A 57,671-nucleotide genomic window follows, 5' to 3' on the forward strand; every position below is an offset into this window, starting at 1 on the left:
ATGAATTCTGATCGGTCCGAAGGGAACGGTTCACAGAACAACCTCTGGTAAACAAATTAATGATTGACAACTCATGATCGTAATTATTACAATCAAATTGTTAATCGTAATAATTACTGTTAATAAATTGGCATGATATTGGAGTCTGGGCACGCGTATAGAACGAACAGTCAAGTCGAATCTATTACACTCCCATATAAGCGCCGTTAATGATGAGAGGGGAAATATACATGTTAACTGAACAAGCGAATAAGAAAATACCTGTTACCGTCTTGAGCGGGTATCTGGGCTCTGGGAAAACAACCCTGCTGAATCATATTTTGCATAACAGGGACGGTCTGAAGGTGGCGGTCATTGTCAATGACATGAGCGAGGTTAATGTCGATGCAAACCTGGTGAAATCGGGAAATACATTGTCCAGAACCGAAGAAAAGCTGGTCGAAATGTCCAATGGCTGCATTTGCTGTACCCTGCGGGATGACCTGCTGCAGGAGGTTCAGAAGCTGGCAAGCGAGGGACGCTTTGATTACATTCTGATCGAATCATCAGGGATCAGCGAGCCGATTCCAGTGGCGCAGACATTTACGTATGCCAATCCCGAGCTAGACATCGATTTAACCGCTCTGGCGCGGCTGGATACGCTGGTTACTGTCGTTGACGCCAACCGTTTCTGGCATGATTTTGCTTCCGGGGAAAGCTTGCTTGACCGCAATCAGGCTGTCGGTGAGACGGACTACCGCGATATTGTAGATCTTCTGATCGACCAGATTGAAACCTGTGATGTATTGCTGCTAAACAAATGCGATCTTGTAGAGGAGAAGGAACTGGTGAAGCTGGAGGCGGTTCTTAGAAAGCTTCAGCCAACGGCAAACATCATTCGCACCGTGAATGGCGTTGTAGATCCGAAGGAAATCCTCAACACCGGTTTGTTTGATTTCGATAAAACAAGCACGTCCTCGGGGTGGTTGGCAGAGCTGGAGAAGGATGAACATACACCGGAAACCGAGGAATACGGCATCGGGTCCTTTGTGTACCGCAGCAGAGTTCCGTTTCATCCGCAGCGCCTCAGTTATTTCCTGAGCAACTGGCCTGAGGAAGTCGTTCGCGCCAAGGGATTGGTATGGATGGCAGTACGCGACGATATGGCCGCTTCGCTAAGCCAAGCAGGACCCTCGATCCAGTTTGGCCCTGCAGGGTATTGGGTTGCGGCATTACCGGAGGATCAGCAGCGCGAAATACTGGATAGCGAGCCGGATGTTAAGGAGCGCTGGGATGAAACATGGGGTGACCGAATGACCGAGCTGGTCTTCATCGGTATGGATATGGACCGGACGGATATTGAAAACAGGCTTTCACGTTGCTTGTTAAGCGAAGAGGAAATGAAGCAGGATTGGAGCGCGTTCAATAATCCGCTGCCTTGGATTACTGAAGAATGATGCAGGGCTAACCTGGTTGAACCGGGCCCCCGGATCGGGGGTCCGGCTTATGGAAGCCTGCGACTTAAATCTTAACCGGGGGAGATGAATGATGGAGAACAAGCTGGAGCTGTTGGTGGAGACGATGGTATCTAAGGGGCTTCGCATGACCTCACAGCGCAGATGGATCGCGGAGGTGTTTTCCGACTCGACCGGTTTTGTATTGCCCAAGCAGGTCCATCATTATATATCAGAGCGCATTCCCGGGGTCAGCTATGACACGGTGTACCGCAATCTCAGACTGCTGACAGACATCGGCATCCTTGAACAGTTTGATTTTGCAGGAGGCGTGCGGTTCAAGCTGAGATGCGGTCCGGACAGTCATCATCATCATTTTATATGCATCAAGTGCGAACAGACGTATCCGCTGGATTATTGTCCCATGGAGAACGTGGAGACCACGCCGGAAGCGTTCCGTATTCTTTCGCACAAATTCGAAGTGTACGGAATCTGCGGTCGATGTGGTACAGATTGAACACCCTCTAAACCCGAAGATGCGAGGTGACACCCCCTTCCTGCGATCACGAATTGGAATGCAACTTATCGAACTCGGCTACGGAGTCGGGATTCGTGAAAATATAGGGGGAGACGGGCTGTTCGATGATTGTAATCTGTGTCGCCTCAATTTGCAGCACCTCTTCTCCGTTAATGGTGGCGCTTCGAACTACCCCATCAATCTCGACCCACGTATCATTGGTGAATGTCAATGCGTTGTCATCTTGAATGAGCACACCAAATGGAACCGCATCAGCGGGGCAGCACATCATCAGGAAACGGCTTAAGGCGAACGCATTGTCCTTCATATCCCCTTCTCGATAAACGAAGCCCTGAAGTGTGATGTGTTTACCCTGGAACGCTTGTCTGTACATATCGATGGCACCGATGGTTTCCGAAAAAATAGACGAATCCACCTCGATGACAGACTGCGTGTACAGGCGTTTGGCCAATTCGGCGAACTCTACGGTATATTTATCCCTTGCGATGAACAGCTCATCCAGGCTCAGATTCTTTTGTGCGGCTGAATCCGTGATCTGAGAATCCCCGGCAGCGTCCATAGCATCCGATTTGCGCCGAATTTCTGGAGCCGGGACGGAGTAGACCATTCCCTTCTTTGTGATCATATCGCTTCCAAGCGCTTGACTGGGCACGAGCAGCCCGAATAATAGCGGTACGGCGACAAGGCCGTAGACGGATATGTTCTTGAAGAAGCTCTCCGGCAGCGGATGCTCGCAGTCGCATATTTGTTCTGAGGTGCCTGTTATACAATGCCACACGAGACCGAACGAGATAAACAGAAGAGGCACCGGGCAGAGCAGCAGCAGCTTCTGCATATGGGGAGCCAGATAATAATGAAGCAGGTCTGTCTCGTTCAGATGGATGAGATAAAAGGATAGGGAAGCGAGCAATAGCGCACGCAAGAGATAATGGCAGCGGATGGACGCCGTTAATGTCATTTAAGGGAACACTCCTTTCTGTAACAACCCCATCTTTAATAGAGAAAATCGATGGCAACAGAGCCGATCAGCACCAGTACAATCACCAGCAGGCAGAGCCCTATTACAAATTTGATCCTGAACGTGGCAAGCAGCATGAGCAAGCCTTTGAAATCCAGCATCGGTCCCATCACCAGAAAAGAGAGGAGCGGTCCGATCGAGAAAGCATGCGTGAAGGCGGAGGCTACGAATGCGTCGGAGGTGGAGCACAGGGATAATACAAACGCAAATCCCATCATGAACAAGTAGGAAGAAAGGGATCCGTCACCGAGCGCCAACAGTTGCTCGCGCGGGATAAAGGATTGAATGCAGGCCGTTATAAAGGCGCCCAGCACCAAATATTTGCTCATGTCGATCAATTCATTTCCTGCATGGACGAAGAAGCTCGACCAAGTTTTCGTATGCTGGTGGAAAGGGAGTGCATCTGACTGCATCTGAACCTTGTCCAAAGACAGCTTTAGCGGATTCTTCGGGGACCGGACATATATGATGAAGCCTATGGCCGCTGCTACCGCAAGGGCTAGTCCCATTCGGCTCCATATGACTTCAGGGTATGCATCGAAGGCGACCGTGGTGGCAGACAATACAACCGGGTTCAGGATGGGTCCGCTGAGGATGAAGGTGACAGCAATGTAGACAGGCATCCCTTTTAACATCAATCTGCGGACCACGGGGATCATTCCACATTCGCATATAGGCAGCACAAACCCGAGCATGGAGCCAAAAAGGACGCCGATGACTGGATGTTTAGGACTGAAGCGGCGAATCCACGCATCCTTAATGAAGATTTGAAGCAGGGACGAGAGCAGCACCCCAAGCAATACAAAAGGCAGCGCCTCCAGAAAAATTCCGATAAACAGGACTTTGATTTGCTGTAGTTGCGGATGGGAGAAGAGGCTTGTTTGATGATGATGCGAAACCACCAGCAAGGCTGGAACGAGAAAAATGATCGCAAAGAATAGGGGCAGCGTCTTATATAACATTGAAACTTTCATCCATAGCCTCCCGTGATAGAGTTGTATTGATACTCATTCTATGCCCGGAAGATGGAATCATGACGCCTTGTATGCAATTAATCAAAATAATTACGATTATGAAGGTAGAGGTTGTTGACAATGAAAAGGGCAGATTATTATACTGTCTATATCGTAATTATTACGATTATGAGTGAAAGGGAGTATTTCAATACATGAGTAAGCATAAAACCCATTCCCGTCTCCCCCGTTCGAAGGGCATCGATATGGGAACATGTTATACACCTGAAGAATGTGAGAAGAAGGTCAAGCGAATCGTGCTTGGCCAGACCAACCAGCAGATCGTGGAGGAGTTTATTACGATTATCGGAATGAAGGAAAGATTCGAGCAGTATGAGGTTCCAATCCCGAATAAAATTGTTATGTTCGGGCCACCGGGCACAGGAAAAACGCTAACCGCATTCTATATTGCCGCTCGTCTGAAGCTTCCTTTAATTGTGGTCAGACTGGATGCATTGATTCACAGTCATCTCGGGGAGACAGGCAGCAACATTCGGAAAATTTTTGATTATGCCAAGGCGACGCCGTGTGTCTTGTTTCTGGATGAGTTCGATGCGATTGGACGAACGCGGGATCATTTTGATGAAGCTAAAGAAATGGCACGTGTGGTGAATACACTCCTGCAATGCTTGGATGAGTTCGAGGGAGACAGCATCTTTGTCGCCGCTACGAACCTGGAAGCGGAGCTGGACCATGCGATATGGCGCCGTTTTGATACGAAGATGACTTACGCGATGCCAGGCGACAAGGATCGGGAGCAGTTTATTCATCTGCACCTGGATGGTTTTGAACAGGATGAGCCTGTTCATCAGGCTGCATCGGAGCTGCTGGCGGGCTGCAGCTTCGCCGATATGGAACAGATTATCCTGAAGGCCAAGCGTAAGGCGATCATTGAGCATCGTCCGCTGAGGTTCACTTTTATCGAAGAGGCATACTCGGAATACAAACCGAACGTACAATAAACAATTTCGCCCTATGATCGTAAAATTTACAATAAAGTAAGGGGTGTCGAATGATGGAGATTTTGGATTGCATCATTGTGGGTGGAGGAGCGGCGGGAGTAGGTTTGGGCAGCCTGCTTCAAGAGCTGGGGGTGACAAACTTTAGCATTCTCGAACGAGGAAGCGTAGGGGCTTCATTTCGAATGTGGCCTAAGGAAATGCGAATGATTACTCCGTCATTTACAGGCAATGCATACGGTATGCTCGACCTCAACTCCGTCACTTTGAAAACATCCCCTGCCTATACACTGGGGACGGAGCACCCTTCCGGAGAGCAGTATGCGGACTATTTGCAAGCCGTAGCGGATTATAAAGAGCTGCCGATCCAAACCGGTGTGGATGTCACCGGAATACGCCCACAACCGGATGGAGGGTTCGAACTGGACACGTCCGCAGGTATTATGCGCTGCAACTATGTGATCTGGGCGGCCGGTGAATTTCAATACCCGGCACTCGGCGGTTTGCCAGGTTCGGAGTACGGCATTCACAGCAGTCTGGTCAAGTCTTGGAAGGAGTTCCAAGGCGATGAGCATATCATTATTGGCGGGTACGAGAGCGGAGCAGATGCAGCGATTCATTTGGCGAGACTGGGTAAAAAGGTAACGGTGATCGATCGGAGCCCGCGTTGGACGTTGAAGGGCAGCAGCGATCCGAGCATGGAGATATCTCCCTATACGAAGGACCGATTAAGGGAAGTCGAGGGCGGGCTCGTTGATTTGATGGCCGGATACGAGGCCAAATGGATCGAGCCGGCCGATGATGGGGGATACCTTGTTTATTGCGAAGGTAGCGCATCCGGTGACAGCCGCTTTGTTAAGACTACATCACCTCCGATTCTGGCAACAGGGTTCAGAGGGAGCTTGAGCCTCATCGAGCATTTATTCGAGTGTGATGAGCACGGGGCGGCGCTGTTGAACGAGTATGATGAATCTACAGTGACACCGGGGCTTTTCGTTGCTGGTCCGAGCGTCAGGCACGAGCAGCTCATCTTCTGCTTCATTTATAAATTCAGGCAGCGATTTGGCGTTGTGGCCGGAGCGATTGCCGAGCGGTTGGGATTGGATACGAGTGTGCTGGAAGCGTATCGACAGCAGGGAATGCTGCTGGAGGATCTTAGCTGCTGCGGAGAAGATTGCCAATGCTGACACAGGCGCAGCCCCGTACTCCACAGCGGTCACAGGCAGTGCTGTCCGAGGCACAGCCAGACCCGCTGCAGACGGAGCCAGCGCCGCCGCAAGCAGATTTTGAGCCGGCCCGGCTCAAGCATGCTTCATCCCGCCGGCAAAGCGTCATTATGATCGGTTTTGAATCCTCGGGGAAATCGGCGCTATTTCGCGGGCTTACCGGCGACGATACGGGAGAAGAGGCAAATTTCCGCGGTTCCACCCTGATGGCGCGCAGAGGTCGTTTGACGAGCGCCATCGATTTGGTTGATCTCCCCGGTATCCGAAGCAGTGATGACAGCCGAACGACAAGAACAGCGTTGGAAGCTGTCATGGATGCGGATATTGTGATACTGGTTGTGCGAGCGACTCATGTGGCGAGGGAGCTTCCATTGCTTCTGAAATCGGTGGATCTGACGGACAAGCGCGTATTGCTGGTTCTGACCTTCACCGATAAAATCGCGGCCGATTCGGCGGAACTTGAGCAATACTTGGCGAATCGACTGAGCATCCCCTTTCTTGCCGTTGATGCGCGCAGGATTACGTTGCTGGATAGATCTGAGCTGCTCAGCCTGTTGACAATGGCTGGCACGGTCGGAACGGAGACCGGAGAACAGCTGAATATTCCCATTCCTGCTATTGGGCCTCAGACCACCTGGCTTGAGCATCCGATATGGGGACGAGCGTTGTCCCTGATGCTGATGATTCTGCTTTTCGCGGTCCCGGTTTATCTGGCCTATATGCTGTCGTCCTGGCTGCAGCCTCTGGTGGATCAAGGCGTGATAGGTCCGCTTAAAGAGGTGTTTGAGGGATCGCCTGTGCTCCTGCATTCTTTTCTAGTTGGCGACTACGGTGTGCTTACCCTTGGATTATATTCATTCCTATGGGCATTTCCGGTTGTCCTGCTGCTAGGCATCAGCGTGGCGTTGGTGGAGGAGAGCGGTCTGAAGGATCGGATAACCGATTCGCTTGACAGACCGATGCGGGCCATCGGCCTAAGCGGGCGGGACCTTATCCCGGTGCTGTCCGGATTTGGCTGCAACGTGGTTGCGGTTTTTCAGAGCCGCGCTTGCAGCCAGTGCACACGCAAGTCCTGCGTTTCGCTGATCGCGTTCGGGTCCGCATGCAGCTATCAGATCGGGGCTGCCTTGTCCGTGTTCGGATCGGCAGGGCATCCTGGCCTGTTTTTACCATACATCTTCGTTCTAGGGCTGGTGGGAGCCTTGCATACCAAGGTTTGGAATCGAGCGCAGGACCGGCTCGATGTTCAGACCTATCAGTCGCTGTCTTATTTGCAAAAGCCGACCATGCGCGCCGTTAGCTGGCGCCTTCGAACGGTAATCAAACAGTTCTTGCTTCAGGCGATGCCGATATTTATTGTGATCTGTTTGGTCGCTGCCGGACTGCAGCTAACCGGCCTGATGTCCTGGCTTTCCGCTGCGGCGAGACCGCTGCTTCAGCTGCTGCATCTTCCCTCTGAAGCTGCAAGCGGCATTATATTCTCGATCATCAGAAAAGATGGATTGCTGGTGTTAAACCAAGGAGAAGGTGAGCTGCTGCAATCGATGCAGGCGGGACAGATTTTTCTTCTTGTCTATCTTGCATCCACGTTTACGGCTTGCCTGGTGACCTTATGGACCGTCAGGAAGGAGATGGGCTGGTCCTTTGCGGCTGCTCTGGCAGGCAAGCAGATGATCACATCCCTTGTTTCTTCGGTCGTTATTATGCTGGTGGCTATCTACGTATAAATGAAGCGTTAACTGTAACGGGAGTCACATAAGGGGGCTCCTTTCTTTGTTACAATTGTTACAGATAGATCAGATCAATTCGAAATGGGATGAGAGACATGCTGAAGTTCAAACGCGGCGATGTGCTGCTGATTGCGTTGCTGGTGCTGCTCGGCTCGGCCTGGCTGATATATCATCAGATACAGGGAAGTCGGCAGTCCTATGATCCTGCCACGCTCCGTGCCAACATTAACGTCAACGGAGCGCTGTACCAAAGTGTGTCGCTGGATGGCGGGGAGCAGACCATTGAGCTTGATACGGAGTATGGCCATAACGTTCTGAAGGTATTTAATCACGGGATTCAGATGGTCGCAGCGGATTGCCCGAAAAAAATCTCCATGCAAATGGGCTTTATTAGCCGTCCGAATGAGGTGATTATTTGTGTACCGAACCGGGTCTATGTCGAGATTGTTCACGGCGGGAACCGTGCGCCTCACGACAGTGGGATCGATGCTTATGTCCATTAATTACTCAAGGGTCCAGCTTCTCGCTGGCAGCTAACTGCGCAGCCGCTGCAGCCCCCAAGCGGCTCGTTACCCGGCGATAGAGGCTTGGATGTTCCTCGGGAAAGCTTAGTCGCCAGAATGTCCATCTTGATGTAAGATGGTGAAAAGGGACATTCCACCGATGAAAGGGGCTTTCCTATGTGGGCGGCAGATTCATATCTGGAAAACTTATATCACGCGTCATGGAGACGGATTCAATTGAAAGCGGATTCAAGCGATGTGGCAATGCGAAAGGAAGATTTGAAACAGAAGCTGCAGCGGCTGCTCGGCGACTTCGAGACGGTCGCGGACGGTGAACATCAGCCGAGGATGCTGGAGCGTGTGCAATGCGAAGGATACATTCGGGAAAGGGTAGAGCTGTCGGCGGTTCCGGGATTGTCTTTCGGAGCCTACGTGTTGATTCCGGAAGGAGGGAGGCGTCCTTTGCCTGCGGTTGTTGCCATTCACGGCCACGGTTACGGGAGCCGGGAGATTGTCGGATTGCAGGCTGACGGATCTCCGTCGGATCCGGATAAGACGGGGATCCACGGTCAATTTGCCGTGGAGCTTGTCAAACGCGGCGTCATGGTAATTGCACCTGACATTGCCGGATTCGGCGAACGGCGGCTGGCATCGGATCTGGCGAAGGATCCGCACGCGCCGAATTCCTGCTACAGCATGGCGACCCAATTGCTGATGTACGGAAAGACGTTAACGGGCCTGAGAGTGGCCGAAATACGCCGCGCTGTGGAATATACAGTGTCCCGAACGGACGCTGATGAGCGTCGGATCGGCATGATGGGATTCTCCGGCGGCGGCTTGCTCGCCTATACCTGCGCCGTGCTGGAGGAACGAATCCGCGCTGTGGTTGTAGCAGGGTATACCAATACTTTTAAAGACAGCATCATGGCGGTGCGGCATTGTCTGTGCAATTTCACGCCGCAGATGCTGCAGTATGCCGAGCTGCCCGAATGGATTGGCTTGTTGTCACCGCGCCCATTGTTCCTCGAATCCGGCGCGGACGATCCGATCTTTCCGCAGGCGGGCTTCGAGGAAGCCGCCAGGCAACTGCGTGACATCTATAAGCGGGGCGGTGCGGAACATGCGCTTCACACCGATCTGTTTCCGGGCCGGCATGAAATTAGCGGCAGACGGAGTTTCGACTGGCTATGCCAAACACTGGCCGAATGATAGCCTTGTGTCAGGCTGAAGCGCAGCAGGCTTTATGTTTCTTGCCGCTGCCGCACGGGCACGGCTCATTGCGGCCAGGCGTTCTGCCGGCATAATCGCGCTTCACACCGCTGGAATACAGCTCCCGGCGCAGCCGGTCTCCGAGCTCAGTCATTCGGTCATGGGCGTACGCATAAATCTGGACATAGCTCTGGCAGAAGAAATCCGGATCGGACGTTGTTCCTTCCGGGTTCCATTGCCGGTTTCTCGGACATCCGCCGTGGCAGAGCTTCTGCCATGTACAGGAGCGGCATTTGTCCGGAAGAGCAGGCTTCATTCGGTGAAACCGTGCATAGTTCGGATGGGCCAGCATGTCGGCGATGGAATCGCTCCCCGCGTTGCCGAGCTTCCAGGCGTCGTTGATGAAGAAATCGCAAGGATACGCATCCCCGTTCTGCTCCAGGACCAGGCTTGTCGGGCACGCCGCACGATGGACGCAGAGCTCCGCTTCCCGGTTCACATAAACACTGAGCATATTATCAAAAAAACGGATGGATACGTTCGGATGTCCGTCGTTATACCACACGTCAAACACATCGCACAGAAAATCGCCGTACTCCCGCGGCGTAATTTCATAAACGCCCGGGCGGTCCACTTGCTGAGAGCGAAAATCCATGCAGGGGATGAATTGGACGAAATTGAAATCGTGCTCGCGATAAAACGCCAACAGTTCCTTGGCGTGGCCTACATTTCCCTTATGGATGACCGTCAATATATTAAAATCCACTTGATGCTTCCGCAAATGCCCGATGCCTGCCATCACGCGGTCAAAGCTGCCACGGCCGGCGGCGTTCACCCGGCGGGCATCATGAATTTCCTTCGGGCCGTCGAGGCTCACGCCGATCAGAAAGTGATAGGTCTTAAAAAATGAAGCCCAGCGATCATGAATCAATGTGCCATTGGTTTGCAGGGAATTGCTGATCGTGGTGTGCGGCGGAGCGTGCAGCGCCTGCCGGTATACAACTTCTTCAAAGAACGCCAGACCGGCTAGCAGCGGCTCCCCGCCCTGCCAGGCAAAGCTGGCTGCGCCTCGGCTACGCTGCATGTAATCCTTGATGAATGTATCCAGAATCGCGGAATCAATCCGGTTTATCTCGGGTCCCGGCTTGCCGCCGCAGGTGCTGTAATAGCAATAATCACAAGCAAGATTGCAATCCTCCGATACCGTTTTCCACATCACGTTGATGTGGGATTGAACGCTTGTCCTGCAGCCTCCTGACATGATCATCCCCCTGCCCCTCGACCTATTGTATGTATCCCCAAGATATCACCGGTCCCCAATAATGTCAAAAGCACAAAAAGATTCGGATTAAAGCGCTTCATCTCCAACCCTGGCTAAAAATTAGGGAGATGTATGCTAGACTTTAATCCGAAATGAAATAAACGATTATTCTTTTATTCCCCATCCCATGCCTGCATCATCATGACGGCAGCTCCAGTGGCGACCGCCTCGTCCAGCAGGAGACTTTGGGTAAACACCGGGCTGTATTCCGGATAATGATAGGTGTTCTTCTTGGCAATTTCCAGGGCGGTGTCCAGCACGAGCGGGTGAGCCCCGACAAGCGGGCCGCCAAGAATTACGTATTCGGGATGGAGCGCATTGATCAGATTGGCGAGTCCGATGCCAAGATAGGCGGCGGTTTCCGTAAATTGCTCTTTCACGAGCGGATCATCCTGGTCAAGTGCATCCACGAGCGTGGCGAAGTTCACGTGATCCGGGGATATGCCGGAGAGCACGCTCTTGCGACCGATCTTCAACTGGGTGCGGATTCGTTCCTCGAGGGCCGGCACCGATACAAAAGCTTCCAGTGCGCCATAATTGCTGTTATCCCGCAGTCTTGGCCCATTCGCCTGGATGATCATCTGCCCAATGGCGCCCTCGGTATCCACGGCACCGCGCAATATCTGACCGCCGGACATGGCGGCTGACCGGATATTCACCCCGGCGTGAACATAGAGAGCATGCTGGATGCGCTCGTTTCTCAGCGCCCAGTGCTCGCCCATCAGAGCGGTATTCGCTCCATTGTCCAGCTTCACCGTCATGTCAAGCCGCTCTGATAGCAGCTGGCAGATCGGTACATTCTTCCAGGAGGGAGCCGGAAAGAACTCCGGCTCCATAATGATGCCTGCCTGCTGATCAAGCGGTCCGACTGCGCCAATCCCCATGCCAAGAACGTCGCTGCTTGAAATGCCGTGCTCGGTCAGAAAGCGGTGAACGGCATCGGCAACCTCATCGACCAGCCGCTCCGGCGACATCGCGTCGTCCATCTTCCAGCGCGTCAGGGAGAGGGGATTGAGATGCATATCATAGAGTCCCAGGACGGAATGAATCCGGGAAATGTCCAGCCCGAGCAAATAGCGATAACTCGGATTGGTCTGGAACAGGATCGGCTTTCTTCCGCCCGTGGAGCTTCCGAGACCTGAGACAACGATGATCCCTTGGGCGGTCATTTCCTCCAGAAGACGTGTCATACTGCTGCTCGTTATGGAAAAGTATTGTAATAAATCCGCTTTGGAAACAGTCCCGAGATAGGAAATACGATCAAAGACCTGCTTTTTTATCGAACGATTGGAATGAGTAATCATAAACGCGCGCTCCATTTCCAAGTGTTTTAGTCGGGATAAAACCAGTATAGCGATTATATCAAGTGATTTCCAGCTAAGATTATCAGAATAATCAACTTAATTCCAAATTTAAATTTACTTCATCTCCATATTACGCTTTTTATGATGGGACTGCCAATTTTTTGGTGTGATTGAGCATTTTGGGCAATAACTTTATTCCAAAATGAAATTAATGTGCTATAATTGAAGAAGCTTCTCTATAAGAACGGATAGAAGTCAGGATGAAAATGGAGGAAAGGGGGAGGCTCTGATGATGGCACACGAGGCGTGGGTCCAGCGCATCCAACGGCTTGGCCAGCTTGGCTGCGCATTTTTTAAAATAGGGCCCTCTACCTTTGGCGGCGGTTATGCGATGATCGCAACACTGGAGAGGGAGATTGTGCAGAAACGAGGCTGGATGGACGAGAGGCAGATGGCGGACATGATCTCCGTTTCGGGCTCTGCTCCCGGGGGCGTAGCCGTCAATGCGGCGGCCTTCATCGGCTATCGCCTCGGTGGCATAGCAGGAGCTGTAGTAGCAGTAGCGGCGATCACTCTGCCTACTTTTATTATCGTTTCCCTCCTTAGCCTGCTCAGCATGGTGTTCAAAGACCATGTAAAAGTGATTGCGGCACTTAAAGGGGTACACGCTGCGGTCATCGCTCTGATTATCGTAGCCGCGTTCAAAATGTGGAAATCGTCGATTCTCGATACGCCTACACTTCTGATTGCAGCAGGCACGGTAGCGCTGCTCTTATTTACCCCGATCCATTCGTTTTATTTGATACTGGGCGGACCCATCGCCGGCATTGCCGTAGTGCAGCTGAAACGAAGAGCCGGCATGAAAGTTCGGACCGAGAAGCAGCAGGCCGAAGAGAAGCGGGAACTTCATTTCCCCGAATATTACATCTGAAGGGTGATCATCCATGCTGTGGCAGCTGTTTTGGGTTTTTGTCAAAATCGGAAGCATCTCCTTTGGCGGCGGTTACGCCGTGTTAACGCTCATTCAGCGGGAGGTGGAGGCAAGAGGCTGGGCAAGCCCGTCGGAATTCCAGGAGATCGTGGCGCTCGCCGGCATGGCTCCGGGCTCCATTGCAACGAATGCCGCCACGCTGATCGGGTATGCGGAAGCGGGAATAGCGGGCGCTGTTCTTGCGACAATCGGCATCATATTGCCATCCTTAGTCATCGTTGTTGCTGTGACAGCTTTCTTTTTCAGACTGAACGGCAATGAATGGTTTAAGTCGTCATTTTACGGCTTGCGTCCGATCGTCACGGGGCTCATCATTTACGCTGCGATTCACTTTGGACTGGGCGGGCGCAGCGAGCCCTGGATCAGCTGGTCCACTGCGGGGACGCTGCTGATTACAGCAGGCTGTCTCGCTTTGGTGATCAAATACAAGCTGCATCCATTTGCCGTCATTGTGCTGTCGGCGGCTGCCGGCATTGTCCTGTTCTAGTGCCGGAATAGAACTACAGAGAAGAAGAGGCGAAAGGCCCCTGAGGGCTCCCGCCTTTTTAAAGTTCTGCTAAGCATGGTGAATCCTCGGCATCGGCATTGGCTCCTTGCCGAGCTCGGCCCAGGCATACTTAAGCAACAGCTCCGCCTTCAGCCCTTCGTAGCCCGGTTCGTCCCACAGATTATGCAGCTCGCCCGGGTCCTCCTGAAGATCGAAAATTTCCCCGTACGTCTGATTGTAATAGACCGTGATTTTATATCTTGCATCGACATACGTCTTCTGGTGAATGGTCGTCGGTTCATGACGGAATTCACAGATGGCATGATCCCGCGCCCGTTCCTTGACACCGAGCCACACCTTCTTCTGGTCGACACCCGACATCGAGCCCGGAATCGGCAGCCCGCAGAACGACAGGAAGGTTGGCGCGAGATCTACCAGCGACTGAATAGCATCCGAGCGTCTTCCTGCCGGCACATGGCCGGGGTACCTGACGATAAACGGAAGTTTGATCAAATCCTCGTAATGAAAACCGCCCTTGGCCTGCAGGCCATGCTGCCCGAAGAAATGACCATGATCCGTCGTAAACACAACTAGTGTGTTATCCGCCAAACCGAGCTCATCAAGCTTATCGAGTATGCGCCCGATATATTTGTCCATCAGGCTGATCATGCCGTAGTAGACGGCAACCAGCTTCTTCTTGTCGTATTCCGTCAGCCTCTTCTTCGCCCCGTATTCGTAGTCAAGGTGGGAGCGGTAGCCGTGGATGCCGAAGCCCGTCTCCATCAGGTGGGAGAAGTCCGGCTCTTCCTCCTGTGTCAGTTGAAAATGCGGGGGATTTCGGTCATGCTCGCCCGGTACGAGCGAAGGGATCGTCAGCTTGTCCGGATCATACATCGTATCCCATGGCTCAGGGGCCAAATATTCCGGGTGCGGGTCAAAGAAGCTGGCCCACAGGAAAAACGGCGTTTCTGACTTCTTATGCTCCTCCAGACGGGCGTTCGTGCGCTCCGCAATCCAGGTGTTGTAATGATATTTCTCCGGTATCGGCCATTTGTAGGTCTGCTCGGGGTCCATCGTGCCGGTCGGCGGCAGAAAATAGTCCCGCCAATTCGTGCAGCCCTGCTCTTCCAGCCATAAGGCGTAGTGCTGCCCGACATGAGCCTCATTCGTATGGTTTCGCGCCAGTTCCACATGATCGAAGCCGTAAAATGGCCCGTGAAATCCTTTCCAATAGTCCAGATCCTGCAGCAGCGGATAGGCTTCCTTCGATTCGTATTCCGGCGTCCCGGCTAGCGGCTGGAAATGCGCCTTGCCGATTAATGAAGTCTCATAACCCGCTTCCTTGAAATCCTCTCCTACCGTATGGCGGTCCTCCAGCAATTTCGTGCCGAGCGTCCATGCCCCGTGCTGACTTGGATACATGCCTGTGATGATGGAGGAACGGCTCGGGGTGCAGGTCGGGTTGGGGCAATAGGCCCGTCCGAACGTCGTGCCTTCCCGCACCAGCCGATCCAGATTCGGCGTGGAAATTTCGGGTTGAAATGCACCGATGGTGTTCCAATGCTGCTGATCGCTGGTAATTAGTAAAATGTTAGGTTTACTAGACAAAATTCATCCCCTCCTATTATGATGTTATTTAATAAACCGTATTTTTTAAATGGCGTTCTGTTACATCTTGTTTGTCATTTTGTTATCTATTTATCAAATAGTGCGAAAGGAAGGGTGGGCGGAATGTGGCAGGAATATGAGCACGAGTATGCCGAGTTTATCTATTACACGCCCGGATATCTGGATAAAGAAGCGCAGCTGTGGCCAGTCCGGGCCGGGCGCAGTGTGGCGAAGCCGAACTATAAAGTCGGGCCGAAGCGAATCGAGTGCTACAGCATCCATGTTGTGCTTGAGGGGAAGCTGTGCCTGGAATATGAGGGGAACAAGACCGTACTGCAGCGTGGTGATCTGTTCTGCCTGTTCCCAGGCCGTACCTATGATTACTATGTTCTGCCTTCAGATCCGTTGCTGCAAATGAGCTGGCTCGCGATCGATGGCAGCCGGGTGAAGCCGCTGCTGGAGCTGGCTGGCGTGAAGCCGGACAGACCTTATGGCGAGAAGCTTGTCACCCCCCGCGTCCGGAGCGCGATGGATCGGATCGTTGGGGCGCTGTCGCGTGTGGAGCGCTGGAACCCGTCCGTATCGCTCGAGCTGCAAGGGCTCCTGTGCGAGCTTCTTGCGGGGATCATTCCGGATACGGCGCCTGTACATGCCGATGAGCCTTCCAGCTGGATTCGCGAGTGCATGGCCTTTATGGATTTGCATGCGACCGAAGGCATTTCCGTGCAGCAAGTCGCTTCGTTTGCGGGTGTGCATCGCTCATATTTTTCCAATGTGTTTACGAGTCAGGTTGGCGTGCCGCCACAGAAATATTTGCAATCCATTCGCATGGAGAAGGCCAAACGGCTGCTTATCGAAACGGATGCAAGCGTGACGGAGATCGCGCTGTCTTTGGGGTATCCGAATCTGTACACATTTACCCGGGCGTTCAAAATTTATTATCAAGTTCCGCCGCTGGTCATGCGAGCTGCCGGAAATAAGTGAAGCGGCAGCTTTGCCAATATTGTAAGCGGTATCATCCATGCGCGGGAGGTGGGGCATATGATGGCTACGCTGCGAAAGTGGATTTCGCCGCGACTGAGCATTCAAGGAAAGATCTTTATCGCCTTCGGGCTGCTGACGCTTCTGTCGATCGTGTCGGTAACGAGCCTGGTCTATATGAACATGAGGGAGACGATCAAGCAGAATGCGATCACCTCGGTGTCGGACAGCATCCGGCAGGCTGATGAATCCCTGAATGTGATGCTGCGGGAGATCGATCGTTTGAATACCGTGGCAGTCACCAATGAAAACACGGTGATTGACACCATTCTAAGCCCGAACGAGGAGATCAGTTACGAATGGTTTCAGGAGCAGAAGCGGATTACGGAGTTTTTGTCAGGACTGATCGACTACAAGCCTTACATTTCAAGGATTGCCGTTATCGGGCTGAACGGTAAAGTATTCTTCTCGGGCAGCCCGTGGATCGACCGCACGTTTCTGGATACCCAGGCGATGGATTACATGCTGCGCAACGGAGAGCGCCACGCCTATTTCAAGCGTTCGGGCACGAAGGATGCCATCTCTGTCGGGCGGGTCATTCGCTATAATCGCGAAACGATTGGCGTCGTCATGGTAGACCTGAATTACGAGTTCATCCGAAATACTTACGGCGTGAAGCCGACCGCTGACAGCACGCTGTATGTGCTTGACGAGCAGATGGAACTGGTCTATCAGTCGGAATCGGCCCCTTCCGAGCTGTCCCCGTCCATGACAGAGCTGATCTACTCGCAGCCAGAGGCGATGGGGCAGGAAGAAGCGACGGAGCAGAGCATCAACGGCAAATCTTATATCGTGGTCACTCGCCATTCCCACTATACAGGCTGGACCACGCGGGCGCTGGTGCCGCTTGATTCACTGCTGAGCGAATCCGTCAGAGTTCGCAATCTGATGATTGAAGTGTCGGCGATCGTGATGCTTGTGGTGCTGATCGGAGCGCTGCAAATGTCCTCGCGCACGACACTCAACATTCGCCGTCTGAAGACGATGATGATGCGGGTGAAGGACGGGAATCTGGACTTTCCGAGAACCGAAATTGATACGAAGGATGAAATCGGCGAGCTGTACAGCGTCTTCACCGGCATGGTGGATGAGCTGAAGCGGTTGATGGAGGGGATACGCATTAGCGAACAGGAGAAGCGGGAGGCGGAGCTGACCGCGCTTCAAGCGCAGATTCGCCCGCATTTTCTCTACAACTCCCTGAACACGATCAAATATCTGGCCAAGCTGAACGGGGTGCCCAATATCGAAGAGGTATCCGGCTCGCTTGTTGAGCTGATGCGCGGAGTGCTTGGCAACGCGAATGAATATCTGACGGTGCGGGAGGAGCTTGATTACGTATCCTGCTATGTCGCGGTTGTCAAATACCGGTTTATGGAGCCAGTGCCGGTGCATATCCAGGTGGAGGATGATACGCTGCTTGAATGCATGATGCCGAAGCTGACGCTGCAGCCGATCGTCGAGAACGCGCTTATGCACGGGCTCGGTACATCGAACTCCGGCGGATTTGTTCTCATTCGTGTATACGGCGAGAACGGGGATTTGAACATCGACATTATGGACAACGGGAAGGGGATGACCCGGGAGCAGATGGACGGTCTGCTGGCCGGTCAGGGAGACGTTCCTCCCTCCCGGTTCAGCAGCATGGGGGTTCGCAACGTGCATGAGCGGATTGTACGCATGTATGGCGAGATGTACGGAATTAAACTGTACAGCGAGCAAGGGCTGTACACGAAGGTTGAAATCCGCATTCCCCGGATGAGTTCATCGGGTCCTGAGGCGAAGGAGGTAGGATAGCATGTATCGAGTATTGTTGGTAGATGATGAACCGCTGGTGCATCAGCATGTATGGTCCTTGGGCGACTGGCAGAGCAATGGATTCGAGCTGTCGGGCGAAGCATATAACGGCGAGATGGCGCTGCAGCTGATTGAGCGGACCCGGCCGCATATTGCCATCATCGATGTCAATATGCAGGGGATGAACGGGGTTGAGCTGCAGCGGGCGATCCGGTTGCAGTATCCGCATGTCCGGACCATTATGCTTAGCAGTTATGACGATTATGATTATGTGCGCGAATGTTTAAAGAACGGAGCGGTCGATTATTTGCTCAAGCATCGGCTGGATGAACAGATGCTGATGACCGTCCTGCACAAAGCGGCGCTGGAGGTACAGCCTTCTTCCGGCCCAGGCACCCGGGGCATCGCTCAGGCGCCGGAGGGAAGCAGCTATCTGCTGCGTCTGCGGGAGTCGCTGTCGGACTTGATGCAGGGAAAAGAGGGGGCCATTCAGGCACTGGAGCATTATACGCGTGAGATCGGAGTGTTTACGGATACGGTCAGTTATGTGACAGCGGCGGTCCAAATCGTCTCGTTCCGGCTGCTGACGGAATCCCGCAGCGACGTCCAGACGAACCGTCTGGTTCAGCAGGTGGTAGACCTGATGCAGCAAAGCCTCGGGGACCCGCCGGATCGGATGGCGGCCTATGTTGAGAACGGCCGCCTTGCAGCGGTCTTTGCTTTCCGGGATCGCAGCGAACAGGCGGCCGCAAGCGAAGCTGCCCGGTTGATGAGCAAGCTCCGGCATTCGCTGGAGCTGTTCCTCAACCTGAAATGCACGTATGCCATCGGGCATGTGTGCGGTCATCTCCGCAATATCGAGGCGAGCTACAGATCGGCCGAGCGCCTGCTGGATGCCGGCTCGCCTTCAGAGAAGCCCTGGCGCGGCAGTGAGCGAATCTCGCTGACGATTGAGGAGCACAAACGGCTGCTGCTTGCCATTGAGAATCTGGACAAGGAAAGGGCGCAGCAGCTGCTTGCCTCGATCTTCTCGTCCATTCGCGGACAACCGGTCCATTCCCAGCCAGTGCAAATGATGGTCAGCGAACTGCTGTCGATCGGTGAGAAGGCGCTGGAAAAAGGGCTGCTGCACGATGAAGACATGTCAGCAGGCAGCATGCCTGTGCGTGAAGCATTAGGGAGGATTGACAGCATGGACGAACTGGAGCAATGGCTGCAAAGCTACTATGAAGCGCTGCTTCAGCGGCTCGGGCGTCAGCGCGCCGGCGGTCCCTATTCAAGCCATGTATCGCAGGCGATCCTGCTCATTTTGGAGCAATATCCAAGCTACATCACACTGGAACTGGCGGCGAAAGCGATCGGTCTAAGCCCCTCGTATTTGAGCCGGATTTTTAAAGAGGAAACGAAGTCCACCTTCTCCGAATACGTCAATCGGGTGCGGATTGAGGCGAGCCGCAAACTGCTGGAGAGCGGGCAATATTCCGTGAAACAGATCAGCAGTCAGGTCGGCTTCGGCACGTACAACTATTTCTTCAAGGTGTTCAAGGAAATGACCGGCATGACGCCGCACGCGTATGTGAACCGGATCGGGAGAAAATGACCGTCAAATCAAATATGTGGAGTAAATAGTCATATTTTTATAATTTGCTGCCGAAATGGCTGCACTATAATGATTACACCAACACAGAAAACGCTTACAAATCATTCGCATTCATAGAAAAAAGGAGGTCACTACATGGTACGAAAACAGTGGGGGAAATCGGCGGTCAGCCTGATGCTCATAGCCGGGCTGGTGCTGGGAGGCTGCAGTTCAGGGTCAGGCAGCAAGGAGGCTGCACCGGAAGGGTCAGCGGCCACTGAGGTGAAGAAAGAAGGATTCCCGATTGTCGAGGAGCCGGTTCAGCTCAAAATGTTTACCCGGATCGCGCCGGTGAACGGGACGTTCAAGGAAATGCCGGTATTTCAGGATTACGAGCAGATGAGCAATGTGAAGGTGGAATTTATCGAGGCGCCGACAGACGGCTTCCAGGAGAAGAAAAACCTGCTGTTCGCCTCCAACGAGCTTCCTGACGCGCTGTACCGCTCTTCGCTGTCACCGCTGGAAGCGGTTCGCTACGGAGCTGGCGGCCAGCTTATTCCGCTGGAGGGTCTGATTGAGGAATATGCGCCGAACCTTACGCAATTGATGGAGGAGTACCCGGAGATCCGCGCGGCAATTACGACGCCGGAAGGGCATATATACGCGATCCCGGGGATCGTGACACTCGGCTCGGCACGGACGGACAAGAAGTGGATTAACACGGCATGGCTGGAGAAGCTGAATCTGGATATGCCTGAGACGACCGATGAGCTGTACGATGTGCTGGTTGCTTTCCGCGATCAAGACCCTAATGGCAATGGACAAAAGGATGAAATTCCGATGACCGCCCGCCTCGGGCTGCATATCGTCACGATGATGAGCGGGTCGTTCGGCCTGGATCAGCAGCTTGGCTATAACATCAACATCGAGGATGACAAGGTGGAAATCTGGATGGGCAGCGAGCGCAACAAAGAGATGCTGATGTATCTCAACAAGCTGTATACCGAGAAGCTGCTGGATCCGGAAGTGTTCTCGCATACAGAAGCGCAATATCTGGCGAAACAAGGCTCGGGCCAGACCGGGGTGTTCTTCGATCAGACGAACAACAATTTCCTGCCGATTGCCGATCAGTATGAAGGCATGTCGCCGCCGGCCGGCCCTCACGGAGACCGGATGCAGGCTCAGGCGTCGCCAATGCCGCGCGACTTTGGCGCTTTTGCCATCACCTCGGTGAACAACTACCCGGAAGTGACGATGCGCTGGATCGACTATTTCTATAGCGACGAAGGCTCGACGCTGCTGCGGTTTGGCCGTGAAGGCGAGCACTATGAGCTGAAGGATGGCATTCCGTACTACAAGGAAGCGTACTCCACTTCGGAGACACAGCCGAAGATCACCCCATACGCCGGTGGTGGCGCGCCGCATCTGATCAGCGAGCAGGTTGCTTCGTACATCAACCCGCCGCAGGTGCAGGAAGCCCAGAAGAAGCTGGATCCGTTCATGCCGGAGGTTCGCTACGCGGCACCGATGTTTGATGAGCAGACCGCGCAGCAGGTCAACATTCTCCGCAATGACATCGACAAGTACTATGAGGAGCAAAGCACGAAGTTTATCGCCGGCGCCCTCAGCTTTGACAAGTGGGGAGAGTTCCAGGAGACGTTGAAGAAGATGAAGATCGACGAGCTTCAGCAGCTGTATCAGGACGCCTACGACAAGATGGAGAAATAAGCGAGTTCATCGTTGGTAAGGAGTGGATGCTCATGAACATCAAGGAGGCCCCTGCGGGGGCCGATCTGTCTACCAGTCGTCCCAAGCGCGGCAGCCGTCTGCTCGTGCAGATGGCCAAACGATATGATCTGTATCTGATGCTGCTGGTGCCGATGGTTTGGTATTTGATTTTTCACTATGGTCCGCTGTACGGGCTGCAGATTGCGTTTAAGAACTTTAACCCGGCCAAAGGGATCACCGGCAGCGAGTGGGTGGGCTTCGAACATTTTACGCGCTTTTTCGATTCTTACTATTTCTGGCGGCTGCTTCGCAATACGCTGACGATCAATCTATTCTCCTTACTGCTGGCATTCCCGATTCCGATTATGCTGGCGCTGCTGGTGAACGAAATTCGCAGCAAAACCTTCAGCAAGTGGCTGCAAAATGTGACGTATATCCCGCATTTTATATCCGTGGTTGTTATCGTAGGGATCCTGACTGTCATGCTGTCGGCAAACGGACCGATCAACATGCTGATCCAGGCGCTCGGCGGTGATCCGATCCGGTTCATGGAGTCGGCCGGCTGGTTCAAGACGATTTTTATCGGCTCGAATATTTGGCAGAACATGGGCTGGCAATCGATCATCTACATCGCTGCTCTTAGCGGCATCAATCCACAGCTGTATGAAGCGGCCAAAATGGATGGAGCTTCCCGTCTGCGGCGCATCTGGCATGTTTCCTTGCCTGGCATCGTGCCGGTCATTGTCATTCTGCTCATCCTGGACGTAGGGCAGTTCATGAACATCGGGTTTGAGAAAATTTTGCTGATGCAAAACAATCTCAACCTTGAATCCAGCGATGTGATCTCCACATTTGTGTACACAACCGGGATATTAAAAGGGGAATACAGCTATACGGCGGCCATCGGGCTGTTCAACTCTGTCATTAACCTGACGCTGCTGCTGATGGTGAACCGCTTCGCGCGCAAAACGTCGGAGACGAGTCTATGGTAAAGGGGGAGGAGCTCCATGTCTCAGCGAAAGGCGGTTAAGAAACCGAAAGTCGCCATGTCTGACGAACGGTGGTTTGATATCGTTGTCTATGGCATCGCCGCAGTCATTATGGTGATTGTGCTGTATCCGCTGCTGTTTGTGGTCAGCGCCTCGTTCAGTGATCCGGCCAAGGTGCTCGGCGGAGAAGTGTGGCTGCTGCCCAAAGACGTGACGCTTGATGCTTACACCAACATCTTGCACAACGACAAAATCTGGCGGGGGTATGCCAATTCGATTCTGTACACCACCGTCGGAACGGTGATCAACATCTTGATGACGCTGCTGGCGGCGTACCCGCTCTCGCGTCCGGATCTCCCTTTGCGTAAAGGGATGATGCTGATTATTACGCTGACCATGTTCTTCAGCGGCGGCCTGATTCCGACTTACCTGCTGGTCAAGGACCTCGGGATGGTGGATTCGATGTGGGCGCTCATTATTCCAGGTGCTGTATCGACATACAACCTGATCGTGATGCGCACTTACTTCCAGTCCAGCATCCCGTGGGAGCTGCAGGAGGCAGCTCATATCGACGGCTGCTCCAATTGGCGGCTGCTCATCAGCATCATTCTGCCGCTATCGAAGCCGATTCTTGCGGTAATGGTTCTGTTCTACGCGGTAGGTCACTGGAATTCGTTCTTTAATGCGCTCATTTATATCCGGCGCGAAGAATTGTATCCGCTGCAGCTGGTGCTGAGGGAAATATTGCTGATCAGCCAATCGGACGCCGTCGATGGCAGTGTCGGGCTGGAGGATCGGGTGCTGCTCGCCGAGAGCATCAAGTATGCGGTCATCATCGTCTCAAGCCTGCCGGTGCTCATCATGTATCCGTTTGTGCAGCGGCATTTTGTTAAAGGGGTTATGATTGGTTCCATTAAAGGTTAAACGGCCAGGAGGGATTCGCTTGAACGCAAACGCAACGATAACGATCGACGGTAGACAGCCCAGCAAGCATACGATTCATCCATACTTGTTCGGGCATTTCGTAGAGGATATCCGCGACCATATGGACGCGATGCTGGCCTTCCCGCTCAAGGATATGGATTTCGAAAGCGATGCGGACGGAAGGACAGCGGTGTCCGGAAGTTGGAACGTTTACACGAACGGACGGAATACGAAGTATGCGCAGGAGGCGCCGGCTCCGGGGCATTCGGGTCGGGCGGTGCGCATCCGGATTTCAAGTGATGATGAGGCTTATGCAGGGATCGCCCAGAAGGCAGCGCTCAAGGGGCCGATGGAGTACACGGTCAAGCTGGTTGCACGGGCATCGATCGAGCTGAAGTATGTTATTGTGGAGGCAGCGGACCGGAAAACGGAGGAGCGGCTAGGGCTTGAACGCATCGACCTCGTTAGCCATGACTGGCAGGAGTACGAAGCCACACTGAACGTATCGCGGGCCTGCGCGGATGCGGAAATCCGGGTGTATGTCCCGGCCGATCACCCGAGGTGGCATGATCATGTGTCCACCGGGATGCTATGGCTGGATCATGTATCCTTGCTGCCCGCAGACAGCATCGGCTATGTCAAGCGTGAAGTGATGGATATGACCAGAGATCTGAATGCTGGAATGATGCGGCTGGCAGGCAACTATATCAGCGCTTACCACTTCGAGCATGGAATCGGCCCGGTGCTGGAACGGCCGGTTATGTACAATGAAGCGTGGGGGGGATGGACGAACAAATATTTCGGTACAGACGAGTTCATCCGCTTCTGCCGCGAGCTCGGGGTAGAGCCGATGATCTGCGTGAACGACGGCTCGGGCACGCCGGAGGAAGCGGCGAGATGGGTGGAATACTGCAACGGGGGAATCGATACCCCGATGGGCGCCAAGCGGGCGGCAAGCGGCCATCCGGAACCTTACCATGTCCGTTATTGGGAAATCGGCAACGAGGTGTGGGGGGACTGGCAGGTTGGCACCTGCTCTGCGGATCGGTTCGCCGAGCGCTGTGCTTCCTTCGCCAAGGCGATGAAGGAGGCCGATCCGTCAGTGGTTATACTGGCCTGCGGGCATACCGATCAGGACTGGAACCGGGCGGTGCTTGACATTGCAGGGGAGTCCATCGATTACTTGACGCTGCATTTGTACCACGGATTTGGCCGATTCGGCATGGATCGGAGAACGCCGGCCGAAGAGCGGTACAAGGCGATTGTCTCTTACTCCGAATGGACCCGGGAGGATATTCGGCAGACGGTCGAGCGCATTCAGGCGAATGAGAAGCATCGCCATGTGAAGCTGGCCATTACCGAGTACAATACGATGTTCTACCCGAACACCGTGCGCAAGGGGCTCCCGGATGAACACACCTTGGGAGCAGCGGTAGCCAACGCGGCCAACCTGAACGAAATGCTGCGGGCCAGCGATACCGTGCATATCGGGAGCTACTCCGACCTGGTGAACGGCTGGCTCGGGGGCTGCATCCGCGTGGGCGATTACTATGCCGATCAATATTGCGGCAAAGTGCCGGGATGGAGCGGCCGTGCCCTTACGATATACGGAACGCCGACCTACGAAGTATTGAAGCTGTACGCGAACCGGGAGATCCGGCGGACGCTTCCGGCCGAGGTCAAGTGCGGGACATTCTCTGTCCGCTCGAACAAGCCGGCCCCTTTCAATCTGGATGCATTGCCGGATCTGGACGTCACGGCGTGCACCAATGAGGACGGCAGCGTCATCACCGTATTTATGGTCAACCGCAGCCTCGAGGAAGTGAAGGTCGAGCTGAAGCTGGAGGGTGCCGAGCCGCTTGGGGATGCGCTGTTGTATGAAATTACGGGAGATTCTTTCGAAGAGATCAACTCCGTATTTGAGCCGGAACGGATTACCTGCCGGAAACGTGTACTCCCGGCAGAGGCATGGCAGCAAGGGTATCCGCTTCGTCCGACCTCGGTCTATGCCCTGGAATTGAAGACCAAGCAAGTCTAAACGCATTAGCAGAGCACGCGATTGTCACTTTGCAAGGATAAGGTGAATCGCGTGCTTTTTTTGTGCTGAACAGAACATGGTATTGGATCATCGGGTGTCCGTTTGGCTTCGAGGGTGGCTTTTATCGTGGACGGACAGATCAAGCTGATCGATTCCCCGCGTCAGCTGATGCTCAGGCAAGGGAGTAAGACGGTCCGCGTCGAGTATCGCAAAGGTGAAGAGCTCGCAGCTGAAGAATTCGCGCTTGATGGCATCGGGGGCAACGCTGCCTTTTTGCAGCTGATCAACCGCTACCCGGTGGAGACGATGCACTCTCAGGAAGCGACGCTGGAGCAGATTTTTATGGACACAACGGGGAGAAGCCTGACATGAGAGCGATGAACGCATTGATTTACGATATCCGCTTTCAGTTCCGGCATGGTTTTTATGCCGTGTATGTGCTGGTGAGCGCTTTATATGTGCTGCTGCTTTATTATGTATCGCCCGGTTATAAGGAGAGGACAGCACTGCTGCTTACTTTTTCCGATCCTGGGGCAATTGGCTTGATTCTTGCCGGCGGAATCGTGCTGCTTGAGAAGGATCAAGGCGTGCATGATAGCCTATTTGTGACGCCCCTGCGATTACATGATTATTTGCTTGCCAAGGCTTTGTCCATCGCAGCGATTTCGACGGTCTCAGCATGGGGGATTCAAGTGTGTGCCATCGGCCTGCCAGCAGCACCCGTTCCATTCACATTAGGCGTGCTGCTGACGTCTGCATTGTTTACGCTGTTGTCCATTGGGATCGTGGCGCGAGCGCGCAGCATGAACGGGTTTATCTGGCTGTCGCAGCTGTACTCGCTGCCGCTGGCCGTGCCGCTGCTCGGCCTGTTCCAGATTGGATCTTCTTCGCTATACCGGATTTTTCCAACGCAAGGCTCACTTGTGCTGCTGGGTGCGGCTCATGAACAGGTAATGATCGAGGAATATCTGTATGCGCTGGTTGTATTATCGATGGGCGTCGCCGCAGCGTACGGCTGGGCATACCGGTCGTTTGAACGGCGGGTATTGGCGCGGATTGGAAAAGGGGCGGACCTAACATGATGAACGCCCGGGCGCTGTTGAGAAACGATATTCGGCAAATGTTGAAAGATCCGATGCTGCTGGCCAGTGTAATTGGACCGCTGGCTGTGTTTGTTTTTGTACGCTATCTATTTCGTCCGCTTTCCGTATGGGTAGAAGGACGCTATGCCTTCGATATGATGTCGCATGCCGAATTCGCCGCGATGTTGTTGCTGACGGTCATTCCGCTGCTGGCCGGTGTGATGACCGGACTGTTGATGCTGGATGAACGCGATGAGAATCTGATTGCCTATTTCGCTGTAACACCGCTAACGCGCAAAGGATATTACCGTTATCGGCTGCTCCTGCCGAGTGGGCTCGCATGTCTGATGTCGGCGGTGTATTTGTTATTTGGCGGCATCGTCGATGTGCGTGTTGAGATGCTGTATCCTCTGCTGTTGACATCAGCTGAGGCACCTTGCATCGCTTTGTTTCTGGCCGCATTCGCTGCGAATAAGGTGGAGGGACTTGCGCTGTCCAAGCTGTGCGGACTGTTGTTTGTTGGACCTGTCCTGGTCTTCTTCGTACCTGGCCCCTGGCAGGCGGTTGGCATCATCCTCCCGACGTACTGGCCATCGGAGAGCTATCTGCAGGCAGCCTCCGGGGAGTCGGGGTTGGCAGCGGTGACGTTTGGCATCGGGGCTGCCTATCATATGCTGCTTCTCTATATAGCGGATCGCGCATTTGCGAAGCGGATGGATTAGCTGCAGGAATCAGGCGGTGATGTCGCAGCGGCAAATTGTCCTCAAGTTGTTGCACTGACGGTAGGCTCGACGATGGTAATCGTATTGTTTATGGTATCGAGATTAACGGTTGCCCCAATCGGCAATGCAGCTTTATACAAGCCGTGTCCGGTGGCCAGGTTCGTCATCAGCGGCTTGCCGAGAGGAACGAGGAACTCATTGATGACATCTTCATACGAAGTGCCGTAAGCGGCCAGGCAGCCCGTGCATTCACCCATCATAATGCCGATGCAGTCCTCGAACTTCCCGGCAAGCTTCAGATCATTCAAGTATCTGTAGACCGTATTGGTCGGCTCATGAGTGTCTTCAAGCACCAGGATTTTCCCGCGGGTATCGATCTCATAAGGAGTGCCGAGCGTATCGACAAAGGAGGTCAGATTACCGCCCACCAGCGGACCGGTCACATTGCCTGCCACCCGGCTGATCAGCGGCATCCCCGGCGGGTTCTCGATCATTCTCGTCATGGTGTAGAGGGAAGTCGCGGCAAAAAACTGATCAAAATTGTAAGCCGGCGTTTCCGGCTTGAAATCAATCAGCAGGAGACTGTGGAATGTCACTAAATCGGCATATTGATGGAGCGCGTTTAACAGCACCGTAATATCACTGTAGCCGGTCACGATTTTCGGGGATTGCCGGATCACTTGAAAATCGAGATACGGGAGAATGCCGGCTACACCTGTTCCGCCTCGCGTGGGCAGAATCATGTTCACCCGCTCGTCCTGAAACATCATCATCAGGTCAGAGGCCCGCTGCTGATCGGTACCGGCAAGAAACCCGTTTTGCGCATATACATATTGCCCGAGCACCACGTTGAACCCCATCGCCCTCACATTTTCGATCCGTGCATCAATCGTGCTTGCATCAAGCGGACTGCCCAGGGTGACGATTCCTATCGTGTCTCCGGGCTGTAACATTGGCGGACGTATCGGCATGGCCTTATTTTCCTCCCTTGATATTTAGAGAAGTTATAGTCATACCGATTATATTGGCAGAGTCCTTTGTGCAGTACACAAAAAGCGCGAAGGAACATACACGGAAATCATGGAAGACCCCAGTCATTTCCTCCTCAGAACAAATCCATCCTTTAAGGGCACGCTTGTCCCAGGGTATAACCTTAAGGGCCTCATACAATCAGCTCAAACCGATCCCCTAATATCAATTGCTTCGAGCGATGAATTTTCTTGCCGTCCGGACTGGAGACGGTGCTTCGTATACAGAGGAGCGGGTGACCCTCTTCAATATTCAAGTAAGTCGCTACATCAAACGAAGCGTATTCCATCACGATATATTTTCGCGATATGCCAAAGGCAATTTTGTATTTATCTCTTAAAATTTCGTACAGAGATTTGTGATTCAAATCCTCCTGCAGCAAGAAGGAATAAGACGAAGGCAGGCGTGTATACTCGACGGATACCGGGACATCGTCCGCATATCGGATTCTTTCAATATTGATGATTTTATCCCCAGGTTGTAACCCCAGATGTTCTTGATCTGCTATCGTTGCATCTTCAATGACCGATTTAATCACTTTAGCGCCAGGCTTCTTATTTTGCAGTCTGCAGGTATCGCTAAAACCAATGGTCTCCGCTACATTTTTCTTGATTCTGTCCTTCGTAATGAATGTACCTTTCCCTGGAATACGAACCAGGTAACCTTCAGAAGTCAGCGAATCCAAGGCAGCCCGGACCGTGACGCGGCTTACGTTATTGCTCTCGCTTAACTCGAGCTCCGTCGGGAGTTTGTCTCCCGGCTTCAGGACACCCGAATGAATGGATTCCAAAATTTTATCTTGAAGCTGTTTATATAAAGGGGCGGATTCAGAATGATCGACCATCAGTATTACCTCCGAACAATGTCATGTATTATATTGTTTTATTTTGATGTTTCTATTTTATAACAAAATGTACAATATGTGAACAGTACATACTGCGGTCGCATCGGGCTTATGCGATCATCTCCATCAAAAAAAGAAAAAACGCTATTGCTTCATGTATTACTTTGTGTTATTCTTTCTACGAAACATTCCAATACAAATCACCGGTGATTTTGTTGGATACAACATATGTATCATACAAAGGAGAAGAATATGGAAATAAAAGAAATTATCGAAAAAATTGTATCGGATAAAAAAGATGTGGGCGGTATTAAACAAGTATACTACGCAGCTTGTGGAGGTTCTTACGGCGCGTTTTATCCTGCAAAGACGTTTCTTGAGACCGAAGCAACTGAGATTAAAGTAGGGCTGTACAACAGCAATGAGTTTGTGCATAACACGCCTAGAGCCTTCGGAGAGAATTCGGTGCTCGTTGTCGCATCGCACAAGGGGAATACACCCGAAACGGTTAAAGCAGCGGAGATTGGCAAAAAAGCGGGAGTTCCAGTTATTGCGCTAACTTGGATCACCGATTCCCCGATTGCAGAGCATGCGGATTATGTCGTTAAGTATACCTTTGGCGAGGGCAAGGATATCGCTGGAGAGAAAACCATTAAAGCCCTGTTGACTGCGGTCGAGATTCTGAATCAAACTGAAGGATACACTCATTATGATACATTCATGGATGGCGTAGCCAAAATCGACCACATCGTTAAAAACGCTTGCAAGCATGTTGAAAAACGCGCGCTTACGTTCGCGAAAAATCACAAGGATGATAAAGTGATTTATACGATGGGAAGCGGTGCAGGCTTTGGAGCGGCTTATATGGAGAGCATTTGCATCTTCATGGAAATGCAGTGGATTAACTCGGCCAGCATTCATTCGGGTGAATTTTTCCACGGACCGTTTGAAATTACGGACGCCGAAATACCGTTTGTCCTTCAAATTTCCGAAGGCAGCACCAGAGCTCTGGATGAACGGGCGCTTCGTTTCCTGAACCGCTATGCCAAGCGAGTGGAAATATTGGACGCGAAGGATCTGGGTTTATCTACCATTGATAGCTCTGTGGTCGATTATTTCAACCATTCCTTGTTCAACAATGTATATCCGGTATACAACCAAGCACTGGCCATTGAAAGAGAGCACCCGCTTACGACACGCAGATATATGTGGAAGGTTGAGTATTAAAGAGGGGATATCTTATGACACAATACAAGGTTATCGGCATTGGCGACAATGTCGTAGATAAATATGTCCACCAGGGAATGATGTACCCTGGTGGAAATGCTCTGAATTTTAGCGCGTATGCCCGAATGAACGAGATGGAGTCAGCGTATTTGGGCAAATTCGGAAACGATCGAGTCGCTCAATACATTCAGCAGGTGTTGGATGAATTGGAGATCGAACATTCCCGAAGCCGGATCTTTGAAGGAGAGAACGGATATGCGCGGGTCACGCTGGAAGAGGGAGACCGCGTGTTTCTCGGCTCGAACAAAGGCGGGATTGCCAAGGAGAGGGCATGGGACTTCTCAGAAGAGGATCTGGAATATATTCGACAATTTTCTGTGATCCATACCAGTCTAAACAGCTATATCGAGCAGGATCTGGCGATTCTAAGGAAGTGTCAAGTCCCTATTTCCTATGACTTTTCGGTCCGCTGGAATGATGATTATTTGCAGCAAGTATGCCCTTATGTGGATATTTCATTTCTATCCTGCAGCCATTTGTCCGAGAAGAAACGGGAACAGGAGATGAGGAAGGCACAGCAGCTTGGCTCGACAATGGTGATTGGAACGGTTGGAGAAAACGGCTCCTACGCCCTTTATAAGGATCACTGGATCTACCAGCCGGCAGTGCTGACGGATACGGTGGATACGATGGGAGCGGGGGATTCCTATTTAACTGCATTTATTGTAGAGATGATCAGAGCCTCACGGGACGGACAGATTCTCTCCGGCCAGGACGATGAGATGCTGGACAAGATCAAAGCAAGCATGGAGAAGGGCTCCATATTTGCTGCGAAGATATGCCGGGTTCATGGCGCCTTCGGCTATGGAACCCCAATGATATAATGTTGCATCGGCTGCGTGTAAGCGCATTCAATAGGAGGTGGAATACTCGTGTTTTGGTTTCAACTGCTCATTATTATGATCCTGATATACTTCGGTGCTAGAAAAGGCGATGTGTTTATGGGGCTGCTTGGCGGAGTTGGGGTGGCGATGTTTGTCTTCATCTTTAATGTCCAGCCATCTGCGCCTCCCATTGATGTTATGCTGATCATTCTAGCGGTGGTGCTGGCGGCTTCCGCACTGCAATCCTCAGGCGGCCTTCAATTCCTCGTTCATATAGCGGAGAAAATGCTGAAGAAATCCCCTAAAAATATCACCATTATAGCGCCTGTCATATCCTGGTTGTTTACTTTTTTGTCGGGAACGGGACATGTTGTCTACAGTTTACTGCCGATTATGAATGAGCTCGCCATTGATAACAAAATCAGACCGGAGCGGCCGATTTCAAACAGCATCATTGCTTCCCAGCAGGCCATTACATGCTCGCCGGTTTCCGCAGCAACCGCAGCGATGATCGGTTTTATGGCTCCGCTTGGCGTTGGTCTCGGCACGATTCTGGCGATTGCAATCCCCGCCACGCTGTTGGGTGTATTGACAAGTGCGATACTCACAATCCGAAAAGGGAAAGAACTGGCGGATGACCCTGAGTATTTGCGGAGATTGGCGGAGGGATTAATCGTAAAACCGGAAGCGCAACAAGCCGAGAGTAAGAAAGCTTCCAAAGGAGCGAAGGCTTCGGTTGCAATATTCTTACTGGGTGTTCTTTTGATTGTGATCATGGGCATGTTTACAGAGCTGCGTCCATCCTGGGGGCAGGGCGAAGAAACCGTCATTTTATCGATGCCATACACGATCGAAATGATCATGCTGGTATGCGCCACATTAATTATTATCTTTGGACGTCCGGTGATTGAAACGATTCTGAACGGCCCGATATTCAGGGCTGGGGCGTTGGCGATGGTATGTGCCTTTGGACTGGCTTGGATGAGCAGCACCTTCATCAATGGACAAACCGATTTCATCCAGGAGCATGTAACCTCCATTGTACACGGACACCCGTGGACGCTGGCTGTGATCATGTTTATCGTGGCCGCTTTAACGACAAGTCAAGGAGCCACAACGTTAATTATGGTGCCGATTGCGATCGCATTGGACCTGCCTCCGTACATTATTATCGGGGCTTGGATGGCGGTGAATGCCAACTACTTCCTGCCGGTTGCATCCCAGTGTCTAGCTGCTATTTCCTTCGACACGGCGGGCACGACGAAAATTGGACGCTTTGTGCTCAATCACAGCTTTATGATTCCTGGACTGATTAATACGCTCATATCCGTGACCGTGGCTACTTTGATTGGAAGCGCTTTAATATAAGAGGCGAGGAAAGGAGGAGCTCCCGCATGATTCAGTTATCACAGGTCGCAGCTGCGAATTATCACTACAAACGATACTCCATGGACTACTTTTTGGACTCCGTCACGCGGCTCGGATTTCTTAATATTGAATTATGGGCATCTGGGCCGCATTTTCATCTGGACTATTTTACACCACAAGACGTAAAGGCGCTTCAGCATAAAATCAAAGAGAGAGGGCTAAAGGTCATCTGTTTAACGCCTGAACAGCATGTATATCCGGTAAGTATCAGTCATCCGGATCCGGAATACCGCAAAAGAAGCGTGGCGTTTTTCCAGAGACATATTGAAGCTGCTGCACTTCTGGAATGTGACAAAGTCCTGGTGACAACCGGAATCGCTTATTTGGATGCCGACGAGAATGAAGCCTGGAAATGGTGTCAGGAATCTCTGAGCGAGATTTGCAAAACCGCTGAGAAGGAGGGAGTCCTTCTTCCTATGGAAGCATTCACTTTCTATTCCACGCACGTGTTCAACCGAGCAGCGCACATTGCTAAGATGATACGCGAGGTTGGCAGCCCGAATTTGAAAGGGCTTGCGGATACGGATGTGATGGCGACCACGGGCAAGGATACTATCCACGATTTCATCAGGGAACTGGGCGATGATTTAAGCCATGTACATTTTGTTGACGGCAATCCCGGAGGGCATCTTGTGCCTGGTGAAGGCAAGTTAGACATGGATGAAGTGTTGAAGGCGCTTAATGAAATCGACTATAAGGGATACCTGGGGTTGGAACTGCTGGACCGAAGATATATTTTGGAGCCGGAACTCGCGATGAGGGACGCGCGAGCCTGGTTCGCGGAGCGCTTAGGAGAACATTAGGAGAAGGAGTGAGGCACCAATGAAAGCGGACATCTATGCACATGAAGGACAAGGGATTCAGTGCGTTTATAGAAACGAGAAGTGGCTGGTATGCATTAAGAACTGGAAACCGGACAACGATATCAACGGGCTGTACCGCTTGGAAGTTCACCGTGAAACTGATGAGCAATTCATCTTGGTTCATGGCCAAGCGATCCTCATTGTTGCAGATCGTAAGGATAATCAATTCGATATCGAACTGATCAGAATGGAAGCAGGCAAAGTGTATAATGTGCCTCAGGACATCTGGTTCTATACGATCATGGAGAAAGATGCAATCATGATGTATGTCCAGGATGCCAATACCACAGAAGAAAACAGTGAGTACTGCAATTTGAACGAAGCTGAGTTAGCTTATATCAGAGCCAGAGCTGGTGAAATTTTGAATACGTAAGTAACTCGTAGGGCCGATTCCTGAAGAAGGGATCGGCTTTTTTTATTGATTTTATATAACACTAGCGTAATCCGATATGCTAGCATAATATTATGATTACGCTTACATTGGTGACGAGAAGGCAATATGGGGGACGAGAAAAGGGTCATTGGTATATCAGTTCAGGCATGTTAAAAAGGAGGGGTGCAGCAATGCTGCAGGTGCTTCTGGTGGATGATGAGCCGTGGGTGCTTGAAGGGCTGCGGTCCATGGTGAACTGGCAAAGACACGGATTCGAGGTATGCGCGGAGGCGATGGACGGCTCCAGTGCGATGATGATGATAACCAAGCTGCGGCCGGATCTGGTGCTGACGGATATTCGCATGCCGGCTGTTAGCGGATTGGAGATGATTGAGCAGGCCCGGCGTACGATTGCCAAGCCTCCCCAATTTATCATTTTGAGCGGGTATGATGATTTTGAGTATGCCAAGATCGCGATGCGAAACCGGGTGGCTGATTATTTGCTCAAGCCGATTGATGAAGAGGAGATCGAGCTTGTGCTGGCCCGCATCAGCCAGCGAATAACCGAGGACCGCATCACCGCACAGCTCTGGTCTCATCAGCAATCGCTTGTGATCAACCATATGCTGAACCGGCTGGTTCAGGGCGAGAGCGATGAAGGGCTGGAGAAGGAAGCGGCAGCACTTCTTAAATGGCAGGAGGACACCGAGGTGCGATGTGTGTTGGTGGAGGCCAGTCCGCATTTGCACAGCCTGCTGCCGGCCATACAAAGGAGCCTGTCGTCTGCGGGGCGAACTTTTCAGGATAGCAGAAACCGGATTGGCATCGTTGTAAGTGCGGCTGACATGGCAAAATCGCAACTGGAGGAGCTGCTGGAGCAGATATGCCAGGAGTATTCCACTCCTGAACAGCAAGTGGTGCTGGCGGTGAGCGAGCGGGCGCACGGCTTGCGTTCTATCCGAAAGCTGTACAGACAGGCGCTGGACATTTGCACAGCCAAACAAAGTGAAGGGAAATCGGGGGTATATTGGCACTGTGCCCGCAGTGTCAGCGACGGAACGGAAGGCGGAGCGAAATACGGGGTGAAGCAGCTGTTGACTCAGATCGCGGCAGGACAATCGGATGGTATGAAGGCAGCGGCGGAAGAGATCTTTGCAGCGCTTGCGCGGAGCAGGTCGGGAATTCCGGCGGTTACCGCGTTCATTGCCAATCTGGAGCTGGAGCTGTGCCGTTACATCGTTCGCTCCGGCGGCGATGCGGATCTGTTCATGCAGCAGATGCGGGAGGGAGGCGGCGCATTGGCGGAACTGGAGGACTATGCAGCTCTCAAGGCGTATATGCTCCGGCTGTGTGCGGAAGCGGCCGACCTGTTCGTCCGATTGCAGCACGAGCATGAGCAGAACACGATACGGCAGGTGATTCAGTATGTGGATGAACAGTTTCGCTCGAAGCTGAAGCTGCGCGGTCTGGCTGACAGGTTCCATATGAACCCGGCTTATTTGGGGCAAGCGTTCAAGAAGCAGACCGGGATGCCTTTCAACGACTACATTAACACCAAGCGGGTGGAGGAAGCGAAGCGGCTGCTAAAGCGATCGCAGTTGAAAATATCCGATGTCGCCCGTCAGGTTGGATATTCCAACACCGATTATTTTATAAGCAAGTTCAAACAGGCTACCGGCGTGCTGCCCTCGGTATACAAGCAGCATGACGGGACGGGCAAACCGGCGGATTGAGCCATAGCGGGGGCGGTGTACAGATGCGCAGAAGATTCAGGCTGCGGGGATGGATTAATGATATTCCGTTAAGGTACAAGTTTTTGCTCGTTTTCCTGGTCGGGGTACTGCTGCCGATTCTGGTGATTCATATTCTGCTGATGGACCGGATGTCCGGTTTCATCATGGAGCGGGAGCAGCAGAACCTGGATATTTCGATGGAGCGGGCTCGAAAGGATATTTACGATTTTATCGAGGGCGGCGTGGCCGTCAGCCATGCGCTCAACACGGATAAGGCACTATATGAGATGCTGGACCGAACCTACACTGGCCCGATCGATTTTTACGACACGTTTGACGAGAAGCTTCGGAATCGGGTAGCAAGCTACATCCCGGTGAATCGCCAAATTTTAAGAATCGGAATCTTTACCGACAATCCGACCATTGTGCCGGGCGGAAACTACTATGTCATTGATGACGAGGTGAAGAACAGCGAGTGGTACCGGTTGTGGAGAGCATCGGAGCATCCGGTCACGGTCGCTTCATACCAGGCAGCGCAGACGAACGACCGAACACAGACGGTGCCGTTCCTAAGTGTGATTGAGCAGATGGACTATTATGATTCCTATAGCAGATACAACAAGGTGCTGCGGATTGATATTGATCTTGGCATCATCTATGAAGTCATTGCCCGTGAGCGAAATTATTTGGATTTATATCTGATCAACGAGCAGGATGAAATCATTATGTCCGTAGCAGGCTACCGCAAGGCAGGAACGGAAGGGTATCCCAAATTTGAATTTACAGAGGACCTTCTGCAGCAGGGGGCCGAGATCGTGTCGATTGGCAGCGCCCGCTACGTCAAAGGCTGGCGTCTGATCGGAATACCGCAAGGAGCAAGGGTGGCTAATGCGATGTTTGAAATGCGGCTGTATGTCGGTCTGCTGGCCATTGCGGTGACGCTGATTGCATCGATTTTTATCTATGTGCTCCTCCGATCGTACCACTACCGGGTGAAGCGATTGTCCCGACATATGCACAAGGTGACCAATGAGAAGTTCGACCTGATCGAGATCGATGAGGGACGTGATGAGATCGGCGGGGTGATCCGCAATTTCAACCGGATGACCACGAGGATCAACTCGCTCATCAACAATGTATACAAACTGGAGATCCAGAAGAAAAGCCTGGAGATGGAGCAGGTGCGGGCAGAACTGAACTTTCTGCAAAGCCAGATGAATCCGCATTTTCTGTTCAACACGCTGAATGCCATTCTGGTGGTCTGCACGAAGCATCAATATACGGAAGTGACGGACATCATTAAGAGTCTGTCCAAGCTGCTGCGCCGTTTGCTGCAGTGGAAGGAGGATCTGGTCACGCTTGAGGAAGAGATGATGTTCATCGAAATGTATTTGAAAATCGAGAAGTTCCGTTTCCGGGACAAATTTGAGTATGAGTTCGACATCGACGAGAAGACGCTGGGCTACAAAATTCCGAAAATGAGCATCCAGCCGCTGGTGGAGAACGCCTGCAAGCACGGGATTCAAACGGTCAAGTCGATGGGGCTGATCAGGGTTACAGCTTCGGTGGCGGATGCCATGCTGCGCATCGTCATCTCTGATAACGGCAAAGGCATTGAGCCGGAGAAGCTGCGGGAGATGCTGGTATCGATGCGCAGTGAAAATGCGCATGGCAACAGCGTTGGCATTCGCAATGTGTACCGCAGACTTGAGCTGTATTATAACGATCAGGTTCGTTTTGACATTCGAAGCAGTCTGAATGAAGGAACCCATGTCTCCTTCGACATTCCGCTTCAGCTGCTGGACAATCCGGATTCGAATCAGGGGGAACTCTAATGGGAAACACGGTGTTCAAAGTGCTGTTGATTGACGATGAGCCCGGAGCACTGGAAGGGATGCAGCTGTGGATTGATTGGGCAAAGCTCGGGTATGAAGTATGCGGTAGCTGCGAAAATGGTGTGGAAGGTCTCAAGCTGATGGAGCAGCTGCGGCCCGAACTCGTCATTACGGATGTCCGTATGCCCTTGATGGACGGACTAGAGCTGATCGAGGCGTGGAGGCAACGAGGGGGCTGGCCGGTCCGGTTTGCCATCGTCAGCGGGTACAGCGAATTTCAATACGCGCAGAAGGCGTTACGCTTTGGCGTCTCCCACTACTTTCTCAAGCCGATTGATGAGGAAAGTGTGTCGGAGGAGCTGAGAGGGATTTACAAGGAACTGCTGGGCGAACAGGAGCGTCAGCGCATCCACCGGATCGCTTCCTATGAAGAAGCGGTGACCGCGATTGAGAGCCTGCTCTATCCCCAGTATGCGTCTGCGGAGAAGCAGAGAGTCATTGATCGCCTCTCCGAGCTGTGTGAGGCATGGAATGTGTGTCTGATCCAGGCGGATGCACAGAGACGAATGGAGCTCAAGGAGCGTCTGCTGTTCGCTCCCCATGATCCGAGGGCATCGTACTGGATTGATCTGGATAACACCGGATCGGCTCTTGTGTTCGGGTATGCCCCGAATGAAGACGGGCCGGACGGCATAGGCCGCATTCAGCGACTGGCGAGTGTGGCCGGCAGCTCGCGGGAATTCATCGGATTAGGAAGGGGCACGCCTTCCCTGCGCGGGATTGAAGCCAGCTACCGCGAGGCGAAGGAGTTGCTGCAGCTTCAGTTTTATGAATACGTGCATACCGGAATCAAGCGGCGCAGCGCTGTACAGCTGCGAGCCTTCAACTATCGCTACGACCAGGTCAGTCAGGCGGACCGCATCATCACCGCGCTTCAGCTGCTCGATAAATCAGGCTTCGAGGAAGCGGTATGGGCTGCGGCGCGGCATTTCCGCGATGAATGGGTTGCGCCCGAGATTGTCATCCATTTTGTGGCCCATTTGTTTTTCCAGATCAGTGAGCTGGTTAAAGAGATGCCGGACGCAGCTGAACGTCTTCTGGAGAAATACAATCCGTCCCGCATCCCGGGCCAGGCGGTAATGATGGATGATTTGATCGATCAGCTGCGTGCATTCGGATTTGAATGCATCGATCTGCTGCTTGAGGAGAACATGCGTGTCTCCCAAGGAATCATTCACGACATCAACCAATATATCCGGGCCCATTACCGCGAAGCCTTGACCATTAAGAAGCTGGCGGAGATCTTTTACCTGCACCCGGTGTATCTGGGGCAATTGCTCATGAAGAAGAATGGTGTCGGATTTAACGAGTGGGTGCATAACCTCCGGATTGAGGAGGCCACCCGGCTGCTTCGGCTTAACCAGTATAAAAACAGCGAAATCGCGGAACAGGTAGGCTATGTGAATTACAGCCAGTTCCTGAAACAATTCGAGAAACGATTGGGAATGTCCCCTAATGAATACAAAAACAGGAACTAAAGTTTTTAGGGGTAATGCTTTAATTGTGTTATAGTTTCGCGCTTGGCAGCGCTTTTACAATAAGGATAAGTTATTGAAAGGGCTTTCAGTCCCTGGAATAACCATATCATTTCGGAGGTGCTTTATATGGGGGGAAAGAATAAGTCGGTACTCCGGTTCAGCATGATGCTGCTGCTTTCGCTTGGTCTCGTACTATCGGCTTGCAGCGGCGGTAACAACCAGGGAGCTGCCAAGAACGATAATAACGGACAGGCAGCCGGGGATAATGTTGCGAATGGAGTCGAGCCGTTTGAAATTTCGGTTTTCATCGGTCAGCCCGACCAACAACCAACACCTGACAACAAGATTTATAAATTAATCAGGGAAAAGACAGGAGCATCCTTCAAATTCGAGTTCCTGGCAGGCGATATTGACCAGAAGCTCGGCGTTATGATTGCAGGCGGCGATTATCCGGACATGATGACAGCGAATCAAAAGCTGACAGCTGCCGGTGCCTTTATCCCGCTCGAGGATTTGATTGAAGAACATGCGCCAAACTTGAAGAAGCATTATGAGAAGTACTGGAACATGATGAAAGACCCGAATGACGGTCATATTTACAATCTTCCAAACTACGGTGTAACGAATGCGGACGTTACCTCGTCTTGGTATTCGGGCCCGGCTTTCTGGATTCAGAAGGACGTGTTGGCAGAGGCGGGATATCCAGAGGTTAAAACCTTGGATCAATATTTTGACTTGATTAAACAATACAAGGAAAAGTATCCGACCATCGACGGTACGCCGACGATCGGCTTTGAAATTCTGAACTATGACTGGAAGAACTGGGGGCTGTTCAATGCTCCTCAGCATTTGATTGGTCATCCGAACGATGGCGGTGTGGTCGTTAAAGACGGCAAGGCGGAAATTTTTGCCGACAAGGACTATGCCAAACGTTATTATCAAAAGCTGAACGAAATGAATGCCCTGGGTATTATCGATAAAGAAGCGTTCACCCAGAACTTTGACCAGTATATGGCAAAAATATCCAGCGGTGCAGTTCTTGGTATGTTTGACCAGCACTGGAACTTCCAAAGTGCAGAGGACGCGCTGATTACTCAGAAGAAAGATGAAAGAACGTATGTCGGTCTTCCGCTTGTATTTGATGAAGGCATCCGGGATCATTACAAAGATCGTCCGGCTTTGAACCTCAATAACGGTTTCGGGATCACGGTCAACGCATCCGAAGAGCAGGCGATTCGAATTATCAAATTGTTGGATACGCTGATTCAAGAAGATTGGCAAAAAATCTTGTCCTGGGGGATTGAAGGGGAAGATTACATTGTCAAGGACGGCCGCTTCATGAAAACGCAAGAGCAACGCGATCAGTTTACCGATGCAACCTGGAAGCTCGCGAACAAAGCCGATTCTTTCCACGGTCAAGCACCAAAAATGGAAGGTTTATTCTCGGACGGCAACGCTACAGATGCCGCTGCCCAGCCTGAAGAAATGGTAGCCGCTTTGAGGGAGTATGACAAGAACTTCCTTGCCCAATACGGTTTCAACAGCTATGTTGACTTCTTCAGTCCGGCTCCTGAGAACGACATCGCTTACCCGGCATGGTCTGTCGACCTGGTAGACGGATCTGAAGCGAAAATCGTGAATACGAAGCAAAATGAGTTGTCCACGAAGTTCTTACCGAAAGCCATTCTTGCTAAACCAGAAGAATTCGACAGCGTCTGGGATGAGTACGTCTCTGAAATCCGCAAGCTCAACATCAAGGCTTATGAAGATCGGATTAATGAAGTGCTGCAATGGAGAAGAGACACTTGGTCTGTTAAGTAAGGCAACGGAAGGTAGATGAATCGGAAACGGGAAGGCTTCATGCCTTCCTTGTTTACGAAATATGGGGTTTTGGGGAGAACAAACTTATGGAAGAGACCTTTGTCAAAGACTCTGCCGTCCGGAAGCCTAAGACAAACAAGAAAATCACCTGGGCCGTACTCAAAGAACAGAGACAGTTGATCTATATGTCGGTGCCTCTGATGGCTTACATCATCTTGTTTGCCTACGTTCCTATTTGGGGATGGACCATGGCTTTCCAGGACTACAAGCCGGCTAGAGACTTTAGTGAACAGACGTGGGTAGGATTTAAACATTTCGAATTTCTTTTTAAGGATGAAAGTTTCCTGCAAGTGCTTCGCAATACGCTCGCAATGAGTGTTATCAATATGATTCTCGGCTTTACGACTGCAATTATCCTTGCATTGCTACTGAATGAAATCAAGAAAGTGGTTTGGAAAAGAACCGTACAGACGATCTCCTATCTTCCGCACTTTCTATCCTGGATCATCGTAACCGGGATTGTGGCGACGAGCTTGGCTTCGGACGGAATCATCAATGATATCCTTATGAAGCTGCATCTCATCAAGGAGCCGATCCAATGGCTCAGTGAAGGCAAATACTTCTGGGGAATCGTCGGGGCGTCGCATGTTTGGAAAGAAGTCGGCTGGAATACGATTATATATTTGGCTGCGATGGCATCCATCGACCCGGCGCTTTATGAGGCTGCCGATATGGACGGGGCAAGCCGCTATCGGAAAATGTTCCATGTCACTTTGCCGGGCATTAAGCCAACGATCATCATTCTGTTGATCATGCAGGTCGGTCACATTCTGGAAGCAGGATTCGAGGTTCAATACTTGCTGGGCAACGGCCTTGTTGTCGACTGGTCGCAAACGATTGACATTTTCGTGCTGAAGTACGGGCTTGCCCAAGGAAATTACTCATTAGCAACGGCTGCCGGTATATTTAAAACGGTCGTTAGTGTGACGCTGTTATTGATTGCAAACGGAGTCGCGAAACGGCTAGGGGAAGAGAGGCTGCTATAATGGCAAATCAACCAACCAGCCCTGGGCCAGCAACTGCTGCCGCAGCGCCTAAATCCGTCAGAAAAAAAAGAGTAGAGCCGATCCTTTTTAATACGTTCAATACCTTGTTCATGATAGGTCTTGTCATTGTCACATTATATCCGTTCCTGAACACGATCGTCGTTTCCCTGAATGCGGGGAATGATACGATCCGGGGCGGAATCTATCTCTGGCCGAGGGAATTTACTTGGCAGAATTACAAGGCGGTATTTGCTTCGGGAACGATATATGATGCGTTCTGGGTTTCCGTGGCACGAACGGTGCTTTCAACGCTGCTGAATCTGGTCTTGACCACGATGCTGGCATATACGCTGAGTCGTCGGGAATATGTGTTCCGCAAGCCGATTACATTGATCTTTATTCTGACGATGTACTTTAACGCCGGTTTGATTCCTGGATATTTTCTGATGAAGGACTTGCACCTGCTGAATTCATTCTGGGTATATGTAATCCCGTCGATGATCAGCGCATTCAATATGATCGTTATCCGGACGTATATCGGAACGATTTCGGAAAGCTTGGTCGAATCGGCAAGAATTGACGGAGCCGGGGATTTTAAAATCTTCGTCCGGATCATCTTCCCGCTGTGTAAGCCGGTGCTGGCAACTATTGCGCTTTTCGTGGCCGTGGGAGCTTGGAACTCCTGGTTCGATGCATTCATCTATACCTCCTCCCGCCAAGAGCTGAGCACTTTGCAGTATGAGCTGATGAAGCTGCTGTCATCCAGTATGAACGCGAACAGCAATCCGGCAGTGGCTGCCGGAGCCGGGATGACGCAGGACGCTGCTGTGAACATGGTAACGCCGATTTCGATTCGCGCTGCCGTAACGGTCGTGGCATCCGTGCCGATTCTTCTGGTTTATCCATTTGTGCAAAAGTATTTTGTTGTCGGTCTGAATGTCGGCGGTGTCAAAGAGTAAGCAGACACACATGAAAACACCGGTTCAAGCAGGAGTGCAGCTCCTTGCCTGATCCGGTGTTTTGTTTTGACCAAGGGGTCCCGCTCCGCCCCGCAGGTGCGTGGCGAAGCGTGCAGCGGTCCCTGGCTGCTCCACCTCGCAGGTGTGTGGCGAAGCGTGCAGCGGTCCCTGGCTGCTCCACCCCGCAGGTGCATGGCGAGGCGTGCAGCGTTCCCTGGCCGCTCCGCGCCGCAGGTGCGTGGCGAAGCGTGCAGCGCTTGGATAATTCAGCTGTGGATCGCGTGTTCTCGCGGGTTACGGAATATCGTGCGGATCACAAATTCAGGAATGATCAGCAGCAACGCGATGGAGCTGTATACGCTAATGGTGTAGCTTAACGGGTAATCCAGACCGATCCCGTAATGCAAGAGCGTGGTAATGAGATGAATCAGCATATTGGTGAAACAAAAAGCGTAGCTGCGGATCATCCAGTTGCGGTGCCGGATCATTCGCTTCTTTTTGATTTGCACGAGCGCCATGATGGTGATAAACGGCCAGATCATATTCAGTAAGTTGAATCCGATGCTGCTGACCCTGCCCCCTGTAGCGTAAGGAGCCATATATCCGGAGGTTAGTACGACGATGAGTACGGACACGATATAGAGGTAGCCGTTGATGCGATGGAACCGGCGGCTTTTTTCCAAAAGACGATTGGAGAAATTAAGCAGCCCGGAAGCCATAGCAACACATGCGAATGCAACATGAACGTACATCACGTTTAACCAGACCGGGAGGTTGAGCGTCCGCCGTAGTCCTGTTTTATGGCCTATAAATCCGGCGGCACTTGGATCAATGACATAATTTTTGACCAGTGAGTAGAAGATGAAAATGATGGTGATCCCAGCGAGGAGCCGGAATAAAGTTTTGCGTCGATTCATGGATTCGTAAACCTCCAGAGATGGGAGAGCGATGAACGTCTCTCGCTCCCAAATTTCAGTTCGGATCAGGACGGTCAGGATCTTCGCGTGCCTGTCAATTTCGAGGCAGGCAGCATGCCGGCTTTGGCAACACCGGTCATGCGATCAGTCTCGACGGCCACTTCAAATTTCAGGTTCAATCGCATTGGCTTCGTGACGCGCAGCGACCAGATCAGCTTGCCATCCTTTAGCACAGGATTCAGGAAAGGCACCGTCTCGTTTGCCTGAGTTGCCTGACCCTGAATCTGTCCATCTACAGAGGATATCGACAGCATGACCTGCATATTTCCGATTGGCGTAGCGATGGCAATATCCCAGTCTCCATCGAAGGCAGAGGCCGGTAAGGCGGTATCCTTCAGGTAGGGCATGCTTCCAACTAGCTCGGAATGATCTTCCTTTAGGTGATCCGCCTCGGAATACCCTGTCTCGATGTCATCCGTCCTGGCATGATCCGTAACGGAGTGTCCCGTCTTGGCATGCTCCATCTCGGATCGTGCTCCGCCGTCCTTCCGTGCGGCTTGTCCCGGATCCATTCCGGTATTTCTCCAGACAGTACCTCTTCGTTCGAATTCGAACAGCTGCTCAACCGCATGCGCTATTTTGGGTCCGAGCTCGCGTTCCACCAGATATAGTGCTACATCGAGCCCAGAAGTAACGCCGCCGCCGGAGACGAGATTGCCATCATCCACAACGCGTGCTGCAACCGGGATCGCTCCAGCGGCGGCCAGCACCTCCATACCCATATGGTGGGTAACCGCATGCCTTCCCTCCAGCAGGCCGTTCATCGCAAGCAGCAGCGACCCGCCACATACAGTAGCGACGATGATGTCCTGCTGGAGCGCCTGTCGCTCATCTTTCTGCTCCTCGATTGCCTGTCGTTCAAGCGCCTGTCGCTCGTCTATCTGCTGACCAACCGCTGGCCGTTCAAACACCTGGCGCATCAAACTGCCCAGCTCCGTTTGCGCGGCTCTGCCGAGAATGGCTGGGATAGAATCGGGGCCATCGCCCTCCACCTCCCCGGCCGCGCCGGGGACAAGGATAATGCCAGCTTGCTGTGGGTTCAGCTTGCCGCTGGCTTCAATCTTTAAGCCGCCCATGCCGCTCGGAACGGATCGGGGCCCCTCGGCAGTAACCAGTTCTACATGGAGCGTACCGCCTGCGATCATGGCAGCGGCGCAAAAGACTTCATAAGGAGCTATGGCATCCATTAGATCAAAACCGTCAAACAGTACAATTTGAATTTTTATGATGTTGATCCTCCTTCTCGTCTTCCGTTAAAGGAATGTTCATAGAAGAATCGTAACAAACGAATATCTCAAACAAGGCGTCCAAAAAGTCACAAAACAATAACAATGTATCACAAATCAGGAGTGTGCGTTAGCTTCCTATGAAATAAATGATAAACTGGTTCCAAAGGTGGGATATTTGTGAGTGAAAAGACAACGATACTTGTGGTGGATGACGATGCCAGCATCGTGGAACTGCTGCGGGATTTTTTAGAGTTTGAACAATTTCATGTGTTGACCGCGTATGATGCGCAAGCGGCGTGGTCTCTCTTTACGAAGCACGCGGTTCATTGCATCGTGCTTGATGTCATGATGCCGGGACAGAGCGGCTACGAGCTGTGCCGCCGGATTCGGGCGGAGAGCGAGGTGCCGATCCTGTTCCTGAGCGCCCGCAGTGACGACGTTGACAAAATTCGTGGACTGACGCTCGGAGGGGATGATTATATTGTTAAAACAGCTTCTCCCGGTGAAATCATCGCCCGTATCCGTGCGGTACTGAGGCGTTCGGCTTCGCCGCAGCGTCCAGTGGAGCGGACACTTGAATACGGACGCATTAAGCTTAATTTGTCGGCAAGGGAAGTGTTTGTAGACGGGGAGAAGGTGGTGCTGACCCCTAAGGAGTATGAATTGCTGCGGTTGTTCGCGGAGCATCCGAGGCAAGTGTTCACATATGAGCAGCTGCTGGGGAAGTTCTGGGAAGGCATCGGCGACAGGCACACCGTGCGTGTGCATCTGGGGCGGCTGCGTGAGAAGATCGAACAAGACCCGAATCAGCCGAAGCACCTGATCAATGTATGGGGCGTAGGCTATCGTTTTGATGAGGGAGAATAATATGAAAACTGTGCGAATTCGTACGTTTACCATCATCTGTTTACTATTGATGTTTATATTGCCATGGACGTTTTTTGTGGCATCTCACTATATGGAGAATCGGACATTCCGCTTATCTGAATCCCGGTCGCATGAGCAGAAGGTCCAGCAGCAGCTGGACGAAATGATCGGCAGGATTGAAGCGGGAACGGAAAGCTGGATCGACCCGGCGTGGCAGCGGGAATTGAAGGACAAGCTGCAGGCAGTGGAAATGGATGCGGTACTTCTGTCTGCTTCAGGAGAGGAACTGTTTCGTTCCGATCCGGATCGCCGGGGCACTTCATCGTCAACCGAGCGGTTCTCGATTATTGTGAATGGAGAGCTGCATGGGAAAGCTATCATCTATCTGCCTTCGTCGAACATGTCGCTGATCCTTTCCATATTTGCCGGGCTGATTCTGGCATTCTTTGTCATGGGGGCAGCGATGCGCAGGCTGCTCTTAAAGCCGCTGGAGAAGATGAGTGTGGCGGCAAGGCAGATCGCGGAAGGAGATTGGGACGTGGAACTGCCTCGATCGGGGATTACCGAGATTTCCGAAGTGCGTGACGGATTTGCCGTGATGGTGAAGGGACTGCAGAACTCCTTTCAAAAGCAGGCACAATTGGAGAAGGAGCGCCGATTTGTCATCAGCGCCGTTGCCCACGATTTGCGTACGCCGCTGTTTGCTTTGCGTGGTTATTTGGACGGCCTAGAGCAGGGAATCGCCCGGTCGCCTGAACAAATATCGAAATATGTGGCGGTATGCAAACAGAAGTCCGAACAGCTGGGTCTGCTCGTAGAGGATCTGTTTACTTTTACAAAGCTGGACTATCTGGAGGCCAAGCTAAGCATGGAAGAGGTGGATGTGAAGCTGGTGATGGAGCGGGCGGTAGACAGTCTACGACCGTTGGCGGAGCACAATCAGATGGTGATCAACAGTCAACTGGCTGGGCCGTGCATGATTAGCGGCGATGCCCATCTGCTGGAGAGGGCCATGAACAATCTGCTAGACAATGCGGTCAGACATACACCGTCAGGCGGTGCAATTGAAGTTCGCTGTAGCCAGGATGACGATCGCGTGGTTTTCGAGATTCGGGATGCCGGTTCAGGATTCTCGACAGAAGACCTGGAGCGGGCATTTGAACCTCTTTACCGGGGGGAAACTTCCCGAAGCCGTGCGACGGGTGGAAGCGGTCTCGGGCTCACCATTTCGCAGCGAATTATCCGGCGACATGGCGGTGACCTAATTGCGGCCAATCATCCGGAAGGAGGAGCGGTCCTGCGCGGGTGGTTCCCTGTGTGGCATCCGGGAAACGCCCTTGGTTTGATCGAGACAGCGCTGGATGGAGATCGCGTGTGAGTTTTTATTGATAATTCGCTTTCCCAGAACCCTTGCGCAGTTATCCCGTTTAATCAGGACAGCAAACAAACAGAACAGACTGGCTAGGCGCCCCTTGTGGCCATCCAAATACAATATGTTCAGAGATGCTGTGATTTCATATGGTTTCCAACATACTGATCATGCAACAGCGGCAAGGGAGGGATTACATTGGCGGGCGATCAACTGCCTGTAGGAAATCCGCGGCACGGTCACACACATCTTCAGCAACTTCTGACCCATCGATTCCTCCGTCTCGGACAAGCGCAACCAGCGGCGTCCTGTATACTCACTCAAATAGGCCTGGAGATGCTTCAGCTCCAGCGCACCATAAGTGCTTGTTAGCGACTTCCAAGCCTCTCTGACGACGTTCCGCAAAGGCGTATACAATCGAAACGCTTGAGGGAACAGACCGACGTCCGATGACAGGTGATCCACATGCTCATCAATGAACGCGGTAAGATCGCGACGCGCTGCCTTTTTATCGGTTCCTCGGCTCTGCGGTACCAGGCGAATTATGACTTGCTGCGGTTCACCGGCCTCATCGACCGTGCAGCCAGCAACGACTGCCGAGGCATGTGGATGCGAAACCGTACATCGGGAGGGATTGCGTCCATATTGATCACTGTTTACCTTCACATCGCCGTAGAGCAGCTCCCGGGCATCGAAATACAGGGCAGCATGGCGAATTTTGTGCAGCATTAACCACGCGGTCTTGTAAGTGACGTCAATCACTTGACACAGCCGTGTGGCCGAGATGCCGTCCGGGAGCAGGAACAAATCCAGGGCAATGAACCACTTGAGCAAGGGAAGCCGGGTTCCTTCAAAAATGGTGCCCACCAAAGCCGATGTCTGATGCTTGCATCGTCCACACTCGAACAAGGGAATACGCCGGGAGCTCAGACGGCTGCACCCTGTGTGATTACAGCGCGGGCAAATAAAACCGCTTGGCCATTTCATGGCAATCAGCGCCTCCATGCAGTCTTGCTCGCTCTGATAACGGTTATGGAAAGATTGAAGCTCCGTCCCCGTATGGCTCATCATATCCGCTCACCCCGAATAAAAGTTTACTTGCATAAATTCCCGATTAAAGAAAATGACGAACACTCGTTCCTTTTATTTCATTATAGCAAACGTATGTTCCTCTTTCAATCGAAAACGTGAAAAAAATGTCTTATTATTTCGATTCACGTTTCCTGATTCTCACTCATCAACACTTGTTTGTGCGCATAATGCACTCTCTTTTTCAACTGTTAAGCCGATCATGACTGACGGTCATTCGCTTGTTTCTATGTTTCAGACTCCCTACACCCTGAACGAAAGGGATAATGATTAAAGGGGAGGGGGAGAGGAAGGAGGAGCTCAAGGGCATAGAGGCGAGGTCAAAGGCATAGAGACGAGGTCATAGGCATAGAGGTGAGGAAGAGGGTCAGTAGTCGGAGGCCGTTTTTTTAACATATATAATTTCTGATATGCCATGTTTACAATGCTCATTCAATGACTCGTATCCTTATGCTATGTTGGGGATATGAGATAACGTGAGGGGGATGAAGGATGGACAAGAAGCATGGGATTGCCGCAATGAGTCTAGCCGAAACTTTTCAGGATCGCTTTTTGATCGGGGCGGCCGTGAATCCGTTAACCTTGGATGCCCAAAAAGAGCTGCTCGTACAGCATTTCAACAGTGTCACTGCGGAGAATGAAATGAAATTCGAAAGGCTTCACCCCGAGGAGGGAGAATACACTTTTTCAGAGGCGGACAGACTCATGGACTTCGCGAGAGCGAACGACATGGCCGTCAGAGGCCATACGCTAGTATGGCACAATCAGACGCCGGATTGGGTGTTTCAGGATCGTTCAGGAAACGTCATTGGCCGCGAAGTTCTGCTGGCACGGATGAAGGAACATATTGATACTGTGGCCGGCCGCTACAAGGGTCGTATTTATGCTTGGGATGTCGTGAATGAGGCAGTCTCCGACAGTGGTAATGAACTCCTTCGCTCTTCCAAATGGCTTGATATTGCTGGTGAGGAATTTATCGCAAAAGCGTTTGAATACGCGCATGACGCCGATCCGGATGCTTTGTTATTTTACAATGATTATAACGAGTCGTTTCCAGCCAAACGGGATAAAATCTATTCCCTGGTCAAGTCCTTGAAGGAGCGGGACGTTCCAATCCACGGCATTGGCATGCAGGCGCACTGGAACCTGGTTAGCCCCGCGCTGGATGAAATCCGTGTAGCGATTGAAACCTATGCGAGTCTCGGCGTTGTGCTTCATATTACGGAGCTGGATGTATCGATGTTTGAGTTCGAGGACCGCCGAACCGACTTGACATCTCCGACAGCGGACATGCTGGAGCTTCAAGCAGCGCGTTATGAGCAGTTTTTTGGGCTGTTTAAGGAATATCAGGATGTAATCGGATCGGTTACCTTTTGGGGAGCGGCTGATGACTATACCTGGCTGCATGATTTCCCGGTGAGAGGGCGCAGAAATTGGCCGTTCCTGTTTGATGAGAGGCATGAGCCGAAGGACTCGTTCTGGAAAGTGATGGGGGTTGCGAGCTCCCACGATCCCAAGCCGCTGTGAATAGGAAACCGAGCACGGTTGCACAAATTTTAACTAAATGAAAATAGCAGGTCGCCTTATTAAACATCCAGGCATGGATTCCCGGTATGAACCCGGATCCGTGCCTTTTATATTTGTTATCTAAGTTGTCCCGAAAGCAAATCTTAAGCTTTTGTTAAGAACTTAATAGTCTGGCGTTAAGAACTTAATAGCTTAGCGTTAAGAACTGTCCGCTATACTGTTGAAATCCGTTTCGGACCACCGAGGCGATTCAAACAGGATGAGAGGGCAATACTATGAACAATTCACAAGCATTAGGGCTTCGAAGAGAGAGACTTCCAGAATTACAGCTGGTTCGCGCATGTGCGATTATCGGCGTCCTGTCGGTACACTCCACGTCCTTTGCGGTATCTGCAATGACAAGCTCCCAATATTTTTGGACGTACAACTTTCTGAATATTTTTATGAAATTCGGAACGCCGACCTTTATTTTCTTAAGCAGTTTGGTCTTGTTCTACAATTATTACAGCGAGCCTATTACTTTGAAGCGGATTAGCGGCTTCTATAAAAAGAGACTGTTATATATCATCGTCCCGTATACGGTGTTTTCGGTATTCTACTTCGGACTGCTACATTACTTGCATTACCAGGGCAGGCCGCTCGGGGAAACGATGGAGAGCTTCTTTACGAAGCTGCTAACAGGCAAAGCATACACCCATCTTTATTTTGTGTTCATCAGCATTCAATTTTACCTGCTGTTCCCGCTTATACTGTGGCTGCTCAAAAAGATGCCCCGTCTCGCTCGCTGGGCAGTTCCGATTGGACTAGGAATCCAGTGGACCTTTATACTTTTAAACAAGTATTATTGGCAAGTGCCGAATAAAGGAAGCTGGGCATTGTCCTACATAGCCTACTTCATGCTTGGCGCTTTTGTTGGCATCTATTACCCGAAATTAAAAGCTTGGCTTACGATCTGCCGGACCCATGCAACGCCATTGCGGACGGCCCTGTGGATCATACTGTGGCTTGGATGGATTGCGGCAGGGCTTGGTCATGTGTATGTCTATTACAACAGCCGATTATATGGAACCGCATATAATTCGACCTTATATGAGCTGATGTGGAATCTGCATACTTATCTGGGAGTAATCGTTTTGTTGCAGTTGGCATCGCTCGTTTATCGGGGGGCGAAACCAAGGGTTACCGATGGCTTGATGCGTTTAGGTGCGGTGTCATTTGGGATTTATTTAATACACCCGTTCTTTTTGCTGGTTTATCGACAGTTTCCACCTGAGACAGGGAGTTCACTAATGATGCATCTTTGGTATGCCGGGGGCTTTGCCGTTGCGCTGATGTGCTCATGGATAGTGGTGGAGATAACGGTACGCTGGCTCCCGGGATCATGGGTGATCTTTGGCCGTGTTCCAAAGTCGAAGAGTACCGGACAACAACAGGACATAGCGGCGAGCCGCAGTCTTAGAACCTGAATTCGAAGACCAGGTGTATACCGTGTTGTTGAGAACAGGTTATAAGATCCAGCTCCCGGACATCATAACCATAGCCAGGAAGCAACGGTCAGACTTAAGAGGCCTTCCGCCATAACATATAGCAGTAGAGTACAAGGAGGAGTCATGTCTGGAGTAACAATACTGATGGTAGACGATGAGACAGAAATTATTAAATTGATGGAAATTTACGTAAAAAACGAAGGGTATACGCTATTGACGGCTTCCAATGGTTTGGAGGCGCTTGAAATACTGAAATCTCATCCGGTGGATCTCATCATATTGGATGTGATGATGCCCCAAATGGACGGTATCGAGGCCTGTATGAAGATCAGGGAGGAGAACAATACACCGATCATTATGCTGTCAGCCAAAAGCCAGGAAATCGATAAGATCGCCGGTCTCAGCATCGGGGCAGACGATTATGTGACCAAGCCCTTCAGCCCGCTTGAGCTGATTGCACGCATCAAATCTCAGCTTCGCCGATATAAGCATCTGAACAGCAGCCGGGATCAAAACGAGAATGAAATCCTGATCGACGAGTTGTCGATCAACGTAGCCTCTCATCGGGTAATGCTGGCTGGCGAGGAGATTAAACTGACACCAAGGGAGTTCGCATTGCTGCATATGCTGGCAGTCAATCGAGGTCTGGTGCTCAGTATGGATAAAATTTACACGGAGGTATGGAACGAGCCGTTTATGGAATCCAAGAATACGGTCATGGTACATATCCGCAAGCTTCGGGAGAAGCTCGAGAAAAATCCGCAACAGCCGGAGATTATCAAAACCGTGTGGGGGATCGGATACAAGATAGAGTAAACGAAGGCAGAGGTGTCCTAACTTGAGACGAATACAGTTTAACAACATTCGAATGAAAATGCTGATTATGCTGGTAGCCAGTATCGGCATTACCGTTGCTCTGGTTATAGTTCTCTATGCGTTATGCATTCTGATCCTAAGTATTCCATATATTAATTCTCCGCTAGCCTGGATCGTCAACAACATCGGTTCCAAGCCTGTCATGTATGTCGTTGGCGTGCCCCTCTTCTTTGTGATGTATTACTTAGGGACAAGGTGGTTCATTCGCGATTTGGAATCCATTGAAGCGGGGGTCCGCGAGGTGACTGACGGACACTTCGATTACAAGATCGAGCTGCATTCGCAGGATGAGCTGGGGCGTCTAGCCTCGGGCATTAACCATATGACCGAGCAGTTGAAGCAATATCTAGAGGAAATCACGCATGGGCTGCGGGAAATTGCCAAGGGCAATTTTGATACGGAAATTCCCGTCCGCCAGGATAGTCAACTTGGCGAGGTTGCTGACAGTATCAACCAGATGAGCCGGCAGCTTCACCAGTCCATTCTGGAGGAACGCAACGCAGAGAAGACCAAGAACGATCTAATTACCGGTGTCTCTCATGATCTGCGTACCCCGCTGACATCAATTCTCGGGTTTCTAGAGGTTATTGAGGAGGATCGGTATCAGGATGAAGTGGAACTTCGGTATTTCATTAATATCGCCTATGAGAAGGCGCAAAATCTGAAGAAGCTGATTGATGATTTGTTTGAATATACAAGAATCAACAACGGTCTTCCGCTGGAAATCCGGGAAATCGACATGACCCGTTTTATAAAGCAACTGATCGAGGAATCGGTGCCGGCTATGGAAAAGTCAGGGGTTGAAGTTGAATTGGAGGCCGAGGAGGGGCTAGCGATTGTGGCTGATGGCGGCCAGCTCGTCAGGGCTTATGAAAATTTAATGTCCAATGCCATCCGGTACGGAGCGTCAGGCGGAAAAATAGATATTGCAGTCCGAAGTGAAGGCGATCAGGCGGTTGTCCGTTTCACGAATTATGGAGAGCCCATACCGGAGCGAGATTTGCCATTTATCTTCGACCGGTTCTATCGGGTGGAGGGCTCGCGTTCCAAGGAGACAGGCGGAACTGGACTCGGACTTGCCATTACAAAGAGCATCGTCGAGGTGCAAGGAGGGGTTATTTCGGTCCGAAGCGACCGACAAAGCACGACTTTTGAAACGCGTTTTCAAAAGGCAGGACAAGACTTGAATAGGGGATGAAAAGATGAGGAATAAACGTGCTTCGGTGTTGAAAAAACAAATAGCGGTTGCGGTTTGCGCCATATCGGCGCTGACCGTCCTTATTCCGGCTTCCGGAGAAAACATAATCTATGCGGAACATGCAGACACCTTTCAGATGAATGAATCAGTCCCGGAAGAAGGGGCACATAAACTGATTTTCTCATCAACGAAAGCAGTGTATATACTCAATGACGCAGAAATAAGTGCAGCTCAACCGATGATTAACCGTGGCGGCTATAATTATGTGCCGGTCAGCACGATGGCGAAACTGCAAGGATTCAGCCTCGCCTATGATCCAGCGACCAAAGAGGCTAGAATAAAGGGCGGCGGCGAGGAGTATGTTTTCAAGCCTGGCAGCCACATCGTTAAGGGGAGTGGAGCGACTTACTCAATGGAACTCCCCGCAATCACACACCGCGGAAGTATGATGGTTCCCGTTCGCGAATGGGCAAAACTTACGGAAAGCAGGCTGGCATGGGAAAACAAACAGCTCACATTATCCTGGGGAAACCAGGAGCATCCGGAGGGCATTGCTCCTGTCGCCGATTTTGCCACGGATAAGGCGGAGTATCGGCTCGGGGAGCCGGTCAAATACGAAAATCTGAGTCACGCCCCCGGCTCCAAAATCGTGAAGGAAACATGGGAGGGGAACGAATCCGCCTTCTTTGAGCCCGGAGAGCATGAGATCATGCTGGAGGTGGTCAACAGTGAGGGAGTCAAGAGCTCTGTCCGCAAAGTGATCAAGGTGCTTGATGAATCGCTGTATACGAAGGAAGAGTTTGATCGATTATTTACCCCAATTGGTCAAAAGTTTGACCTTGACGCCTCTTCTGCATTGCTTATGAATACCCTTCCTTTTACAATCGTGCCTCAAGACGGGCAGACATTCATTCGCAGTAACAGCCCCGAACATCTGACTGAGGAAGGGATTGCATATCAAGATACGATTTCAGGTGATGTGCGAATCAATATTCACAATCAGAGCCGTGCGAGCAAGGACCTGTCTGTTCATCTGATCGCTACGAATCCGGGAAGCACGCCGCTGTCCATCCGGCTTGGTGCGACCGGAATCGGGGGACCTGCGAAATATGTGTCCACCAGCGGCAAGGCGGCGATCACTCGTTACCTGGAGGCGTTCAGCAAAAAGGAGGCACCGGAGATTGTTACCATCCCGGCAGGGGAATCGGCTGTTCTGCTGCCTGATATGAGCGGCATTCCGCTTAAACCGGGTATGGTGCGAACGATATATACCGATCTGCATACCGATCAGGAAGTCAAACTCTCCGTGGTCGTGGCTGATCCTTCGCGCGACCCGCTGGAAGCGCTGGAGGAACTGCCCGTGCTCCCTCGGGACGGCAAGCATGTGCGGGGGACGTTCCCAGGCGCGAACCGGGAAGTCGTTGTCGATAGCGGCCAGCTTGGGCTAGAACCGCAGCGTCTGGTGCTGGGGGATTCCAAACAGGATGCATTCCTGAAGGGCGTCGACGGTGTGACAGGGGAGGAAGAGACTAATATTGGAAATACAGGCGTGTTTTATTCGATGAAACTGCGAATTGCGCCAAACACGTTAGTAGCTCTTAATGCCCGGGGAGGCCACTATGCGGGCGCGCTGCTCGTTAACGGCAAGGTGGTGCAAATGACCGATGGCAGCATCTTAAGAAATCAAAGCGAGGCCGGTGTCCTGTACCGAACAGGGAGTGCCGAGGAAAGCGTGACATTTGTGTTTGTGCCTGCTTCGGGCAGCAATCTTCCCGTCAATATGCTATTTATGCCGTTGCCAAACAAATCATAATCGAATCATGCTGAAACGCTCCCTGATCAGGGGGCGTTTTTTTCTAAGTGCTCGTGTGTTCCTGTTCAAATCAATCTTTCTGACTAGAGCATCGTTTTTTCAGTTTGATTTAAGTGTTTGCTAAGCATTTAAAGACGTTAGCGTTAAGATGTCTTCCTTATACTTGCAGCAGCAAGCAAACAAGGAGGCAAACAAACATGAAAGCACAATGTACAACACAAAAATCAAACCTTGGCAGGCTTCAAGTCCAACTAAGAGGGGTGGTGCTTCTCCTCGCCTTGGTTGTCATGGTTACAGGATGCGGCGGCAACAAGGTTCCTGATGAAGTGACTCTGTCCCTGGATGGCAAAGAGTTCAAGGAACCATTGGCCGAAATTCACGAAGGGCAGTTGATGGTTCCAGGATCCTTCATTAAAGACGTGCTTGGCAAAGAGGTGGAGTGGAGCGAAGATCTTAGTGCAAAGGCCCCTTCGATTTCAGAGCCAATTGTACACTATTCCGGCAAAGTCGGCGTGTTGATGTATCATGACCTGATGGAGAACCCGGATCGCGGAGACATCCTGTCCGTGGATCAATTCAGGGGACAGATGGAGCTGCTTCGGGAAGAAGGGTTCGTACCAATCAGTATGGACTTATATTTAGATTACATCGGCAAGGGAAGCGAGGTGCCGGACAATGCAGTTTTGATTACGTTTGACGATGGGTATGAGAGCTTTTACAAATACGCTTTCCCCATTCTGAAGGAATATAATTATCCGGCCGTGAACTTTGTCATCGTATCGGCAGTGGATTCACCAAGCGGTGAAGGCAGACCGAAGTTAACCTGGGAGCAGATGAGAGAAATGCAGGAACATCGGATCGGATTCTATAGTCATACCTATGACATGCACCGTTACGGGAGCATCGACGCCAAGGGTACACAGAAGCCGGTAACCACCCGGAATTTATACCTTGCAGATGAGAAACGCATCGAGACGGACGAAGAGTACGAGAAACGAATGGTGGACGACCTTATCCACGCTGAACAAAGGCTTAAGGAAGAGCTGGGCAACAACCGGAGCGTGATGGCGCTCCCATACGGGGCCTTTAACGACAAGCTGCTAGAGATTCTCGATTCCGTGGGTATTGAGGCTTCCTTCACGGTGAAGGAGGGCATCAATGAGCGGGAGGACAGAAACGGATACCGCATCAATGCCGGGCGGTCTGATCAACGTCCAGAGATAGTTCTGGCCAAATTAAAGGGTCAGGATCCGAGCCAGCGTCTGCTTGTGAATGGAGATGGAGCACAGCTTCGCATCAGCGGCACAACCGTACAATTTTCCAAGCTGCTTCAGGGCGTAAGCCCGGAGGATTCGCTTGTCCCGCTGCGGGAGGTGTGCCAGATATACGATATTAAGGTCGACTGGAATCATAATAAGAAGCTGGCGGTTATGACCACTGCTAAAATTAGCCGCACTGCAAACTGAAACCCGGCTCGGTTGTATCCATCCCCTACATAAATGATGCCCATAGTTCAAACAATATAGGTGAACGGAAGGTAGTTTTCAGAATGGAAAGGGGCTGCAAGCGATGATTCGGAGCCGTTATGTCAAGACGGGGCTCATGTTCTGTGCTGCGCTGCTGTCAGCGGGCTGCCTGGATGAGGCTGAAGCTGGTGCCTGGGCTGGTCGGTTGTCGGCCAGATCTGAAGTACCGGTAATTGGTCTGTCAACTGGCCTCCATGTGGCCAAAGACCCACAGCGTATGCCGACCACCGAGTCTAGGGGGCGCAGAACACCACTGGTAAAAGCAGGGGAACGCTATCCGGATGCCGAGGATCGAAATGCGGGGGTGCCGCAAAGCAAGAACCGCAAGCTGGCTATCATTATCGACGATTTTGGCAATGGGCAAAAAGGGACAGCCGAGATGCTGAACCTGCCTGTGAAAATTACGGTAGCGGTAATGCCATTTCTGGCCACCAGCCGTGAGGATGCAGAGAAGGCTCATCAGCAAGGGCATGATGTCATCATCCATATGCCGATGGAGCCAAAGCAGGGACAAGCCAGTTGGCTGGGGCCCGGAGCGATTACGACCTCGCTTACGGATGAAGAAATTCGCCAGCGCCTGGAGGCTGCTATTGATTCGATCCCCCACGCCATCGGTATTAACAACCACATGGGCTCTAAAGTGACCGGCGACGAGCGGGTCATGTCGATTGTTCTTGATGTATGCAAGGAGCGAGGCTTGTTCTTCATCGACAGCAAGACAAATTACCACAGCATTGCCTTGAAGCTGGCGCAAACCAAAGGGGTTCCTGCCCTCGCGAATGATCTTTTCCTTGACGATGTGCATACGGTGCCCCATGTGCAGAAGCAGCTGAAAACCGCTGCTGAACATGCGATCAGGAAGGACACCTGCATTGCGATCGGCCATGTGGGGAAGT

At 51.8% G+C, this 57,671-nt stretch carries 49 protein-coding genes (1 of these 49 running past the window's edge); 39 read left to right on the forward strand and 10 right to left on the reverse strand.

The annotated features are described in order from the left end of the window. Nucleotides 1-230 precede the first annotated feature (230 nt). Both CHH75_RS06070 and CHH75_RS06075 read left to right on the forward strand, forming a co-directional pair. Entirely contained in the window at nucleotides 231-1,436 is a 1,206-nt protein-coding gene (locus CHH75_RS06070; protein ID WP_095397724.1) for a GTP-binding protein, read from the forward strand. Nucleotides 1,437-1,524: 88 nt separating this feature from the next. Continuing rightward, on the forward strand, nucleotides 1,525-1,950 hold the full coding sequence (locus CHH75_RS06075) for a Fur family transcriptional regulator (protein WP_230875678.1): 426 nt from the start codon (nucleotides 1,525-1,527) through the stop codon (nucleotides 1,948-1,950). Between the two features lie 46 nt (nucleotides 1,951-1,996). Here the strand turns inward: CHH75_RS06075 and CHH75_RS06080 are convergent, their stop codons facing one another. After that, a complete protein-coding gene (locus tag CHH75_RS06080) occupies nucleotides 1,997-2,929 on the reverse strand; it encodes a TIGR03943 family putative permease subunit (RefSeq protein WP_095397725.1) in 933 nt (310 codons plus the stop codon). A 35-nt stretch (nucleotides 2,930-2,964) separates the two neighbouring features. Further along, a complete protein-coding gene (locus tag CHH75_RS06085) occupies nucleotides 2,965-3,963 on the reverse strand; it encodes a permease (RefSeq protein WP_095264110.1) in 999 nt (332 codons plus the stop codon). 194 nt (nucleotides 3,964-4,157) lie between these two features. Here CHH75_RS06085 and CHH75_RS06090 point away from each other — a divergent pair, with 194 nt between their 5' ends. The 5 genes from CHH75_RS06090 to CHH75_RS06110 all read left to right on the forward strand — a co-directional run bounded on the left by CHH75_RS06090 (nucleotide 4,158) and on the right by CHH75_RS06110 (nucleotide 9,629). Further along, nucleotides 4,158-4,964, forward strand: coding sequence for an AAA family ATPase (locus CHH75_RS06090; protein ID WP_095397726.1), 807 nt, complete (start codon nucleotides 4,158-4,160; stop codon nucleotides 4,962-4,964). Nucleotides 4,965-5,014: 50 nt separating this feature from the next. Then, nucleotides 5,015-6,148, forward strand: a complete 1,134-nt coding sequence (locus tag CHH75_RS06095; protein WP_095397727.1) for an NAD(P)/FAD-dependent oxidoreductase — start codon at nucleotides 5,015-5,017, stop codon at nucleotides 6,146-6,148. Next, nucleotides 6,142-7,914, forward strand: a complete 1,773-nt coding sequence (locus CHH75_RS06100) for a nucleoside recognition domain-containing protein (protein WP_095397728.1) — start codon at nucleotides 6,142-6,144, stop codon at nucleotides 7,912-7,914. Before CHH75_RS06095 ends, CHH75_RS06100 begins: the two co-directional genes overlap by 7 nt. A gap of 98 nt (nucleotides 7,915-8,012) precedes the next feature. Further along, the gene (locus CHH75_RS06105; protein WP_095397729.1) at nucleotides 8,013-8,420 is read left to right on the forward strand and encodes a NusG domain II-containing protein; all 408 of its coding nucleotides are present in this window, start codon (nucleotides 8,013-8,015) and stop codon (nucleotides 8,418-8,420) included. A gap of 264 nt (nucleotides 8,421-8,684) precedes the next feature. Continuing rightward, nucleotides 8,685-9,629: a dienelactone hydrolase family protein gene (locus CHH75_RS06110; protein WP_483310919.1), complete on the forward strand. Its 945-nt coding sequence runs from the start codon at nucleotides 8,685-8,687 to the stop codon at nucleotides 9,627-9,629. 10 nt (nucleotides 9,630-9,639) lie between these two features. Here the strand turns inward: CHH75_RS06110 and CHH75_RS06115 are convergent, their stop codons facing one another. Continuing rightward, complete coding sequence (locus CHH75_RS06115) at nucleotides 9,640-10,890, reverse strand: anaerobic sulfatase maturase (protein ID WP_095264123.1); 1,251 nt, start codon at nucleotides 10,888-10,890, stop codon at nucleotides 9,640-9,642. Between the two features lie 173 nt (nucleotides 10,891-11,063). Continuing rightward, the gene (locus CHH75_RS06120) at nucleotides 11,064-12,254 is read right to left on the reverse strand and encodes an ROK family protein (protein ID WP_095397731.1); all 1,191 of its coding nucleotides are present in this window, start codon (nucleotides 12,252-12,254) and stop codon (nucleotides 11,064-11,066) included. A gap of 289 nt (nucleotides 12,255-12,543) precedes the next feature. On the opposite strand from CHH75_RS06120, the gene CHH75_RS06125 reads away from it, so the two are divergent. Next, a complete protein-coding gene (locus tag CHH75_RS06125; protein WP_230875676.1) occupies nucleotides 12,544-13,185 on the forward strand; it encodes a chromate transporter in 642 nt (213 codons plus the stop codon). 13 nt (nucleotides 13,186-13,198) lie between these two features. After that, nucleotides 13,199-13,732, forward strand: a complete 534-nt coding sequence (locus CHH75_RS06130; protein ID WP_095397732.1) for a chromate transporter — start codon at nucleotides 13,199-13,201, stop codon at nucleotides 13,730-13,732. A 69-nt stretch (nucleotides 13,733-13,801) separates the two neighbouring features. Here the strand turns inward: CHH75_RS06130 and CHH75_RS06135 are convergent, their stop codons facing one another. Further along, the gene (locus tag CHH75_RS06135; RefSeq protein ID WP_095397733.1) at nucleotides 13,802-15,340 is read right to left on the reverse strand and encodes a sulfatase family protein; all 1,539 of its coding nucleotides are present in this window, start codon (nucleotides 15,338-15,340) and stop codon (nucleotides 13,802-13,804) included. A gap of 123 nt (nucleotides 15,341-15,463) precedes the next feature. Here CHH75_RS06135 and CHH75_RS06140 point away from each other — a divergent pair, with 123 nt between their 5' ends. From CHH75_RS06140 to CHH75_RS06185, 10 genes are all read left to right on the forward strand, one after another. Beyond that, entirely contained in the window at nucleotides 15,464-16,324 is an 861-nt protein-coding gene (locus tag CHH75_RS06140) for an AraC family transcriptional regulator (RefSeq protein ID WP_095264120.1), read from the forward strand. Between the two features lie 57 nt (nucleotides 16,325-16,381). Then, nucleotides 16,382-18,175 (forward strand): sensor histidine kinase, encoded by a 1,794-nt coding sequence (locus CHH75_RS06145; RefSeq protein ID WP_095397734.1) that lies wholly within the window; start codon nucleotides 16,382-16,384, stop codon nucleotides 18,173-18,175. A 1-nt stretch (nucleotide 18,176) separates the two neighbouring features. Further along, nucleotides 18,177-19,775 (forward strand): helix-turn-helix domain-containing protein, encoded by a 1,599-nt coding sequence (locus tag CHH75_RS06150; protein ID WP_095397735.1) that lies wholly within the window; start codon nucleotides 18,177-18,179, stop codon nucleotides 19,773-19,775. Between the two features lie 135 nt (nucleotides 19,776-19,910). Further along, on the forward strand, nucleotides 19,911-21,482 hold the full coding sequence (locus tag CHH75_RS06155; protein ID WP_095397736.1) for an extracellular solute-binding protein: 1,572 nt from the start codon (nucleotides 19,911-19,913) through the stop codon (nucleotides 21,480-21,482). 32 nt (nucleotides 21,483-21,514) lie between these two features. Continuing rightward, nucleotides 21,515-22,474, forward strand: coding sequence for an ABC transporter permease (locus CHH75_RS06160; protein ID WP_095264130.1), 960 nt, complete (start codon nucleotides 21,515-21,517; stop codon nucleotides 22,472-22,474). A gap of 15 nt (nucleotides 22,475-22,489) precedes the next feature. Then, nucleotides 22,490-23,395: a carbohydrate ABC transporter permease gene (locus CHH75_RS06165; protein WP_095264132.1), complete on the forward strand. Its 906-nt coding sequence runs from the start codon at nucleotides 22,490-22,492 to the stop codon at nucleotides 23,393-23,395. Nucleotides 23,396-23,414: 19 nt separating this feature from the next. Then, nucleotides 23,415-25,433, forward strand: a complete 2,019-nt coding sequence (locus CHH75_RS06170; protein WP_095397737.1) for an alpha-L-arabinofuranosidase C-terminal domain-containing protein — start codon at nucleotides 23,415-23,417, stop codon at nucleotides 25,431-25,433. A 126-nt stretch (nucleotides 25,434-25,559) separates the two neighbouring features. After that, nucleotides 25,560-25,805 (forward strand): hypothetical protein, encoded by a 246-nt coding sequence (locus CHH75_RS06175; RefSeq protein ID WP_176475482.1) that lies wholly within the window; start codon nucleotides 25,560-25,562, stop codon nucleotides 25,803-25,805. Further along, a complete protein-coding gene (locus CHH75_RS06180) occupies nucleotides 25,802-26,515 on the forward strand; it encodes a fluoroquinolone export ABC transporter permease subunit (RefSeq protein WP_095397738.1) in 714 nt (237 codons plus the stop codon). Before CHH75_RS06175 ends, CHH75_RS06180 begins: the two co-directional genes overlap by 4 nt. Continuing rightward, nucleotides 26,512-27,237, forward strand: a complete 726-nt coding sequence (locus CHH75_RS06185) for a hypothetical protein (RefSeq protein ID WP_230875675.1) — start codon at nucleotides 26,512-26,514, stop codon at nucleotides 27,235-27,237. Before CHH75_RS06180 ends, CHH75_RS06185 begins: the two co-directional genes overlap by 4 nt. Nucleotides 27,238-27,278: 41 nt before the next feature. Here CHH75_RS06185 and CHH75_RS06190 read toward each other — a convergent pair whose 3' ends face one another. Both CHH75_RS06190 and CHH75_RS06200 read right to left on the reverse strand, forming a co-directional pair. Then, the gene (locus CHH75_RS06190; protein WP_095264143.1) at nucleotides 27,279-28,208 is read right to left on the reverse strand and encodes a S66 peptidase family protein; all 930 of its coding nucleotides are present in this window, start codon (nucleotides 28,206-28,208) and stop codon (nucleotides 27,279-27,281) included. A gap of 191 nt (nucleotides 28,209-28,399) precedes the next feature. Then, complete coding sequence (locus tag CHH75_RS06200) at nucleotides 28,400-29,110, reverse strand: GntR family transcriptional regulator (protein ID WP_095264144.1); 711 nt, start codon at nucleotides 29,108-29,110, stop codon at nucleotides 28,400-28,402. 252 nt (nucleotides 29,111-29,362) lie between these two features. Between CHH75_RS06200 and CHH75_RS06205 the strand changes: the two genes are divergently transcribed. The 11 genes from CHH75_RS06205 to CHH75_RS06255 all read left to right on the forward strand — a co-directional run bounded on the left by CHH75_RS06205 (nucleotide 29,363) and on the right by CHH75_RS06255 (nucleotide 42,817). Next, the gene (locus tag CHH75_RS06205) at nucleotides 29,363-30,337 is read left to right on the forward strand and encodes an SIS domain-containing protein (protein WP_095264146.1); all 975 of its coding nucleotides are present in this window, start codon (nucleotides 29,363-29,365) and stop codon (nucleotides 30,335-30,337) included. A 14-nt stretch (nucleotides 30,338-30,351) separates the two neighbouring features. Next, the gene (locus CHH75_RS06210; RefSeq protein ID WP_095397740.1) at nucleotides 30,352-31,221 is read left to right on the forward strand and encodes a fructoselysine 6-kinase; all 870 of its coding nucleotides are present in this window, start codon (nucleotides 30,352-30,354) and stop codon (nucleotides 31,219-31,221) included. A 48-nt stretch (nucleotides 31,222-31,269) separates the two neighbouring features. Then, nucleotides 31,270-32,589 (forward strand): anaerobic C4-dicarboxylate transporter family protein, encoded by a 1,320-nt coding sequence (locus CHH75_RS06215; RefSeq protein WP_095397741.1) that lies wholly within the window; start codon nucleotides 31,270-31,272, stop codon nucleotides 32,587-32,589. A 26-nt stretch (nucleotides 32,590-32,615) separates the two neighbouring features. Then, nucleotides 32,616-33,452 (forward strand): sugar phosphate isomerase/epimerase family protein, encoded by an 837-nt coding sequence (locus CHH75_RS06220; RefSeq protein ID WP_095397742.1) that lies wholly within the window; start codon nucleotides 32,616-32,618, stop codon nucleotides 33,450-33,452. Nucleotides 33,453-33,471: 19 nt separating this feature from the next. Then, entirely contained in the window at nucleotides 33,472-33,885 is a 414-nt protein-coding gene (locus tag CHH75_RS06225) for a cupin (protein ID WP_095397743.1), read from the forward strand. 191 nt (nucleotides 33,886-34,076) lie between these two features. After that, nucleotides 34,077-35,618 (forward strand): response regulator, encoded by a 1,542-nt coding sequence (locus CHH75_RS06230; protein ID WP_095397744.1) that lies wholly within the window; start codon nucleotides 34,077-34,079, stop codon nucleotides 35,616-35,618. A 23-nt stretch (nucleotides 35,619-35,641) separates the two neighbouring features. After that, nucleotides 35,642-37,453: a sensor histidine kinase gene (locus tag CHH75_RS06235; RefSeq protein ID WP_095397745.1), complete on the forward strand. Its 1,812-nt coding sequence runs from the start codon at nucleotides 35,642-35,644 to the stop codon at nucleotides 37,451-37,453. After that, complete coding sequence (locus CHH75_RS06240) at nucleotides 37,453-38,991, forward strand: response regulator transcription factor (protein ID WP_095264161.1); 1,539 nt, start codon at nucleotides 37,453-37,455, stop codon at nucleotides 38,989-38,991. Before CHH75_RS06235 ends, CHH75_RS06240 begins: the two co-directional genes overlap by 1 nt. A 126-nt stretch (nucleotides 38,992-39,117) precedes the next feature. Beyond that, nucleotides 39,118-40,812, forward strand: coding sequence for an extracellular solute-binding protein (locus CHH75_RS06245; protein ID WP_095264163.1), 1,695 nt, complete (start codon nucleotides 39,118-39,120; stop codon nucleotides 40,810-40,812). Between the two features lie 86 nt (nucleotides 40,813-40,898). Continuing rightward, entirely contained in the window at nucleotides 40,899-41,858 is a 960-nt protein-coding gene (locus CHH75_RS06250) for an ABC transporter permease (protein WP_095264165.1), read from the forward strand. Beyond that, complete coding sequence (locus CHH75_RS06255; protein WP_095264168.1) at nucleotides 41,858-42,817, forward strand: carbohydrate ABC transporter permease; 960 nt, start codon at nucleotides 41,858-41,860, stop codon at nucleotides 42,815-42,817. Before CHH75_RS06250 ends, CHH75_RS06255 begins: the two co-directional genes overlap by 1 nt. A 266-nt stretch (nucleotides 42,818-43,083) precedes the next feature. On the opposite strand, the gene CHH75_RS06260 is transcribed toward CHH75_RS06255, so the two are convergent. Both CHH75_RS06260 and CHH75_RS06265 read right to left on the reverse strand, forming a co-directional pair. After that, a complete protein-coding gene (locus CHH75_RS06260; protein WP_095397746.1) occupies nucleotides 43,084-43,734 on the reverse strand; it encodes a DUF2306 domain-containing protein in 651 nt (216 codons plus the stop codon). Between the two features lie 74 nt (nucleotides 43,735-43,808). Further along, the gene (locus CHH75_RS06265) at nucleotides 43,809-45,023 is read right to left on the reverse strand and encodes a DJ-1/PfpI family protein (RefSeq protein ID WP_095397747.1); all 1,215 of its coding nucleotides are present in this window, start codon (nucleotides 45,021-45,023) and stop codon (nucleotides 43,809-43,811) included. A gap of 177 nt (nucleotides 45,024-45,200) precedes the next feature. Here CHH75_RS06265 and CHH75_RS06270 point away from each other — a divergent pair, with 177 nt between their 5' ends. Both CHH75_RS06270 and CHH75_RS06275 read left to right on the forward strand, forming a co-directional pair. Then, entirely contained in the window at nucleotides 45,201-45,890 is a 690-nt protein-coding gene (locus tag CHH75_RS06270; protein WP_095264178.1) for a response regulator transcription factor, read from the forward strand. Between the two features lies 1 nt (nucleotide 45,891). Continuing rightward, nucleotides 45,892-47,268 (forward strand): sensor histidine kinase, encoded by a 1,377-nt coding sequence (locus tag CHH75_RS06275; protein ID WP_095397748.1) that lies wholly within the window; start codon nucleotides 45,892-45,894, stop codon nucleotides 47,266-47,268. A gap of 159 nt (nucleotides 47,269-47,427) precedes the next feature. Here the strand turns inward: CHH75_RS06275 and CHH75_RS06280 are convergent, their stop codons facing one another. Beyond that, nucleotides 47,428-48,330 carry a transposase gene (locus CHH75_RS06280; protein ID WP_095397749.1) on the reverse strand — a complete coding sequence of 301 codons (903 nt, stop codon included), beginning with the start codon at nucleotides 48,328-48,330 and terminating at the stop codon, nucleotides 47,428-47,430. A gap of 510 nt (nucleotides 48,331-48,840) precedes the next feature. Between CHH75_RS06280 and CHH75_RS06285 the strand changes: the two genes are divergently transcribed. The 7 genes from CHH75_RS06285 to CHH75_RS06315 form a co-directional block, all read left to right on the forward strand. After that, nucleotides 48,841-49,875 carry an endo-1,4-beta-xylanase gene (locus tag CHH75_RS06285; RefSeq protein ID WP_095397750.1) on the forward strand — a complete coding sequence of 345 codons (1,035 nt, stop codon included), beginning with the start codon at nucleotides 48,841-48,843 and terminating at the stop codon, nucleotides 49,873-49,875. A gap of 275 nt (nucleotides 49,876-50,150) precedes the next feature. After that, the gene (locus tag CHH75_RS06290; RefSeq protein WP_095397751.1) at nucleotides 50,151-51,341 is read left to right on the forward strand and encodes an acyltransferase; all 1,191 of its coding nucleotides are present in this window, start codon (nucleotides 50,151-50,153) and stop codon (nucleotides 51,339-51,341) included. A 144-nt stretch (nucleotides 51,342-51,485) separates the two neighbouring features. Beyond that, nucleotides 51,486-52,178, forward strand: coding sequence for a response regulator transcription factor (locus tag CHH75_RS06295; RefSeq protein ID WP_095397752.1), 693 nt, complete (start codon nucleotides 51,486-51,488; stop codon nucleotides 52,176-52,178). Nucleotides 52,179-52,200: 22 nt separating this feature from the next. Beyond that, on the forward strand, nucleotides 52,201-53,436 hold the full coding sequence (locus tag CHH75_RS06300; protein WP_095397753.1) for a sensor histidine kinase: 1,236 nt from the start codon (nucleotides 52,201-52,203) through the stop codon (nucleotides 53,434-53,436). A 28-nt stretch (nucleotides 53,437-53,464) separates the two neighbouring features. Then, a complete protein-coding gene (locus CHH75_RS06305; RefSeq protein ID WP_176475483.1) occupies nucleotides 53,465-55,249 on the forward strand; it encodes a stalk domain-containing protein in 1,785 nt (594 codons plus the stop codon). A 197-nt stretch (nucleotides 55,250-55,446) separates the two neighbouring features. After that, nucleotides 55,447-56,715 (forward strand): polysaccharide deacetylase family protein, encoded by a 1,269-nt coding sequence (locus tag CHH75_RS06310; RefSeq protein WP_095397755.1) that lies wholly within the window; start codon nucleotides 55,447-55,449, stop codon nucleotides 56,713-56,715. A 103-nt stretch (nucleotides 56,716-56,818) separates the two neighbouring features. Then, on the forward strand, nucleotides 56,819-57,671 hold the 5' portion of the coding sequence (locus tag CHH75_RS06315) for a divergent polysaccharide deacetylase family protein (RefSeq protein ID WP_230875674.1). It continues 131 nt past the right edge of the window; the window shows 853 of its 984 coding nt (coding positions 1-853); the start codon lies at nucleotides 56,819-56,821; its stop codon lies off the right edge, out of view.

It is taken from the genome of Paenibacillus sp. 7541, from assembly GCF_002276395.1.
Classification (GTDB): domain Bacteria; phylum Bacillota; class Bacilli; order Paenibacillales; family Paenibacillaceae; genus Paenibacillus_AQ; species Paenibacillus_AQ campinasensis.

Coding starts and splice junctions, on each gene's coding strand:
- CHH75_RS06260 (WP_095397746.1), bottom strand. CDS start 43,734: ATGAATCGACGCAAAACTTTATTCCGGCTCCTCGCTGGGATCACCATC.
- CHH75_RS06105 (WP_095397729.1), top strand. CDS start 8,013: ATGCTGAAGTTCAAACGCGGCGATGTGCTGCTGATTGCGTTGCTGGTG.
- CHH75_RS06120 (WP_095397731.1), bottom strand. CDS start 12,254: ATGATTACTCATTCCAATCGTTCGATAAAAAAGCAGGTCTTTGATCGT.
- CHH75_RS06230 (WP_095397744.1), top strand. CDS start 34,077: ATGCTGCAGGTGCTTCTGGTGGATGATGAGCCGTGGGTGCTTGAAGGG.
- CHH75_RS06160 (WP_095264130.1), top strand. CDS start 21,515: ATGAACATCAAGGAGGCCCCTGCGGGGGCCGATCTGTCTACCAGTCGT.
- CHH75_RS06190 (WP_095264143.1), bottom strand. CDS start 28,208: ATGCCGATACGTCCGCCAATGTTACAGCCCGGAGACACGATAGGAATC.
- CHH75_RS06185 (WP_230875675.1), top strand. CDS start 26,512: ATGATGAACGCCCGGGCGCTGTTGAGAAACGATATTCGGCAAATGTTG.
- CHH75_RS06200 (WP_095264144.1), bottom strand. CDS start 29,110: ATGGTCGATCATTCTGAATCCGCCCCTTTATATAAACAGCTTCAAGAT.
- CHH75_RS06235 (WP_095397745.1), top strand. CDS start 35,642: ATGCGCAGAAGATTCAGGCTGCGGGGATGGATTAATGATATTCCGTTA.
- CHH75_RS06125 (WP_230875676.1), top strand. CDS start 12,544: ATGATGGCACACGAGGCGTGGGTCCAGCGCATCCAACGGCTTGGCCAG.
- CHH75_RS06210 (WP_095397740.1), top strand. CDS start 30,352: ATGACACAATACAAGGTTATCGGCATTGGCGACAATGTCGTAGATAAA.
- CHH75_RS06145 (WP_095397734.1), top strand. CDS start 16,382: ATGATGGCTACGCTGCGAAAGTGGATTTCGCCGCGACTGAGCATTCAA.
- CHH75_RS06205 (WP_095264146.1), top strand. CDS start 29,363: ATGGAAATAAAAGAAATTATCGAAAAAATTGTATCGGATAAAAAAGAT.
- CHH75_RS06285 (WP_095397750.1), top strand. CDS start 48,841: ATGGACAAGAAGCATGGGATTGCCGCAATGAGTCTAGCCGAAACTTTT.
- CHH75_RS06085 (WP_095264110.1), bottom strand. CDS start 3,963: ATGAAAGTTTCAATGTTATATAAGACGCTGCCCCTATTCTTTGCGATC.
- CHH75_RS06150 (WP_095397735.1), top strand. CDS start 18,177: ATGTATCGAGTATTGTTGGTAGATGATGAACCGCTGGTGCATCAGCAT.
- CHH75_RS06090 (WP_095397726.1), top strand. CDS start 4,158: ATGAGTAAGCATAAAACCCATTCCCGTCTCCCCCGTTCGAAGGGCATC.
- CHH75_RS06070 (WP_095397724.1), top strand. CDS start 231: ATGTTAACTGAACAAGCGAATAAGAAAATACCTGTTACCGTCTTGAGC.
- CHH75_RS06110 (WP_483310919.1), top strand. CDS start 8,685: ATGCGAAAGGAAGATTTGAAACAGAAGCTGCAGCGGCTGCTCGGCGAC.
- CHH75_RS06075 (WP_230875678.1), top strand. CDS start 1,525: ATGATGGAGAACAAGCTGGAGCTGTTGGTGGAGACGATGGTATCTAAG.
- CHH75_RS06180 (WP_095397738.1), top strand. CDS start 25,802: ATGAGAGCGATGAACGCATTGATTTACGATATCCGCTTTCAGTTCCGG.
- CHH75_RS06165 (WP_095264132.1), top strand. CDS start 22,490: ATGTCTCAGCGAAAGGCGGTTAAGAAACCGAAAGTCGCCATGTCTGAC.
- CHH75_RS06115 (WP_095264123.1), bottom strand. CDS start 10,890: ATGTCAGGAGGCTGCAGGACAAGCGTTCAATCCCACATCAACGTGATG.
- CHH75_RS06310 (WP_095397755.1), top strand. CDS start 55,447: ATGAAAGCACAATGTACAACACAAAAATCAAACCTTGGCAGGCTTCAA.
- CHH75_RS06095 (WP_095397727.1), top strand. CDS start 5,015: ATGATGGAGATTTTGGATTGCATCATTGTGGGTGGAGGAGCGGCGGGA.
- CHH75_RS06225 (WP_095397743.1), top strand. CDS start 33,472: ATGAAAGCGGACATCTATGCACATGAAGGACAAGGGATTCAGTGCGTT.
- CHH75_RS06080 (WP_095397725.1), bottom strand. CDS start 2,929: ATGACATTAACGGCGTCCATCCGCTGCCATTATCTCTTGCGTGCGCTA.
- CHH75_RS06100 (WP_095397728.1), top strand. CDS start 6,142: ATGCTGACACAGGCGCAGCCCCGTACTCCACAGCGGTCACAGGCAGTG.
- CHH75_RS06240 (WP_095264161.1), top strand. CDS start 37,453: ATGGGAAACACGGTGTTCAAAGTGCTGTTGATTGACGATGAGCCCGGA.
- CHH75_RS06250 (WP_095264165.1), top strand. CDS start 40,899: ATGGAAGAGACCTTTGTCAAAGACTCTGCCGTCCGGAAGCCTAAGACA.
- CHH75_RS06255 (WP_095264168.1), top strand. CDS start 41,858: ATGGCAAATCAACCAACCAGCCCTGGGCCAGCAACTGCTGCCGCAGCG.
- CHH75_RS06220 (WP_095397742.1), top strand. CDS start 32,616: ATGATTCAGTTATCACAGGTCGCAGCTGCGAATTATCACTACAAACGA.
- CHH75_RS06295 (WP_095397752.1), top strand. CDS start 51,486: ATGTCTGGAGTAACAATACTGATGGTAGACGATGAGACAGAAATTATT.
- CHH75_RS06245 (WP_095264163.1), top strand. CDS start 39,118: ATGGGGGGAAAGAATAAGTCGGTACTCCGGTTCAGCATGATGCTGCTG.
- CHH75_RS06130 (WP_095397732.1), top strand. CDS start 13,199: ATGCTGTGGCAGCTGTTTTGGGTTTTTGTCAAAATCGGAAGCATCTCC.
- CHH75_RS06140 (WP_095264120.1), top strand. CDS start 15,464: ATGTGGCAGGAATATGAGCACGAGTATGCCGAGTTTATCTATTACACG.
- CHH75_RS06155 (WP_095397736.1), top strand. CDS start 19,911: ATGGTACGAAAACAGTGGGGGAAATCGGCGGTCAGCCTGATGCTCATA.
- CHH75_RS06280 (WP_095397749.1), bottom strand. CDS start 48,330: ATGATGAGCCATACGGGGACGGAGCTTCAATCTTTCCATAACCGTTAT.
- CHH75_RS06275 (WP_095397748.1), top strand. CDS start 45,892: ATGAAAACTGTGCGAATTCGTACGTTTACCATCATCTGTTTACTATTG.
- CHH75_RS06290 (WP_095397751.1), top strand. CDS start 50,151: ATGAACAATTCACAAGCATTAGGGCTTCGAAGAGAGAGACTTCCAGAA.